Origin of the sequence: Streptomyces sp. NPDC047014 (genome assembly GCF_040644195.1) — a bacterium.
Classification (GTDB): domain Bacteria; phylum Actinomycetota; class Actinomycetes; order Streptomycetales; family Streptomycetaceae; genus Streptomyces.
In genome coordinates this window covers 1-43,632 of the sequence record NZ_JBEYVX010000049.1, presented here as the reverse complement: position 1 = coordinate 43,632, position 43,632 = coordinate 1, and the positions used below count along the sequence as shown (strand labels likewise).

Genomic DNA, 43,632 nt, shown 5'->3' with positions numbered 1-43,632 from the left:
AGCTGTCGGACGCGCCGTTCCGGCCGGGCGAGACCTTCACGGACGAGAAGGCGGGCATCACCATCGCGGTGGTGGGCGCGCCGGGCCACCGGCCTGCTGCGGGAGGCGGTCAGCAGCCGAGGAGGCGGCTGCCGAGGTAGCTCTGGATCTGGTCCAGGGAGACGCGCTCCTGCTTCATGGTGTCGCGCTCGCGCACGGTCACCGCGTTGTCGTCCAGGGTGTCGAAGTCGACGGTGACGCAGAACGGCGTACCGATCTCGTCCTGGCGGCGGTAGCGGCGGCCGATGGCGCCGGCGTCGTCGAACTCGATGTTCCAGAACTTGCGCAGGTCGGCGGCGAGGCCCTTGGCCTTCGGCGACAGCTGCGCGTTGCGGGACAGCGGCAGGACGGCGACCTTGACCGGGGCCAGGCGCGGGTCGAGGCGCATCACGGTGCGCTTCTCCATGACGCCCTTGGCGTTGGGGGCCTCGTCCTCGTTGTACGCGTCGAGCATGAAGGCGAGCATGGCGCGGTTCACACCGGCCGCGGGCTCGATGACGAACGGCGTGTAGTGCTCGCCCGCCTCCTGGTCGAAGAAGCGGAGGTCCTGGCCGGAGGCCGCGGAGTGCGCCTTGAGGTCGTAGTCCGTGCGGTTGGCGACGCCCTCCAGCTCGGAGAACTCACTGCCGCCGAAGTTGAAGCGGTACTCGATGTCGGCGGTGCGCTTCGAGTAGTGGGACAGCTTCTCCTTCGGGTGCTCGTACCAGCGGATGTTCTCCTCGCGGATGCCGAGGTCGCGGTACCAGTTCCACCGCTCCTGCATCCAGTACTCCTGCCACTGCTCGTCCTCGCCGGGCTTGACGAAGAACTCCATCTCCATCTGCTCGAACTCGCGGGTGCGGAAGATGAAGTTGCCCGGCGTGATCTCGTTGCGGAAGGACTTGCCCATCTGCGCGATGCCGAAGGGCGGCTTCTTGCGCGAGGTGACCTGGACCTGGGCGAACTGCGTGAAGATGCCCTGCGCGGTCTCGGGGCGCAGGTACGCCTTGGAGCCGGTGTCCTGGGTCGGGCCGAGGTGGGTCTCCAGCATGCCGGAGAACTGCTTGGGCTCGGTGAACTGGCCCTTCACACCGCAGTTGGGGCAGTTGATGTCGGCCAGGCCATTGGCGGGCACGCGGCCGTGCTTGGCCTCGTACGCCTCTTCCAGGTGGTCGGCGCGGTGGCGCTTGTGGCAGGAGGTGCACTCGGTCAGCGGGTCCGAGAACGTGGCGACGTGGCCGGAGGCCACCCAGACCTCGGGGGCGAGGATCACGGAGGAGTCGAGACCGACGACATCCTCACGCCCGGTGACCATGGCCTTCCACCACTGGCGCTTGATGTTCTCCTTGAGCTCGACACCCAGCGGACCGTAATCCCAGGCGGCCTTGGAGCCGCCGTAGATCTCACTGCAGGGGAAAACGAAGCCACGGCGCTTGCTCAGGCTGACGATGGTGTCGATCTTGTCGGCGGCCACGGTGCTCTCTTCATTACGAGGACGAACGGCGAAGTCACCAGGTTACCGGCGCCCGCACCCCCTCTTTCAAATCGGTTCCCGTTCCACGCCTGCCCGCACGGGCCTCCCACCTGGGTTTTTGACAATCGTTTCCATCTTTGATGAAAATGGATGTCATGAACGTACGACGCCTCATACCCAGCGCCGCCCTCGCCGGCGCCGTCGCCCTCGGCGCCACGGCCCTGACCGGCTGCTCCAGAGCGAGCGCCGCCGGCGGCGAGGACGGCAAGCTCGGCGTGACGGCGTCCTTCTATCCCCTCCAGTACCTGGCCGAGCAGATCGGCAAGGACCACGTGAAGGTCACCACCCTCACCAAGCCGGGCGTCGAACCGCACGACCTGGAGATCACCCCGCGCCAGGCCGTCCAGCTCTCCGCCGCCGACGTGGTCCTCTACCTCAAGAAGCTCCAGCCCGCCGTCGACAAGGCCGTCGCCCAGTCCGGCGTGAAGAACACCGTCGACGCCGCCACCCTCACCCGGCTGGAGAACCACGGCGGCTCCGGCCACGACCACGGCGCCGAGCCCGCCCACGGCGAGGAGGGCCACGCCCACCAGGACGGCGACGAGCACACCGCGCACGAGGGCCACGACAGCCACGAGAGCGCCGCCGACGGCTCCCACGAGGGCCACTCCCACGGCGAGGCCGGCGAGGACCCGCACGTCTGGCTCGACCCCGCCAAGTACGCCGAGATCGCCCGCGGCGTCGGCGCCGCCCTGGAAAAGGCCGACCCCGGCCACGCGGCGGACTACCGCAAGAACACCGACGACGTCGTCGGCCGGCTGACCGCCCTCGACGGCGAGTTCAAGGACGGCCTCAAGAACACGGCCTCCAAGACCTTCATCACCACCCACTCCGCCTTCGGCTACCTCGCCGAGCGCTACGGCCTGGACCAGGAGAGCATCTCCGGCGTCGACCCCGAGTCCGAGCCCAGCCCGGCCCGCATGCGCGAACTCCAGACCTTCGCCAAGCAGGAGAATGTCTCCACCGTGTTCTTCGAGACCCTGGCCAGCGACAAGACGGCCAAGGCGCTCGCCTCGGACACCGGCCTGAAGACCGATGTCCTCGACCCGCTCGAAGGAATCACCGACAAGTCCCAGGGCGCCGACTACTTCGAGGTCATGCGGTCCAACCTCAAGAACCTCCAGAAGGCGCTGGGAGCCAAGTAGATGACAGCAGCAACGGAGGCGCGAACCATGCAGTCCACGCCGCCGCAGGCAGCGGACCAGCCCGTCATATCCCTGCGCGGGGCCACCGCCTCGCTCGGCTCGCGCCCCGTGCTGCGCGGGGTCGACCTGACCGTCCACCGCGGCGAGGTCGTCGCGCTGCTCGGCGCCAACGGCTCCGGCAAGTCCACGGCCGTGCGCGCCGTGGTCGGCCAGGTCCCGCTGACCGACGGCACCCTCTCCCTCTTCGGCACCGAGTTCAAGCGCTTCCGCGACTGGTCGCGCATCGGCTACGTCCCGCAGCGCACCACCGCGGCCAGCGGGGTCCCGGCCACCGTCCGCGAGGTCGTCTCCTCCGGCCGGCTGGCCCGCTCCCGCTTCGGTTTCCCCCGCAAGGCCGACCGGGCCGCCGTCGATCGGGCTCTCGCGCTCGTCGGCATGGACGCGTACGCGGACGCCTCGGTCAACGCCCTCTCCGGCGGCCAGCACCAGCGCGTGCTCATCGCCCGCGCGCTCTCGGTGGAGCCCGAACTCCTGATCATGGACGAGCCGATGGCCGGCATCGACCTCGCCAACCAGGAGGTCCTCGCGAACGCCGTCCGCGAGCAGACCGCCGCCGGCACCACCGTCCTGCTCGTCCTGCACGAACTGGGCCCGCTGGAGCCCCTGATCGACCGCGCCGTCGTCCTGCGCGACGGCTGCGTCGTCCACGACGGCCCGCCGCCGGAGGCGGTCGGCCAGCACGCCCTGCCCGGCCACGACCACGTACACCCCCACGCGGCGCACGACGCCGAGCCCCTGCGGACGGGACTGCTGAGCTGATGGAACTCCTCGAATCCCCCCTGATGGTGCGCGCGCTGATCGCCGCCGCGCTGGTGGGCGTCACCGCGCCCGCGATCGGCACGTACCTCGTGCAGCGCCGCCAGGCCGTCATGGGCGACGGCCTCGGCCATGTGGCCATGACCGGTGTCGCGCTGGGCTTCGTCCTGCACACCAGCCCGGTGTGGATGGCCACCCTGGTCGCCGTCCTCGGTGCGGTCGGCATGGAGTTCATCCGCTCCCGCGGGAAGACCAGCGGCGACGTCGCGCTCGCCATGCTCTTCTACGGGGGCCTCGCGGGCGGCGTCATGATCATCAACGTCGGGGGCGGCTCGAACCTCGATCTCCTCAGCGCCATGTTCGGCTCGATCACCACGGTCACCCCCTCCGACGTGACCGCCGTCGCGATCCTCACGGCCTTCGTGCTCGCCGTCACCGTCGGCCTGCGACGGCAGCTTTTCGCCGTCTGCCAGGACGAGGAGTTCGCCCGGGTCACCGGCCTGCCGGTGCGCGCGCTGAACCTGCTGATCGCGATCACCGCCGCGATCACCGTCACCGTCGCGATGCGCATCGTGGGCCTGCTGCTGGTCAGCGCCATGATGGTGATCCCGGTCGCGGCCGCCCAGCGCGTCACCCGCGGGTTCACCGCCACCCTGTCCCTGGCCATGGCGATCGCCCTCGCGGTCTCCCTCTCCGGCACCGTCACCACGTACTACATCGACGCCCCCTCCGGCGCGACCATCGTGCTCCTGGCCATCGGCGTCTTCATGGTGATGACGGCCCTTTCCGCCCCCCTGGCCCGGCGCCGCGCCGCGGCGGCCCGCGTGGCCGAAGAGGTGTGCACGCGGGACGACGTAAAGGTCTAGGGTCGGGCCGCCTGGCACAATGGCGGCAGGCCGATACGAGGAGGAACCGGTGGCGACTGCGCCTGGCGAGACGAATACCGCGCCAGTACGAGGACGATCCACCCGTCAGCGGGCCGCGGTGGCGGCGGCGCTGGACGAGGTGGACGAGTTCCGCAGCGCCCAGGAGCTCCACGACATGCTCAAGCACCGTGGCGACTCCGTGGGCCTGACCACCGTCTACCGCACCCTGCAGTCGCTCGCGGACGCCGGCGAGGTCGACGTCCTGCGCACCAGCGACGGCGAGTCCGTCTACCGCCGCTGCTCCACCGGCGACCACCACCACCACCTGGTCTGCCGCAAGTGCGGCAAGGCGGTCGAGGTGGAGGGCCCGGCCGTGGAGAAGTGGGCGGAGTCGATCGCCGCCGAGCACGGCTTCGTGAACGTCGCGCACACCGTGGAGATCTTCGGCACCTGCGCGGACTGCGCCGCCACGGGCTGACCCGCGCACAGCCCGCGCCGCGGACCGGAGGCCCTGCCGGACCCCCGCCCGCGCCGCGGCGGCCTCAAGCCGAGGCGCCCGGCTCCGGCTGGTTCGGGACGGCCCCGCCGAAGCGGCGGTCGCGCTGGGCGTACTCCAGGCACGCCTGCCACAGGTCGCGCCGGTCGAAGTCCGGCCACAGCACGTCCTGGAAGACCATCTCGGCGTACGCGCTCTGCCAGATCAGGTAGTTCGACGTACGCTGCTCCCCGCTCGGGCGCAGGAAGAGGTCCACGTCCGGCATGTCCGGGTAGTAGATGTACTTGGCGAAGGTCTTCTCGTTGACCTTCGAGGGGTCGAGCCGGCCCGCCGCCACGTCCCGGGCGATGGCCTGCGCCGCGTCGGCGATCTCCGCGCGGCCGCCGTAGTTCACGCAGAAGTACAAGGTCATCGCGTCGTTGTCGACGGTCTGCTCCTGCGCGACCTGGAGCTCCTGGACCACCGACTTCCACATCTTCGGCATGCGGCCGACCCAGCGGATGCGGATGCCCAGCTCGTTCATCTCGTCGCGGCGGCGGCGGATGACGTCCCGGTTGAAGTTCATGAGGAAGCGGACCTCGTCGGGCGAGCGCTTCCAGTTCTCCGTCGAGAAGGCGTACAGGGAGAGGTTCTTGACGCCCATCTCCAGGCAGCCCTTGAGCACGTCCAGGACGACGCCCTCGCCGACCTTGTGCCCCTCGGTGCGCGGCAGACCGCGATCCTTCGCCCAGCGGCCGTTGCCGTCCATGACGACGGCGACGTGGTTCGGGACCAGCTCGCCGGGGATCTTCGGCGGGACCGCACCGGAGGGGTGCGGCTCGGGAACCTTGTACTCCCGGCGAGAGCGTCCCAGAATCCCGCGTCGTGCCATGTGCCCAGCTCCTATTTCTCGACGTATCGCAAGGAGCGTAGCCCGCGCTCCAGATGCCAGTGCAAGTAGGCGGAGACCAGCCCGCTGCCCTCCCGCACATGGCGCGGCGCGCACGCGTCGGCGTACCCCCAGTCGCCCGTCAGCAGCGCGCTGAGCAGGGCGATGGCCTCCGACGAGGGTACGACGCTGCCCGGCACCCGGCAGTCCCCGCATATCACCCCGCCCGCGGCGACGGAGAAGTGCCGGTTCGGCCCGTGGATGCCGCATTTCGCGCAGTCCTCGAAGCTGGGCGCGTAGCCGTTGACGGCGAGGGAGCGCAGCAGGAAGGCGTCGAGGATGAGGTGCGGCTCGTGCTCGCCGCGCGAGAGGGTGCGCAGGCCCCCGACGAGCAGCAGGTACTGCTGCACGGAGGGCTCGCCCTCGTTCTCGGTGAACCGCTCGGCGGTCTCCAGCATGGCGGTGCCGGCGGTGTAGCGGGCGTAGTCGGTGACGATGCCGTTGCCGTACGGGGCGATGATCTCGGTCTGCGTGCACAGCGGCAGGCTGCGGCCGACCAGGTCGTTGCCGCGGGCGAAGAACTGCACGTCGGCGTGGGAGAAAGGTTCCAGCCGGGCGCCGAACTTGGACTTGGTACGCCGCACCCCGCGGGCGACGGCCCGCACCCGGCCGTGCCCGCGGGTCAGCAGCGTGATGATGCGGTCCGCCTCGCCCAGCTTCTGGGTGCGCAGCACGATGCCGTCGTCGCGGAACAGACTCATGGGGCCCATTGTCCCGCACCGCGTGCGGGGCGACGGGCCCCCGGCCGGAGGAGCGGCGCCTCAGGGCGCGCGCACCGCCGACAGCAGCCGCGCCACCTCGTCCGCGCCGATCCGCAGCGCCGCGCCGACGGTGGCCAGCACCTCGCGCTCCGCCGGGATGTACGGCCCGTCCGCGAGGGCGATCCGGGCCCCCTGGAGCAGGACCGACTCCCGGCCCGGTCCTGCCAGGTGCGGGGCCAGCGGCTTCAGGGCCTCGTGCAGCTCGATCGACAGGGCGGCCCCGCAGCACTCGGGGATGTCGTACAGCCCGAGCCGGCCCTCGTCCGTGGACAGCGCCTCCACCAGGGACTCCAGCTGCTCCTCCGTGCAGTCCTGGAAGCCCGCCGCCCGTACGGCTCCCACGGCGGCCTCCAGCGCGCTGCGCGAGGCCGTCCCGCCCGCGGTGAGCACGGCCAGCGCCACCGTGTGCACGGCGTCGCGCAGCATCGCCGTGAACCGGGTGGTGGTGAGGTGGTCGAGGACGTCGGTGCCGAAGCGCTCCCGGCAGCCGTGGCACTCCACGACGGGCCCGGCCTGGCCGCGCGGCAGCAGCGGCACCCCGAGCACGGTGAACCGGCGGCGTCCGGTGCGCCTGCGGTAGTTGCGGTCGCCCCCGCAGTCGGGGCAGAAGAACTCCCCGTCGCCCACGGTGCTCCAGGTGGTACGGATGCCCCAGACCGTCAGCTTCCGGCCGTCCCCACCCCGAACTGGCAGCACGTCGCACCTCCGTGGTCGTCCGGCAGCATCGCCGGGTGGGCGTGATGTTAGCCACATCGGTGAGGATGCGTCAGTCGTGTGACAGGACAACCTGGCCGCCGCCCGGGAGTTGGCCGATCTGCACCCCCGGCCCGCAGCGGTACGGACGCCTCCGCGCGGCCGTGGCGGACACCGGGGTGATCCCCCTTTCGGGTGTACGCGGAACCGGCGCGCCCGGAACGGCGGGACCCCGCCCCTCCGGGTGGAGGGACAGGGTCCGGAACGCGCTCGCGCCGGGCGGTCAGCGGCCGGCGCGGTTCACCGCGGAGATCACGGCCTTCAGCGAGGCACGCGTGGTGTTGGCGTCGATGCCGATGCCCCACAGGACCCGGCCGTCGATCGCGCACTCGATGTACGAGGCGGCCACGGCGGAGGCGCCCTCGCTCATGGTGTGCTCGGTGTAGTCCAGCAGGCGGGCGTCGATGCCGATGCCGGCCAGCGCGTCGAAGAAGGCGGAGATCGGGCCGTTGCCGGTGCCGTTCAGGACCGTGTCCACGCCGTCCACGACCGCCTCGACGGTCAGCGTGTCCGTACCGTCCTTGTCGGTGGCCGTGGAGCCCGAGCGCAGCTGGATCCGGCCCCACTGTGCGGCGGCGTTCTCGGGGTTGGGCAGGTACTCGTCGGAGAAGATCTCCCAGATCGCCTTCGGCGTGACCTCGCCGCCCTCGGCGTCGGTCTTGGCCTGGATGATCCGCGAGAACTCGATCTGCATGCGGCGCGGCAGGTCCAGCTTGTGGTCGTTCTTGAGGACGTAGGCGACGCCGCCCTTGCCGGACTGCGAGTTGACCCGGATGACCGCCTCGTAGGAGCGGCCGACGTCCTTGGGGTCGATGGGCAGGTAGGGCACGGCCCACTCGATGTCGTCCACGGTCTTGCCGGCGGCGGCCGCGTCGGCCTCCATGGCGTCGAAGCCCTTCTTGATGGCGTCCTGGTGGGAGCCGGAGAAGGCGGTGTAGACCAGGTCGCCCGCGTAGGGGTGGCGCGGGTGGACCGGCATCTGGTTGCAGTACTCGCTGGTGCGGCGGATCTCGTCGATCTGCGAGAAGTCGATCTGCGGGTCGATGCCCTGCGAGAACAGGTTCATGCCCAGGGTGATCAGGTCCACGTTGCCGGTGCGCTCGCCCTGCCCGAACAGGCAGCCCTCGATGCGGTCGGCGCCGGCCATCAGGGCCAGCTCGGCGGCGGCGACGGCGGTGCCGCGGTCGTTGTGCGGGTGGACGGAGATGCAGATGTGCTCGCGGCGGGTCAGGTTGCGGGCCATCCACTCGAAGCGGTCCGCGTGGGTGGACGGCGTGGAACGCTCGACGGTCGCGGGCAGGTTCAGGATGATCTCGCGGCCCTCGGCCGGCTGCCAGACGTCGCAGACGGCCTCGCAGACCTCCAGGGCGAAGTCCAGCTCGGTGTCGGTGAAGATCTCCGGGCTGTACTGGTAGCCGAAGGTGGTCTCGGGGCCCAGCAGCTTCTCGGCGTACTCCATGACCAGACGGGTGCCGTCGACGGCGATCTGCTTGATCTGCTCCTTGGAGCCGCGGAAGACGACCCGGCGGAAGGTCGGGGCGGTCGCGTTGTACAGGTGCACGGTGGCCCGCCTGGCGCCGACCAGGGACTCCACGGTCCGCTCGATCAGGTCCTCGCGGGCCTGGGTCAGTACGGAGATGGTGACGTCGTCCGGGATCGCGCCCTCTTCGATGATGGAGCGCACGAAGGCGAAGTCGGTGTCGCCGGAGGAGGGGAAGCCGACCTCGATCTCCTTGTAGCCCATGCGCACCAGCAGGTCGAACATCTCGCGCTTGCGGGCGGGGGTCATCGGGTCGATCAGCGACTGGTTGCCGTCGCGCAGGTCGGTGGACAGCCAGCGGGGGGCCCGGGTGACGCGGGCGTCGGGCCAGGTGCGGTCCGGGATGTCCACCTGCTCGTACCGGCCGTACTTGTGGACCGGCATCCCGGAGGACTTCTGGGTGTGGGTCGCGTTGGTGATGGGCGTGGGGCGACCGACAAAAGGCTGCTGACTCATGGCGCTGGGCTCCTCGCGTGTCCGCGCTGGTTCTCTGGGACGGCCGACGGCGGTCGTGCAATTCCGCAACACCGAACTCCGCGGGGAGGGGGCCGGCCTACGACTACAGACCCTCGCCGCGGCAGCTAAGGAGAAGCAGCCCGAAACGCATGATGGACCGAGCCTAGCCGAGCCGCGCCGTCACGCGAGGACCCGTTTCAGTATGCAAGACCCCGTGGTCCTATTTACACCTTTTGCGAGCTAGAACCTCTTCGATACCGGCGGGTCAGGAGGATCCGTCAACGCGCCGCCGCCGCTTTCAGACAACCGAATGAATCATGGTCGCAGGTAGTGACAGACCCGTGACCCGCTGCCACATTGCCGGGCATGGACGCCTCCCACACCCACCGCCACCCCGTCTTCTGCACCGTCGTGCCCCCGCACCTGCTCGACAAGGCCGCCCTCTCCGCCGACAGCCGGCGCGCCGATCTCGCCCAGCGCACCCTGGAACGCGACTCCATGCTGCGCACCCGGCGCCGGGTCACCGCCGTCCGCGGCATCGTCCCCACCCTCGCCGCCCCGCCCGCCGAGGGCCCGGACCGGACCGTGTACGACGCCCAGCACCGCACCCGGCTGCCCGGGACCAGGGTCCGCGGCGAGGGCGACCCGGCGGGCGGGGACGCCACCGTCAACCGCGCCTACGCCGGGCTCGGGGCCACCTACGACCTCTTCCTCAAGGGCTTCGGACGCCGCTCCATCGACGACTCCGGCCTCCCCCTGGACGCCACCGTCCACTACGGCGAGGACTACAACAACGCCTTCTGGGACGGACAGCAGATGGTCTTCGGCGACGGGGACGGGGACCTCTTCCTCGACTTCACCGTCTCCGTCGACGTCATCGGCCACGAGCTGACCCACGGCGTCACCCAGTACACCGCGAACCTGCGCTACCGCGGCCAGTCCGGCGCCCTCAACGAGTCCATGTCGGACGTCTTCGGCTCCCTGATCAAGCAGTACTCCCTGGAGCAGACCGCCGACCAGGCCGACTGGCTGATCGGCGCCGGGCTGCTCGGCCCGAACGTGACCGGGGTCGCGCTGCGCTCCATGAAGGCGCCGGGCACCGCGTACGACGACGACGAGCTGGGCAAGGACCCGCAGCCCGCGACCATGGACGACTACGTCGACACCCACAGCGACAACGGCGGGGTCCACATCAACTCCGGCATCCCGAACCACGCCTTCTACATCGCCGCCACCGAGCTGGGCGGCAAGGCGTGGGAGCGGGCCGGGCAGATCTGGTACGACACCCTCACCGGCGGCGACCTCACCCCCAAGGCCGACTTCGCGGACTTCGCCCGGCTCTCCACGGCGGCGGCCGTCGCCCGCTACGGGGAGGGCGGCGCCGAGCACCAGGCGCTCCAGAAGGCGTGGTCGGCGGTGGGCGTCCCGCTCGCGGGGTAGGACGGTCCCCATGCGCATCCAGGTGATCAGAACAGGCGGCTTCGCGGGCATCGAGCGCCGGGCCGAGGTGGACACCTCGGGCCGGCCGGACGCGGCGGAGTGGCAGGCCCTGGCCCGGCTCGCGCTGCGGCCCGGCCCGCCGGACGATCCGGCGGACCACGTACGGGACGGCTTCTCGTACCGGATCACGGTGGACGGCCGGACGGTGTCCTGCCAGGAGCCGGGGCTGTCGGAGGCCCAACGGGCCCTGATCTCACGGGTCCTGAAAGAAGGTGCCTGAGCAGAGCGCTTTTGCTTGGATGACCGGATGACCAATCGCATGATCGACACGACCCTGGCCGAGCTGGAGCAGTACTACGACACGGTGCCGCGGGTGGGCGGGGCCCGCGCGGAGGACTTCGGTCCGCTGACCCTGTTCGTCCAGGAGGGCGCGGGCTGGCCGTACTACGCGCGGCCCGCGCTCGGCGGCCCCGCCGCCACCGCCGCCGATGTGGAGCGGGTACGGGCCCGCCAGCGGGAGCTGGGGCTGCCCGAAGCCTTCGAGTGGGTGGCCGAGAACAGCCCCTCGCTCCGCGCCGCCGCGGAGGCCGCGGGCCTGCACGTCCACGCCCATCCGCTGATGGTGCTGGAGGGCTCCGGGGAGCTGCCCCCGCATCCCGAGGTCCGGCTGATCGGCGCGGACGACCCGCTGCTGGCGGCCGCGGTGACCGTGCCCGCCCTGGCCTTCGCGGACCCGGGGACCGCGCTGGGCGAGGCCGGACCGGCGGAGCTGGCGGCCGCGCTGGCGGACCCCTCGCTGGAGTCCCACCGGGCGAGTGTCGCGGCGAAGCTGGCCGCGGGCACCTCGGGCATGGCCGCGGCCGTGCGCGACGGTGTGGTGCTCTGCTCGGGCATGTACAACCCGGTCGGGGAGGTCGCGGAGGTGGTCGGCATCGGCACCCTCCCCTCGGCCCGCCGCCAGGGCCTGGCCCTGGGCGTGACCGCGGCTCTCGTGGCCGAGGCCCGCGCGCGGGGTGCCCGTACGGTGTTCCTCTCGGCCGGGGACGAGGACGTGGCCCGTGTCTACGCCCGGGCCGGCTTCCGCCGGATCGCGACGGCCCTGATCGCGGAACCGCCGGCCGCGGCGGAGTAGCGGCGGAGCGGCAGCGGCGGGTTTGCCGGACCGGCAACAAGGTTTGCCGGGAAGGCCGGGCCGGGCGGAGCATCGGGTCACCGAGCCACGGACCGGAGGAGACCCCGATGCCCCAGCACGACCACGACCACGCGCACCAGCACGAGCCGCACGCCGGCGCGGCCACGGACGGCCCCGCCCCCGGGGGCGAGCAGTTCTGGGACGAGCGCTACAGCGAGCAGGCCCGCATCTGGAGCGGCAGGCCCAACGACCTGCTGGTCCGCGAGGCCCAGGACCTCACCCCCGGCCGGGCCCTCGACCTCGGCTGCGGGGAGGGCGGCGACACCGTCTGGCTGGCCCGCCGGGGCTGGCGGGTCACCGCCACCGACATCTCGAAGGTGGCCCTCGGCCGGGCGGCCGAGCACGCCGCGGAGGCGGGCGTGGAGGAGCTGGTGGACTGGCAGCGGCACGACTTCTCGCAGTCGTTCCCCGAGGGCGAGTTCGACCTCGTCTCGGCGTGCTTCCTGCACAGCTACGGCGATTTCCCGAGGGACCGCATCCTGCGCCGGGCCGCCGCCGCGGTGGCCCCCGGCGGGGTGCTGCTGGTGGTCGGCCACGCGGGCGGCCCCTCCTGGAACCCGGAGGCCCTCGCGGACATCCACTTCCCGACCCCGCAGGAGGTGCTGGAGCAGCTGGAGCTGCCCGAGGGCGGCTGGCAGGTGCTCACCGCGGCGGAAATCGTCCAGCCGATGACCGACCCCGAGGGCCGGCCGGCGACCCGCCCGGACAACGTCCTGACGGTGCGGCGGGCCGCCTGACCCTCGGGCGGAGGGGGAGGGCTCAGAAACCGAGCTTGCGCAGCTGCTTGGGATCCCGCTGCCAGTCCTTCGCGACCTTCACGTGCAGGTCGAGGAAGACCGGGGTCCCGAGCAGCGCCTCGATGTGCTTGCGCGACTTCATCCCGACCTCCTTGAGCCGGGAGCCCTTCGGGCCGATGATGATGCCCTTCTGGCTGGGCCGCTCGATGTAGACGTTCGCGTGGATGTCCAGCAGCGGGCGGTCCGCCGGCCGGTTCTCCCGGGGGATCATCTCCTCGACGACGACGGCGATGGAGTGCGGGAGCTCGTCCCGTACGCCCTCCAGCGCGGCCTCGCGGATCAGCTCCGCGACCATGACCATCTCGGGCTCGTCGGTGAGGTCGCCCTCCGGGTAGAGCGGGGGGCTCTCGGGCAGCAGCGGTGCGATGAGGTCGGCCAGCAGCTGGACCTGGGTGTCGCCGACCGCCGAGACGGGGACGATCTCGGCCCACTCGATGCCCAGCTCGGCGCCGAGCTGGTGGATGGCGAGCAGCTGCTCGGCCAGGGCCTTGGACTCGACCAGGTCGGTCTTGGTCACGATGGCGATCTTGGGGGTCTTCTTGATCCCCGCGAGCTCCTTGGCGATGAACTTGTCGCCGGGGCCGAGCTTCTGGTCGGCGGGCAGGCAGAAGCCGATGACGTCGACCTCGGCCCAGGTGGTGCGCACGACGTCGTTCAGCCGCTCGCCGAGCAGGGTGCGCGGCTTGTGCAGGCCGGGCGTGTCGACGAGGACGAGCTGGGCGTCGGGGCGGTGCACGATGCCGCGCACGGTGTGGCGGGTGGTCTGCGGCCGGTTGGAGGTGATCGCGACCTTCGTGCCCACGAGTGCGTTGGTGAGGGTCGACTTCCCGGCGTTGGGGCGGCCGACGAAGCAGGCGAAGCCCGCACGGTGCGGGGCGGTGGACTCGGGGGAACGATCGCTCATACGGGCCATTCTCCCCGATCCACCCCGCCCCACCGACCAGCCGCCCCGACTACGGCCACCCCGAGCCCCACGGACCGCCCATGCGGGGGCAAACCCGCCGCGCGTCCGCCCGGGCCCGGGCCACCTTCAGCCCGGCATCTTTCAGCCTCGCCGGCGTTTGAGGCGCGGGGTCTGGGGCGGAGCCCCAGGAATCCGGCTCCGCCGGGCACCGGGCTCTGCCCGGACCCGCGCCTCAAACGCCGGCGAGGCTGGAATTGCCCGGAGGTGGCCGGCGTGGGGTGAAAGGGCTACGCCCCCGCCGGGGTGGTCGAGTGGAGGGTGCCGTCCGGGGTGGCCAGGAGGATCGGGGTCGTGGGGCCGCCCAGGTCCCGGACGGCCGCGCGGTCCGCCTCGGCAGGCGCGTCCGCCGAGGTGACGACCGCCGCCGCCTCCAGCGACCGCGCCCCACTCGCCACCGCCATCGCCACCGCCGTCCGCAACGCGCTCAGCGAGAGCGATTCCAGCTCCACCGTCCCCGCGACATACGTGCGGCCCGTCTCGTCCCGCACGGCCGCCCCCTCCGGCACCCCGTTCCGCGCCCGCGCGCTGCGCGCCAACGTGATGATCTTGCTGTCCTCAGGGTCGATCCCGCTGCTCTCGCTCATGGCCGAAGCATAAGGAGCCCGTCACGCCCGGTCGAGCCGCAGCCGCTCCGCCTTCGGGAGCCCCGCGACCACCAGGTCGTAGCTGTCCTCCACCAGCTCCCGCAGCACCGCGTCCGGCACCGCGTCCGGCCCGCCCGCCGTCACCGTGTTCCAGTGCCGCTTGTTCATGTGGTAGCCCGGCGCCACCCCCGCGTGCTCCTCCCGCAGCCGCACCGCCTGCTCCGGCTCGCACTTGAGGTTGATCCGCAGCGGCTCCGCGTCCAGCGCCGACAGCGCGAACACCTTCCCCAGCACCTTGAACACCGAGGTCTCCGGGGTGAAGGGGAACTCCTCCACCGCCGCGTTGAAGCCCAGACAGAATTCCCGCAGCTCGCCCGGGGTCATTCCCCCTCCTCCCCCGCGGTCTCCGCCACGGCCACCGGCTCCACCAGTACGGTCACGATCTTGTTCCGCCGCCCCGCCGGGGCCTCGGCCGTCAGCCGCAGCGGCCGCCCGTCCGGCAGCTCCACCAGCGCCGAGGCGCCCGCGATGGGCACCCGCCCGAGCGCCTTGGCCAGCAGTCCGCCGACCGTCTCCACGTCCTCGTCGTCGAACGCCTCGACCCGGAACAGCTCACCGAGGTCGGTGATGTCCAGGCGGGCGGTGACCCGGTAGCTGTCCTTGCCCAGGTCCTCGACGGGCGGCAGCTCCCGGTCGTACTCGTCGGTGATCTCGCCGACGATCTCCTCCAGGATGTCCTCGATGGTGACGATGCCGGCCGTGCCGCCGTACTCGTCGATCACCACGGCCACGTGGTTGCGGACCTGCTGCATCTCGCGCAGCAGATCGCCCGCGTTCTTGGTGTCCGGCACGAAGACCGCCGCCCGCATCGCCGTGGACACGAGGTCGGCCTCCGCCTCCCGGCTGATGTGCGTCTTGCGGACCAGGTCCTTGAGGTAGACGATCCCGACGATGTCGTCCTCGTTCTCCCCGGTCACCGGGATCCGCGAGAAGCCGGACCGCAGCGCCAGCGTGGTCGCCTGACGGACCGTCTTGTAGCGCTCGATGCAGACCAGGTCGGTGCGCGGCACCATCACCTCGCGCACGAGGGTGTCCCCGAGCTCGAAGACCTGGTGCACCATCCGCCGCTCGTCGTCCTCGATCAGCGATTCCTTCTCCGCGAGGTCCACCATCGCGCGCAGCTCCGCCTCGGAGGCGAACGGCCCCTTCCGGAAGCCTTTGCCGGGCGTGAGCGCGTTGCCGACGAGGATCAGCAGCTGCGGGACCGGCCCCATGATCCGGGCCAGCGGTACGAGGACGTACGCGGCCGCCGTCGCGGTGTTCAGCGGGTGCTGGCGGCCGATCGTGCGCGGGGAGACGCCCACGGCGACGAAGGAGACCAGCACCATCACGGCGATGGCGACGAGCAGCGCGGTCCAGTTCTCGCCGAACTCGTCGAGGCAGACGTAAGTGACGAGCACCCCCGCCGCCATCTCGCAGGTGACGCGGACCAGCAGGGCCACGTTCAGGTAGCGGGTGGGGTCCCCGGCGACCTGCGCGAGCTTCTCGCTGCCGCGCCGGCCCTCCCGTACGGCCTGCTCGGCGCGGAAGATCGAGATGCGGGCGATACCGGACTCCGCGCAGGCGGCGAACCAGGCCACCACCACCAGCAGCACGGCTCCGGTGATCAGTTGGGCGGCGTTCACGAGACCGTCGGGGCCGGGGACGGGCCGGTCAGGCCGCGTTCACCGCGCCAGCCGTCGACGATGGCCGCCTGGAGCCCGAACATCTCGGCCTTCTCGTCCGGCTCCTCGTGGTCGTAGCCGAGCAGGTGCAGCACCCCGTGGACGGTCAGGAGCTGGAGCTCCTCGTCCATGGAGTGCTGCGTCGGGGCTTCCTCGCCCTGCTTCTTGGCGACCTCGGGGCAGAGCACGATGTCACCGAGGAGCCCCTGCGGGGGCTCCTCCTCGTCCTTCGACGGCGGACGGAGCTCGTCCATCGGGAAGGACATGACGTCGGTCGGGCCGGGCAGGTCCATCCACTGGATGTGGAGCTGCTCCATGGCGTCCTCGTCGATGACGATGACGGACAGTTCGGAGAGCGGGTGGATCCGCATCCGGGTGAGCGCGTAACGGGCGATGTCGAGGATCGCCTGCTCGTCGACCTCGGTTCCGGACTCGTTGTTGACGTCGATCGACATGGTGCGCTGGGGTCTACTTCCGCTGGGGGCCGTTCGCGGCCTGCTGGCCGTCGTCGTACTTCTCGTACGCGTCGACGATACGGCCGACCAGCTTGTGCCGGACGACATCCTCGGACGTGAGCCGGGAGAAGTGGATGTCCGGCACCCCGTCCAGGATGTCCTGGACCTGGCGCAGACCGCTGCGGGCGCCGCCCGGCAGGTCGATCTGGGTGATGTCACCCGTGATCACGATCTTCGAGTCGAAGCCGAGCCGGGTGAGGAACATCTTCATCTGCTCGGTGGTGGTGTTCTGCGCCTCGTCGAGCACCACGAAGGCGTCGTTCAGGGTGCGACCCCTCATGTACGCCAGCGGGGCGACCTCGATGGTGCCCGCCGCCATGAGCCGCGGGATCGAGTCGGGGTCGAGCATGTCGTGCAGCGCGTCGTACAGCGGGCGCAGGTAGGGGTCGATCTTGTCGAAGAGGGTGCCGGGCAGGAAGCCCAGCCGCTCCCCCGCCTCGACGGCGGGCCGGGTCAGGATGATCCGGCTGACCTGCTTGGACTGGAGGGCCTGGACCGCCTTGGCCATGGCCAGGTAGGTCTTTCCGGTACCGGCGGGGCCGATGCCGAAGACGATCGTGTTCTTGTCGATCGCGTCGACGTACCGCTTCTGGTTGAGGGTCTTGGGGCGGATGGTCCGGCCGCGGCTGGAGAGGATGTTCTGGGTGAGCACCTCGGCCGGGGTCTCCTCCGGCCCGTTTCCGTTGCCGCTCGCCTTGAGCATGGCGATCGAGCGTTCCACTGCGTCCTCCGTCATCGGTTGCCCGGTGCGGAGCACCAGCATCATCTCGTCGAACAGTCGCTGGATGAGGGCGACCTCCGCCGCCTCTCCGATCGCGCTGACCTGGTTGCCCCGAACATGGATGTCGGCCTTCGGGAAAGCCTTCTCGATCACGCGCAACAGGGCGTCGCCCGAGCCGAGGACCGTCACCATCGGGTGGCTGGCCGGCACGGTGAAGTGGGCTCGCGCCTGCCCCGGCGCGGGGATGTGGGCTGTCGATGTCTGAGTCATGGGCCGGCACTGGGGCCTGCACATACCTCCTGCTGAGGGGCCGCGCCGATCGACGACCTCCGGAGTACCAAGCGTACGTCGCCGCCGCGCCTTCCCCGAGAGGTTTTCCCGCCCGGGGGGCCGTGCGGGAGCCGGTCACGCGGAGTGCCGGAAGCCGATCGTCGGTACGGCCCTGCGCCGCGCGGCCGGGGTGGCGGCCGGGGGGATCAGCTCGTCCAGGAAGGCGTACCGGCCGCGCAGCGCCTGCGGGGCGGCCCCCCACCAGTGGGCCACCTCGGGCCAGCCGGGGGCCGAGAGGGAGCCGCCGAACTCCTGCACCGACAGGGCCGCCGTGAGCCCCGCGAAGGCCAGCCGGTCCGCGAGGGGCCAGCCCGCCAGGGTGCCGGTGAGGAAGCCCGCCACGTACACGTCGCCCGCCCCGGTGGGGTCCAGGGCCTCCACGGCGATCCCGGGGACGTGGGCGGTCTCCCCGGTGTGCCCGTCGACGGCGTACGAGCCCTCCGCGCCCATGGTCACCACCGCGATCGGCACCTTCTCCGCCAGGGCCCGGGCCGCCTTCCGGGGACAGTCGGTGCGGGTGTAGCGCATCGCCTCGCCGGCGTTCGGCAGGAACGCCTCGCAGTGGTCCAGGTCGGCCAGGGCCGCCAGGTCCCAGCGGCCGCTCTCGTCCCAGCCGACGTCCGCGAAGATCCGCGAGCCGCGCCGGGCCGCCTCGGCGATCCACTCCTCGCCCCGGCCGGGCGCCAGCGAGGCCACGGCCGCGCGGGCGCGCGGCGGGCACTGCGGGAAGGGCCCGGGGCCCGCCGGCGGAGGGGCCTCGTGGCCGTGCGAGACCATCGTGCGCTCGCCCTCGTAGGCCATGGAGACCGTGACGGGGCTGTGCCAGCCGGGGACGGTCCGCGACATGGACAGGTCGATGCCCTCGCCCTGCTCCAGGGCGTCCCAGCAGTACTCGCCGTAGTGGTCGTCGCCGAAGGCGGCGGCCAGGGAGGTGCGCAGGCCGAGCCGGGAGAGGGCGGTGGCCATGTTGGCGACGCCGCCGGGGCTGGAGCCCATGCCGCGCGCCCAGGACTCCGTACCGCGGACGGGCGCCGAGTCCAGGCCGGTGAAGATGATGTCGAGGAAGACGGTTCCGGTCAGGAAGACGTCGCAGCCCGGTTCCTCGGGGTCCCGGAGCGGACCGAGCGGGTCCACGGCGGGGGCGGGGCGGCTGTCGAAGTCCCGACTGGTCACGGTGTACTCCCCTGGCGATCTCGAAGGGCCGTCTCTTCGGTGGAAAGCTGCCAGGTTTTCCCACTCCGGCCAGGACCAGAACCCAGTGTGGCGCAGATCACCCCGTAAAGGCCCTGCGGGCGGCGCCGGGTCCGGGCCCCGGCCCCGCCCGTCAGGCCCGCTTGGGCACCGGCACCCGGACCAGGTCCGCGGCGATGGTCAGCTCGCCCTCGTAGCCCGCGGCGCGCGCCTGCCGCTCGAACTCGGAGGGGTCGGTGTAGCGCTGCGAGAAGTGGGTCAGCACCAGGTGCCGGACGCCCGCGTCCCGTGCCACCCGGGCCGCCTGTCCGGCGGTGAGGTGGCCGTGGTCGGTGGCGAGCCGTTCGTCCTCGTCGAGGAAGGTGGACTCGATCACCAGCATGTCGCAGCCCTGCGCGAGCGCGTCCACGCCGGGGCAGAGCCGGGTGTCCATGACGAAGGCGAAGCTCTGGCCCGGCCGGGCCTCGCTGACCTGCTCCAGGCTCACGTCCCCGAGCCGGCCCTCGCGCTGGATGCGGCCCACGTCGGGCCCGGTGATGCCGTGCCGCGCGAGCAGCTCGGGCACCATCCGACGCCCGTCGGGCTCGGTGATCCGGTAGCCGAAGGACTCCACCGGGTGCGAGAGCAGCCGGGCCTCCAGGACGTACGAGGCCCCGCGCGCCAGCGGCCCATCGGCGGAGACCGGTTCCTCGCGCAGCGGGACGGTCTCCCGGTAGGCGGTGGCGTACCGGAGGCGGTCGAAGAACTGCTGCCCGGAGGCCGGGTAGTGCGCGGTGACCGGGTGCGGGACCTGGTCGAGGTTGATCCGCTGGATCACCCCGGCGAGGCCGAGGCTGTGGTCACCGTGGAAGTGGGTGACGCAGATCCGGTCGATGTCGTGCGCGGCCACCCCGGCGCGCAGCATCTGGCGCTGGGTGCCCTCGCCCGGGTCGAAGAGGATGCCCTCGCCGTCCCAGCGCAGGAGGTAGCCGTTGTGGTTGCGGTGGCGGGTGGGCACCTGGCTGGCGGTGCCCAGCACCACGAACTCGCGTGTGGACACGTGCTATCCCGGGGGCCACTGGAGGCCGCGGCCACCGAGGACGTGCGCGTGGGCGTGGAAGACGGTCTGCCCGGCGCCCGCGCCGGTGTTGAAGACGATCCGGTAGCCGTGCTCGACGATCTTCTCGTCGGCGGCGACCCGGGCGGCCTCACGCAGTATGTCGGCGGCGATGCCCGGCTCGGCGGCGGCCAGCGAGGCCGCGTCCGGGTAGTGCGCCTTGGGGATGACGAGCACGTGCGTGGGCGCCTGCGGGTTGATGTCCCGGAAGGCGATGGTCGTCTCCGACTCGCGGACCACCGTCGCGGGGACGGCCCCCTCGACGATCTTGCAGAACAGGCAGTCCGCCTGCGGTTCCCCGGCCATAGCCGCGCCTCCCGTGATGGTGATCGTTCCGGGCATCGTATCCAGCCGGCCGCCCGCCGCGAGCGGGTATTGCCGCCCGGGCCGCCCAGCCCGCCCGGCTCGCCCGCCCGGCTCGCCCGCCCGCCCGGCTCGCCCGCCCGGCTCGCCCGCCCGCCCGGCTCGCCCGCCCGCCCCGCCCACTCCCGTCAGGCCCAGCGCCCCGTCCGGGCCAGCAGCACCGCGGTGGCCGCCGTCCCGGCGGTGGAGGTCCGCAGCACGGAACGGCCCAGCCGGTACGGGTGGGCACCCGCGGCGGCGAAGACGGCCAGCTCCTCCGGGGAGACGCCCCCTTCCGGGCCGACCACCAGGACGACCTGCCCGGAGGCGGGCAGTTCCGCCGTGGCCAGCGCCTGCGAGGGGGTGTCGCGGTCCTCGTGCAGCACCATCGCGAGGTCGGCCTCCGCCAGCAGCGCCGCCACCTGCTTGGTGGACATCGCCTCGGCCACCTCGGGGAAGCGGACCCGGCGGGACTGCTTGCCCGCCTCCCGGGCCGTGGCCCGCCACTTGGCCAGGGACTTCGCCCCGCGCTCGCCGCGCCACTGGGTGATGCAGCGCGAAGCCTGCCAGGGCACGATCGCGTCCACCCCGGTCTCGGTCATCGTCTCGACCGCCAGTTCCCCGCGGTCCCCCTTGGGCAGGGCCTGGACCACCGTGATCCGCACCCCCGGCTCCGGCTCCTCGCCCGCCGCGGACACCGCCACGACCAGCCGGTCCTTGCCCTCGGCCGCCGTCACGACGGCCTCCGCCCAGCCGCCCCGGCCGTCCGTGAGCACCAGCGCCTCGCCCGGGTTCAGCCGCTTCACCGACACCGCGTGCCGGCCCTCCGGGCCGTCCAGCACGTACGCCGCCCCCGCGGGGACCTCTTCCACCACGAACACCGGGGCCGTCATGACGCACTCCTCATTTCCGTTTCCTTCAACACCCTCTGCGCCTCGGCCAGTTCCGCCGCCAGCACCTCCATCAGCTGCGCCGCCGGCAGCGCCCGCGCCAGCCGGTGCCCCTGGCCCGCCCACAGGGCCATGCCCTGCGGGTCCCCGGCCGCGGCGGCCGCCTTGCGCAGGGGTGAGGTGAGGTGGTGCACCTGCGGGTAGGCGGCCGGGGCGTAGGGGCCGTGCTCGCGCATGAAGCGGTTCACCAGGCCCCGGGCCGGCCGCCCGGAGAAGGCCCGGGTCAGCTCGGTCCGGACGAACAGCGGGTCCGTCAGCGCCCTCTTGTGCACGGGGTCCGCCCCCGACTCGGGGCAGGCCAGGAAGGCCGTCCCGAGCTGCGCCGCCACCGCGCCCGCGGCCAGCAGGGCGGCGATCTGCGCGCCCCGCATGACCCCGCCCGCCGCGATGATCGGGAGCGCCACGGCCTCCCGTACCTGCGCCACCAGCGCGAGCAGTCCCACGGCGGCCGTGCCGTCGATCTGCGGGTCGTCCCGGTGGGTGCCCTGGTGGCCGCCGGCCTCGACGCCCTGGACGCAGACGGCGTCGGCGCCGGCCCGCTGGGCGGTCCGGGCCTCCTCGGCGGAGGTCACCGTGACCACGGTGTACGTACCGGCCTTGCGCAGGGCGGCCAGCGAGGCGGAGGCGGGACAGCCGAAGGTGAAGGAGACCACCGGGACCGGGTCCTCCAGGAGGATGGCGAGCTTGGCGTCGTAGCCGTCGTCGCTGGTGCCGATGATGTCCTCCTCGGCGAGCGAGATCTCGTACCAGCTGGCCTCACCGGCCAGCTGCCCGCGGTACGCCTCCACGGCGGCCGGGTCCACGTACCCGGTCTGCGGCAGGAAGAGGTTGACGCCGAAGGGGTGCCGGGTGAGCGCGCGCACCTGCTTGATCTCCTCGTACATCCCCTCGGCGGTCTTGTAGCCGCCGGCCAGGAAGCCCAGGGCGCCGGCCTCGCACACGGCCGCGGCGAGCGGCGGGCAGGAGGCACCGCCCGCCATGGGAGCCTGCACGATCGGGTACCGGGAGAGACCGTTCGGTGCGGTGGACATGGACTGCATCGTGCCATGTCCCGCTCAGGGGGCCGAATCACCGCAATCGGCCCGGCACGGGCCGCTCCCGGCGGCAGCCGCGGAGCCCGTCCGGAACATGCGCGGAGCCCGGTCCGGGGACTGCCCGGACCGGGCTCCGTATGCGCTGCGTCCGCCGGTCAGCGGCCGTTGAACGCGTCCTTGAGGCGGCTGAACAGCCCCTGCTGGCCCGGCGCAAACTGGCCCATGGGCCGCTCCTCGCCGCGCAGCTTCGCCAGCTGGCGCAGCAGCTCCTCCTGCTGGGCGTCCAGCTTGCCCGGGGTGGTGACCTCGACGTGCACGATCAGGTCGCCGCGCCCGCCGCCGCGCAGGTGGGTGACGCCGCGCCCGTGCAGCGGGATCGCCTGCCCGGAGCCGGTGCCGGGCCGGATGTCGATCTCCTCCAGGCCGTCCAGCGTCTCCAGCGGGCATTTGGTGCCGAGGGCGGCCGCGGTCATCGGGATGGTGACCGTGCAGTGCAGGTCGTCCCCGCGCCGCTGGAAGGTCGGGTGCGCCAGCTCGTGGATCTCCACGTACAGGTCGCCGGCGGGGCCGCCGCCGGGGCCGACCTCGCCCTCGCCCGAGAGCTGGATCCGGGTGCCGTTCTCGACGCCCGCGGGGATCTTGACCGTCAGGCTGCGGCGGGAGCGGACCCGGCCGTCGCCCGCGCACTCGTGGCACGGGGTCGGGACCACGGTGCCGAAGCCCTGGCACTGCGGGCAGGGGCGCGAGGTCATGACCTGGCCCAGGAAGGAGCGGGTGACCTGCGAGACCTCACCGCGGCCGCGGCACATGTCACATGTCTGCGCCGAGGTGCCGGGGGCGGCGCCCTCGCCGGAGCAGGTGTTGCAGACCACGGCCGTGTCGACCTGGATGTCCTTGGTGGTCCCGAAGGCCGCCTCGTCCAGCTCCAGGTCCAGGCGGATCATGGCGTCCTGCCCGCGCCGGGTGCGCGAGCGCGGGCCGCGCTGGGACGCCTGGCCGAAGAAGGCGTCCATGATGTCGGAGAAGTTGCCGAAGCCGCCCGCACCGAAGCCGCCCGCGCCGCCGCCACCGCCGGAGGCGGACAGCGGGTCGCCGCCGAGGTCGTAGACCTGCTTCTTCTGCGGGTCCGACAGCACCTCGTAGGCGGCGTTGATCTCCTTGAAACGCTCCTGCGTCTTGGGATCAGGGTTCACATCCGGGTGCAGCTCGCGCGCGAGCCGCCGGAACGCCTTCTTGATCTCGTCCTGCGATGCGTCGCGGCGCACGCCGAGTACGGCGTAGTAGTCGGTGGCCACTTACGACTCCGCCAGGATCTGTCCGACGTAACGTGCCACTGCGCGTACCGCTCCCATCGTTCCGGGGTAGTCCATGCGGGTCGGTCCGACCACGCCGAGTTTGGCGACTGTTTCGCCGCCCGAACCGTAACCGACCGAGACGACCGACGTGGAGTTCAGCCCCTCGTAGGCGTTCTCGTGCCCGATCCGTACGGCCATCCCCGACTCGTTGGCCTCGCCGAGCAGCTTGAGGAGCACGACCTGCTCCTCCAGCGCCTCCAGCACCGGCCTGATCGTCAGGGGGAAATCGTGTCCGAAGCGCGTGAGATTGGCGGTACCGCCGATCATCAGCCGCTCCTCCGCCTCCTCGACCAGGGTTTCGAGCAGCGTCGACAGCACGGTGGAGACTGTGCCGCGGTCGTCCGCGTCGAAGGACTCGGGGAGGTCCTGGACGAGCGGCGGCACATCGGTGAAGCGCCTGCCGACGACCCGGCTGTTGAGCCGCGCCCGCAGGTCCGAGAGCGACGCCTCACCGAAGGGGCTGGGGCAGTCGATCAGCCGCTGCTCCACCCGCCCGGTGTCCGTGATCAGTACGAGCATCAGGCGCGCGGGAGCCAGCGACAGCAGCTCCACGTGCCGGACGGTCGACCGGGTCAGGCTCGGGTACTGGACGACGGCGACCTGCCGGGTGAGCTGCGCGAGCAGCCGCACCGTGCGGCCCACGACGTCGTCGAGGTCCACGGCGCCGTCGAGGAAGTTCTGGATGGCCCGCCGCTCGGGCGTCGACAGGGGCTTGACCCCCGCCAGCCGGTCCACGAAGAGGCGGTAGCCCTTGTCGGTGGGGATCCGGCCGGCGCTGGTGTGGGGCTGGGCGATGTAGCCCTCCTCCTCCAGCACGGCCATGTCGTTGCGCACGGTGGCGGGCGAGACGCCGAGCCGGTGCCGCTCGGTGAGCGCCTTGGAGCCGACCGGCTCCTCCGTCCCGACGTAGTCCTGGACGATGGCGCGCAGCACTTCGAGTCTGCGTTCGCTGAGCATCGCGCACACCTCCAGCTGTGTCTGTGGCCGTCTTCTGCCGCGTTCCGACGTGTTCTGGCGTTCGTTGGCACTCTGGATGTTCGAGTGCCAGAGATCCCCCGCTCAGTGTACGGCCGGGCGGTGAGCCCCTGGCAAGGGAGGCCCGCCAGGGTAGCGTCGCGGCATGGACGTGCGTTGGGAAGAGGCGGGCTGGGAACGGCTGACCGGAAGGACCGGGCGGCGGCGCCTCCCGGTGTGGGACTGCACGGTGGGACTGGTGGTGGGGGACGCCTCGGTGCTCCTCGTCGACCCCGGTTCCTGCGTCCGCGAGGGGGCCGCGGTGCGGGCCGAGGCGGAGCGGCTGACCGGCCGGCGAGTGACCCATCTCGCATTCACGCACGGCCATTTCGATCATGTGATGGGCGGTGCGGCCTTCGCCGGGGCGGAGGTCTTCGGCGCGGTCGGCCTGGACGCGCTGCTCTCCTCGGGCCGCGAGGAGCTGCGCGCGGACGCCGTCCGGCACGGCCTCGCGGAGGCGGAGGCGGCCGAGGCGGCGGACCTGCTGGCGGTGCCCCGGCACGGGGTCTCGGGCGAGTGGACCCTGGACCTGGGCGAGCTCCAGGTGCTGCTGGCCAATGTCGGGCCCGGCCACACCGCCCACGACCTGGCCGTCTTCGTCCCGGGTGAGCGGGAGACGGTGTTCTGCGGGGACCTGGTGGAGGAGTCGGGCGAGCCCTCGGCGGGCCCGGACGCGGTGCCCCGGCAGTGGCCGGCGGCCCTGGACCGGCTGCTCGCGCTGGGCGGGGAGGACGCGCTGTACGTGCCGGGTCACGGAGCGGTGGTCACGGCGGAGTTCGTCCGTGCGCAACGCGCCACACTGGCCGCGCGTTTCGGCGTGTCGGGGGCATGACGGGCGCGGCTCTCCTAATGTCGGCCGGATGCGCGAGTACTCCCCCGACCTGACCCCGCAGTGGAAGCGCCCGAAGGCCGTGCCCGAGGTGGCGGCGGAGCCCGACCTCGTGGTCGAGGTGGCCGGTACGGACTTCTGCGGCGCGGTGGTGGCCTGCGAGGCGGGCACGGTGACCCTGGAGGACCGGTTCGGCAAGCGCCGGGTCTTCCCGATGGAGCCGCGCGGCTTCCTGCTGGACGGGGCCGTGGTGACGCTGGTCCGCCCGCCCCGCGGCCCGGTGGCCCCCGCCCGCACCGCCTCCGGGTCGATCGCGGTGCCCGGCGCCCGCGCGCGGGTGGCGCGGGCGGGCCGGATCTACGTGGAGGGCCGCCACGACGCCGAGCTGGTGGAGCGGGTCTGGGGCGACGACCTGCGCATCGAGGGCGTGGTGGTGGAGTACCTGGAGGGCGTGGACGACCTCCCGGCCGTGGTGGCGGAGTTCGGCCCGGCCCCGGACGCCCGCCTCGGGGTGCTGGTGGACCATCTGGTGCCGGGCTCGAAGGAGTCCCGTATCGCGGCGGAGGTGACCTCTCCGGACGTGCTGGTGGTGGGCCACCCGTACGTGGACGTCTGGCAGGCGGTGAAACCGTCCGCCCTCGGCATCCCCGCCTGGCCGGTGATCCCGCGCGGCCAGGACTGGAAGACGGGCGTCTGCCGCGCCCTGGGCTGGCCGGACCACACGGGCGCCGCCTGGCAGCACATCCTGTCCCGGGTGACGTCCTACAAGGACCTGGAGCCGACGCTGCTGGGCCGCGTGGAGGAACTGATCGACTTCGTCACGGGTGACGGCGCGCCCTGACGCCCTCGAAGGTGCCGAACTCGCTCGTGTCCAGCTCGACGCCGAGCAGTTCGAGCGGCAGCGGCTCGCCGAATTTCGAGACGCGCTGCGCGCGGTAGTCGGCCTCGTCCCCCGCGCCGACGGGAATCGTGAGCAGGACGCACTGCGCGCTGACGGGGTCGATGATCAGGTACGCGGGCACCCGTCCCGCGGCATAGACGGAACGCTTGACCACGTAGTCCCGGTCGACGCTGGTCCTGGACGCCACCTCCACCACCAGCGTGATCAACTGCGAGGGCAGGAGACGGCCCGAGCCCGTGTGCGCCTCGCGGTCCAGGACCACCAGGTCGGGCACGGTCTCGCTCGCCTCGTCGACGATGTCGACGTCCTGGGTCTGGAGCCGGGCCCACCGCTTGCGCGGAATCTGGTCCTGCACGTTTTCCACGATCAGGTTGTGCACCAGATCGGGGCCGGCCGTCATCACGATTTCCCCCCGGAGGAGCTCGGCCCTGACTCCGTCGGGAGGCTGGAACCCCTCGAAGAACCTGGCCATCCCACGCTCGTCCACAGCGGCCATCTCCGTGGTCCTCCACATCCACCGCGTGCTGTCGGCGGCAGCCTAGGGACAACGCAGGCAGTCCGGACGGGGATCCGGGGGTATTCACCCCACCGGGTGGTTCAGTCCACCAGGTCGCGGACCACCGCGTCCGCCAGCAGGCGGCCGCGGAGGGTCAGGACCGCCCGGCCCGCTTCGTACGGCTCCGGCTGGAGGAGGCCGTCCGTCAGGGCGCGGCGGGAGGCTGCCAGGCCGGCCGGGGCCAGCAGGGAGAGCGGGACGCCGTCCACCAGGCGCAGCTCCAGCAGGATCCGCTCCACCCGGCGGTCCTCCGCGGACAGCAGCTCGCGGCCCGCGCCCGGGGAGCGGCCCTCCGCGAGGGCGGCGGCGTAGGCCCCGGGGTGCTTGACGTTCCACCAGCGCACCCCGCCCACGTGCGAGTGCGCGCCCGGGCCGGCGCCCCACCAGTCGGCGCCGCGCCAGTACAGCTCGTTGTGCAGGCAGCGGCCGGCCTCCGAGGTCGCCCAGTTCGAGACCTCGTACCAGGAGTAGCCGGCCTGGGCCATCACCTCGTCCGCGATCAGGTAGCGGTCGGCGTGCACGTCGTCGTCGGTCATCGGGACCTCGCCGCGGCGGATCCGCCGCGCCAGCTGGGTGCCCTCCTCCACGATCAGCGCGTAGGCGCTGACATGGTCCGGGCCGGCCCCGATGGCCGCGGCCAGGGAGGCCCGCCAGTCCTCGTCGGACTCGCCGGGGGTCCCGTAGATCAGGTCGAGGTTGACGTGCTCGAAGCCCGCGGCCCGCGCCTCGGCCACGCACGCCTCGGGGCGGCCCGGGGTGTGGGTGCGGTCGAGCACCTTGAGGACATGGCGCCTGGCGCTCTGCATGCCGAAGGAGACCCGGTTGAAGCCGCCGGCGCGCAGTTCGGCCAGGTAGCGCGGGTCGACGGACTCCGGGTTGGCCTCCGTGGTGATCTCGGCGTCCTCGGCCAGGCCGAACTCGTCCCGGATCGCCGCGAGCATCCGGACCAGGTCGGCGGCGGGCAGCAGGGTGGGCGTGCCGCCGCCCACGAAGACGGTGCGGACGGCCCGCGGGTCGTCGCCGAGCACCTTGCGCGCCAGGCGGACCTCGTCCATCAGGGTGTCGGCGTAGTTCTCCCGGGAGGCGAGCACGCCTCCGGTGCCCCGCAGCTCGGTGGCCGTGTAGGTGTTGAAGTCGCAGTACCCGCAGCGGGTGGCGCAGTAGGGGACGTGCAGGTAGAACCCGAGGGGCCGGTCCCCCGCGCCCGTCAGGGCGTGCGACGGCAGCGAGCCGTCTTCGGGCATGGGGTCACCGTCGGGCAGGGCGGAAGGCATACCCCCATCATCCCGCACGCGCGGGCACGGCAGGCGCGGGGCGGTCCGCCGCCCCGCACCCCGCCGGCCCGCCGGGGGCGCTACGCCTCGCGCGAGCCCTCGTACATCTCCTCGATCAGGTGCTTGAACTCACGCTCGACCACCGGCCGCTTCAGCTTGAGGCTGGGGGTGAGGTCGCCGTGCTCGACGTCCAGGTCGCGCGGCAGCAGGCGGAACTTCTTGACCGTCTGCCAGCGCTGGAGGCCCTCGTTGAGGGTCTGGACGTAGGTCTCGATCAGCCGGGTGGTCTCCGGCGCGGCCAGGACCTGCTGGTACGTCTTCCCCTCCAGCCCGTTGTCGGCGGCCCAGCCCACGATGGCCGGCTCGTCGAGGGCGATGAGCGCCGTGCAGAAGTTCCGGTCGGCGCCGTGCACCACGATCGTGGAGACGTAGGGGCAGATCGCCTTGAACTGCCCCTCGATCTCGGCCGGGGCGACGTACTTGCCGCCCGAGGTCTTGATCAGGTCCTTCTTGCGGTCGGTGATGCGCAGGTAGCCGTCGGGCGAGAGCTCCCCGATGTCGCCGGTGTGCAGCCAGCCGTCGGGCTCCAGGACCTCGGCGGTCTTCTCGGGCTGCCCGTGGTAGCCCTGCATGATGCCGGGACCGCGCAGCAGGACCTCGCCGTCGTCCGCGATGCGGACCTCGGTGCCGGGGAGCGGCTTGCCGACCGTGCCGGTGCGGTACGCCTCGCCCGGGTTGACGAAGGAGGCGGCGCTGGACTCGGTCAGACCGTAGCCCTCCAGGATGTGGATGCCCGCGCCGGAGAAGAAGAAGCCGATGTCGGGGGCGAGGGCGGAGGCGCCGGAGACGGCCGCGCGCAGCTTGCCGCCGAAGGCGTCGCGGAGCTTGGAGTAGACGAGCGCGTCCGCGATCCTGTGCTTGGTGGTGAGGCCGAAGGGGGCGCTGGCCTGTCCGGTGCGGCGGAAGTTGTCCTGGGTGACCTTGGCGTACTCGCGGGCCACTCCGGCGGACCACTGGAAGATCTTGTACTTGGCCCCACCCGCGGCCCGCGCCTTGGCGGCGACGCCGTTGTAGACCTTCTCGAAGATGCGCGGTACGGCGGCCATGTAGGTGGGCTGCACGACCGGCAGGTTCTCGATGATCTTGTCGATGCGGCCGTCGACGGCCGTGACGTGACCGGCCTCGATCTGCCCGGAGGTCAGCACCTTGCCGAAGACGTGGGCCAGCGGCAGCCAGAGGTACTGGACGTCCTCCTTGCCGATCAGACCGGTGGCGACCATGGCCTTGGCCAGGTAGGACCAGTTGTCGTGCAGCAGCCGGACGCCCTTGGGGCGGCCCGTGGTGCCGGAGGTGTAGATGAGGGTGGCGAGCTGCTGGGAGGTGATCGAGGCGATGCGCTCGTCCACCGCCTCGGGGTGCTTGGCCAGGTACTCGCGGCCCTTGGCCTCCAGCTCCTCCAGCGAGAGCACCCAGCCCTCGGGGTCGCCCTCGGCGGGCACCGCGTCGGCGGCGTCCATGACCACGACATGGCGCAGCGCCGGCAGGTCGGCGCGGCGCTCGCGGGCCTTGGCCAGCTGCGCGGCGTCCTCGGCGATGAGCAGCCGGCTCTCGGAGTCGGCCAGGATGAAGGCCGACTCGTCCGCGTTGGTGCTGGGGTAGACGGTGGTGACCGCGCCGCCGGCGCACATCACGCCGAGGTCGGAGAGGATCCACTCGACGCGGGTGTTGGAGGCGAGCGCGACCCGGTCCTCGGTCTGCAGGCCGAGGGAGATCAGCCCGGCGGCGACGGCGAAGACCCGCTCGGCCGCCTGGCCCCAGCTGAGTGACTTCCAGTCGTCGGGGGCGCCCTGCCCGCCGGCCGAGGGCACCGGGTACCGGTACGCCTCCGCATCCGGCGTCGCGGCGACGCGCTCAAGGAAGAGCACCGCCACGGTGGGCGGGCGGTTCTCGAGATAGGTCTTCGTGTCGCTCACGACATCCTCCGGACCGAACCACGCGGGCAGTGCGTGGGCGTGGGGCGCTGGGGGCGCTTGGGACTGGCGGGTTTGCAGCCGTTGACTTTCTGAACTGGCGAGTAACCGTGGAGCAGTGATCAGACTAGAGGCCGTCCGCCGTGCGCGTAAGAGCCCACGAGCGGCCGGTTCATAACGAAACAGGCCCCCGCGCGGGTGCACGGGGGCCTGTGTACGCCGGGTGGCGGGGCGGCGGCTACTTCTTCTTGCCGCCGGACTCGTCGCTGGAGAGGACGGCGATGAACGCCTCCTGCGGGACCTCCACGGAGCCGACCATCTTCATGCGCTTCTTGCCCTCCTTCTGCTTCTCCAGCAGCTTCCGCTTACGGGAGATGTCACCGCCGTAGCACTTGGCGAGGACGTCCTTGCGGATGGCGCGGATGGTCTCGCGGGCGATGACGCGGGAGCCGATCGCGGCCTGGACGGGCACCTCGAACGCCTGCCTCGGGATGAGCTCGCGCAGCTTGGCGACCAGGCGCACGCCGTAGGCGTAGGCGGCGTCCTTGTGGCAGACGGCGGAGAAGGCGTCGACCTTGTCGCCGTGCAGCAGGATGTCGACCTTGACCAGGCTGGACGCCTGCTCGCCGGTGGGCTCGTAGTCGAGGGAGGCGTAGCCGCGCGTCTTGGACTTGAGCTGGTCGAAGAAGTCGAAGACGATCTCCGCGAGCGGGAGGGTGTAGCGGATCTCGACGCGGTCCTCGGAAAGGTAGTCCATGCCGAGGAGGGTGCCGCGGCGCTGCTGGCAGAGCTCCATGATCGCGCCGATGAACTCGGTCGGGGCGAGCACGGTGGCCCGGACGACCGGTTCGAAGACGTCCTTGATCTTGCCCTCGGGGAACTCGCTCGGGTTGGTGACGGTGACCTCCTTGCCGTCCTCCAGCACCACCCGGTAGACCACGTTGGGCGCGGTGGCGATCAGGTCGAGGCCGAACTCGCGCTCCAGGCGCTCGCGGACCACGTCCAGGTGCAGCAGGCCGAGGAAGCCGACGCGGAAGCCGAAGCCGAGCGCCGCCGAGGTCTCCGGCTCGTAGACCAGCGCGGCGTCGTTGAGCTGGAGCTTGTCCAGGGCCTCGCGCAGGTCCGGGTAGTCCGAGCCGTCGAGCGGGTACAGGCCCGAGAAGACCATCGGCTTCGGGTCCTTGTAGCCGCCGAGGGCATCGGTCGCGCCGTTGTGCAGGCTGGTGATGGTGTCACCGACCTTGGACTGACGGACGTCCTTCACGCCGGTGATGATGTAGCCCACCTCGCCGACGCCGATGCCGTCGGCCGGGGTCATCTCCGGGGAGGAGACGCCGATCTCCAGCAGCTCGTGCGTGGCGCCGGTGGACATCATGCGGATGCGCTCGCGCTTGTTGAGCTGGCCGTCGACCACACGCACGTAGGTCACGACGCCGCGGTACGAGTCGTAGACCGAGTCGAAGATCATCGCGCGGGCGGGGGCGTCCTTGACGCCGACCGGCGCCGGGACGGTGGCGACGACCTTGTCGAGCAGCGCGTCCACGCCCAGGCCGGTCTTCGCGGAGACGCGGAGCACGTCGTCGGGGTCGCAGCCGACCAGGTTCGCCAGCTCCTCGGCGAACTTCTCCGGCTGCGCGGCCGGCAGGTCGATCTTGTTCAGGACGGGGACGATCGCAAGGTCGTTCTCCATCGCCAGGTACAGGTTGGCGAGGGTCTGCGCCTCGATGCCCTGGGCGGCGTCCACCAGCAGGACGGTGCCCTCGCAGGCGGCGAGGGAGCGCGAGACCTCGTAGGTGAAGTCGACGTGCCCGGGGGTGTCGATCATGTTGAGGATGTGGGTGCTGCCCTGACCCTCGCCCGTGGTGGGCGCCCAGGGCAGACGGACCGCCTGGGACTTGATCGTGATACCGCGCTCACGCTCGATGTCCATGCGGTCGAGGTACTGGGCGCGCATCTGCCGCTGGTCGACGACACCGGTGAGCTGGAGCATCCGGTCGGCAAGGGTCGACTTGCCGTGGTCGATGTGCGCGATGATGCAGAAATTGCGGATCAGCGCCGGGTCGGTACGGCTCGGCTCGGGCACGTGGCTGGGGATCGCGGGCACGCAGTGTCCTGATTCTCGGGTCGCAGTCGGAACGAAGTCGGAGGCGAAAGTTCGGATCTCGTCGCCTTCGTCGGCGCGATGTCGGATCTGTACGCAGACTCCCATGGTCCCATGGACGGGGCAGTGCGCTCGGTTTGGGCCGCCCGGAAGGCTGCTGGTAGCCTGGGCAGCTGTGTCTCGTGTGCCCTCTCAACTCCCGGGACACAGTCGGAAGATCAACCTCTGAACCTGAGAAGGCTCTTTTCGTGGCGAACATCAAGTCCCAGATCAAGCGGAACAAGACCAACGAGAAGGCGCGCCTGCGTAACAAGGCCGTCAAGTCGTCGCTCAAGACCGCGATCCGCAAGGCCCGCGAGGCTGTCGTCGCCGGTGACGTCGAGAAGGCCACCGTGGCTTCCCGCGCCGCCGCCCGTGCGCTCGACAAGGCTGTCTCGAAGGGTGTCATCCACAAGAACGCCGCCGCCAACAAGAAGTCGGCGCTGGCTTCCAAGGTCGCCACCCTCCAGGGCTGAGCTCCCTGATGTGATCGCCGGGCAGGACCCAGCGGGCCCTCTCTCCCGCTCCTGACCGGCACCCCGCGCCGCACACGAAGCGTTCGCCACGCGGGTGCGGTGCAACCGAGAAGTACCGAAGGCCCCGGCTCCCCACTCTTCCCCAGGGTGGTGAGCCGGGGCCTTCGTCCGTCCCGGGGGCGCTCCTGCCGGAGCCTGCCCGGCCCCGGCCCGGCTCAGTGGCGCTGGGGGCGGGCCGCGCGGGCCACGGCGACGACGGCCTTCTCCAAGGCGTACTCCGGATCGTCCCCGCCGCCCTTGACCCCGGCGTCGGCCTCGGCCACGGCGCGCAGCGCCAGGGAGACCCCGTCCGCCGACCAGCCGCGCATCTGCTGGCGGACCCGGTCGATCTTCCACGGCGGCATGCCGAGGTCCCGGGCGAGGTCGCCGGGGCGGGCGCCGCGCGGGGCGGAGGCCAGCTTGCCGATCGCGCGGACCGCCTGGGCCAGCGCGCTGGTGATCAGTACGGGGGCCACCCCGGTCGCCAGCGACCAGCGCAGGGCCTCCAGGGCCTCGGCCGCCCGGCCCTCCACCGCCCGGTCCGCGACGGTGAAGCTGGAGGCTTCGGCCCGGCCGGTGTAGTAGCGGCCGACGACGGCCTCGTCGATGGTGCCCTCGACGTCCGCGCACAGCTGCGCCGCCGCGCTCGCCAGCTCCCGCAGGTCGCTGCCGATGGCGTCCACGAGGGTCTGGCACGCCTCGGGCGTCGCGGAGCGGCCGAGCGTGCGGAACTCGCCCCGTACGAAGGAGAGCCGGTCGGCCGCCTTCGTCATCTTCGGGCAGGCGATCTCCCGGGCACCGGCCTTGCGCGCCGCGTCGAGCAGCCCCTTGCCCTTGGCGCCGCCGGCGTGGAGGAGGACGAGGGCGATCTCCTCGTAGGGCGCGTCGAGGTACGCCTTGACCTCCTTGACCGTGTCCGCCGAGAGGTCCTGCGCGTTGCGGACGACCAGCACCTTGCGCTCGGAGAAGAGCGAGGGGCTGGCCAGCTCGGCCAGGGTGCCGGGCTGGAGCTGGTCGGAGGTGAGGTCGCGCACATCGGTGTCGGCGTCGGCCGCGCGGGCGGCGGCCACCACCTCCCGGACGGCGCGGTCGAGCAGCAGCTCCTCCTGGCCCACCGCGAGGGTGAGCGGAGCGAGCGGGTCGTCGGTGGAATTCTTCCTGGTGGCCATCGGCTCCAGGATCCCATGCCGCACTGACAGCCCACCGCGCCGCGTGCCCGAGAATGACCGGGTGAACCTGCGACATGTACTCGTCCTGCCCGACCGCGACGCCGCCGAGGAGGTGGCCCAGGAGGCCGTGGACCGCTTCGGCCTCCCGGAGGAGCCGCAGTTGGTGCGCGACGCCCTGGCCGGTGAGGACGACGCCGAGGACGCCCAGTGGCTGGTGGTCGTCGAGGACCCGGCGGAACGGCTCGACACCGCCGCGCTGGACGACCTCGCCGCCGCGTACGAGGGCTGGCTGGAGGCCCCCTGAGGCCGGGGGCGCCCCCGTCAGCCCTTGTGGACGATCTGGACGTCCAGGGTGACGTCCACGCTGGAGCCGATCGCCGCGATCCCCTGGGCCAGCAGCGACTGCCAGTTGAGGGTGAAGTCCTCGCGGTGCAGCTCGGCCGTGGCCCGGCAGGCCGCCCGTACCTCGCCCTCCATGCCCGTGCCCAGCCCCAGGTACTGGGTGTCCAGGGTGACCGACCGGCTGACCCCGTGGAGGGTCAGGGCGCCGGCCACCGCCCAGCGGCTGCCGGTGCGGTGGATGAACCGCTCGCTGTAGAACTCCACCGTGGGGTGGCGGCCGGCGTCCAGGAAATCCCCCGACCGCAGGTGGTCGTCCCGCAGCCGCATCCCGGTGTCGATGCTCGTCGCATCGATGATCACGTGCATGGTGGAGTCCTCCATGCGGTCGGCTATGCGCACCGCCCCCGCGAACGTGTTGAACCGTCCGTGGATGCGGGCCAGGCCGATGTGCCGGGCCGTGAACCCGATCGACGAATGCGCCGGATCGAGCTCCCAGTGCCCGGGCTTGGGCAGGAGCGGCGGCTCCACCGCGTCGAGGATGATCTCCCCGGTGCCCGGCTGCACCGGGTCCCCCACCAGGGTCACCCCGTGGAACGGCGCGTACCCCTCGGCCGTCACCAGCAGCCGGTACTCCCCCTCCGGCACCGTCGCGACGAAGCCGCCGTACGGGTCGGTCTCGCCCGTGACGACCTTCCGGCCGATCGGGTCGGTCACCTCGAACGCGGCCTGCCGGACCGGTCTGTGGACCGTGTCGAGGACCCGGTAGCTGAGCAGACGCGCCGTCGGCGGCAGCGTCAGTGTCGCGGATGTGTGCGGACCGGAACCTCCGGCCGGCTCCATCCCCCGCCGGCGACCGAACATGACTGATGCACCCCCGTGCTGTGTGGACTTGGACCGTTCTGGCGAAGACGCATTCGATCATGCTGTCGGGTTGTGGGCAAACAGAGTGCTCGCGCCCGGTATGCCCACGCCGCATCCGCCGCCTGCTGGCCGGAAACGCCCGTATACGCGCACCCGTCCCGCTGACGGCCACCGAGCCGTCCGTATCGGTGCGCAACACCGTCGCCCCCACCGCCCGCAGGCGTGCGAGCGTACCCGGCGCGGGGTGCCCGTAGCGGTTTTTTGTACCGACCGGAACAATCGCCAGCCGTGGCCGGATCCGCTCGTGCAGCTCCGGGTCCTGGTGCGCGGAGCCGTGGTGGGCGACCTTGAGCACATCCACCGGGCCGAGATCCGGGTGGTCCCTCAACAGGGCCTGCTGTGCCGGGGGTTCGAGGTCCCCGAGCAGGAGCAGGCTCAGGCCCGCGCGCCGCACCAGCAGGACCACGCTCGCGTCGTTGGGCCCCTCGGAGGGCGCACCGCCCGGCGGCGGCCACAGCACCTGCCAGGCGAGCGGCCCGGCCGTGCGCCGCTCGCCCTGGACCGCCCGGACCACCGGCACCCCCGCCGCCCGCGCGAGCCGGTGGACGAACGCGGCCTGCGCGGGCGGCTCCTCCCGCGCCGTCGCCTGGATCAGGCCGACGGAACGGCCGCGCAGCACCCCGGAGAGGCCGCCCACATGGTCGGCGTGAAAATGCGTCAGCAGCAGCATCGGCACCCTCCGCACGCCCAGCGCCCGCAGACAGCCGTCCACCGGCCCCGGCTCCGCCCCCGCGTCCACCACCACGGCCTCCCCCGGGCCGACGGCGAGCACGGCGGCGTCCCCCTGCCCCACCGCGCACTGCACATAGCTCCAGTCGGGCGGCGGCCAGCCGGTCACCGTACGGGTCAGCTGCGGCGGCCTGAGCACGGCCAGCAGCAGGACCACCGCCAGCACGGCACAGCACCCGCGCCGCCACCTCAGCCGGGAGGCCAGCGCCACGGCGGCCACCGTGGCGGCGGCCAGCAGCAGCCCTCCGGCGAGCCCGCCCGGCCAGGCCAGCTCCGCCCCCGGGAACCCGGCCCCGGTCCGGGCCACCGCCGCGATCCACCCCGCGGGCACCCCGGCACCGTGGGCCAGCAGCTCCGCGGCGGGCATCCACAGCGGGGCCACCGCCAGCGCGGCGAAGCCGAGCACCGTCGCGGGACCCGCCGCGAGCTCGGCGAGCAGATTGCACGGCACCGCCACCAGGCTCACCCGCGCGGCCAGCACCGCGACCACGGGCGCGCACACCGCCTGCGCGGCAGCGGCGGCCCCCAGTGCCTCGGCCGGCCGCGGCCCCATCCCCCGCGCCCGCAGCGCCCGGCTCCACCGGGGCGCGAGGGTCAGCAGCGCCCCGGTGGCCAGGACGGAGAGCAGGAAGCCGTAACTGCGGGCCAGCCACGGGTCGTAGAGCACCAGCAGCAGGACGGCGGCGCCCAGCGCGGGGATCAGGGACCGGCGCCGCCCGGTGGCGAGCGCCAGCAGGGTGACCGCCCCGCAGGCCGCGGCCCGCAGCACGCTCGGCTCCGGCCGGCACACCACCACGAAGGCCAGCGTCAGGGCCGCCCCGCACAGGGCGGTCGCCCTCAGCGAGAGCCCCAGCCGGGGGGCCAGCCCGCGCCGCTCGGCCTGCTGCGCGCGGCCCGGGGGCCCGAGGAGCAGGAACAGCACCACGGTCAGGTTCGACCCGGAGACGGCCAGCAGGTGCAGCAGGTCGGTGGCCCGGAACACCTCGTGCAGCTCGGGCGGAACCCGGGAGGTGTCCCCCACGACCAGCCCCGGCAGCAGGGCCCTGGCATCCGGTGCGAGCCCGTCGGTGGCTTCGCGCAGCCCGGCCCGCAGCCTCCCCGCGACCCGCTGGGCGGCATCCGGCCCGCCCGTCACCCGCGGCGGGGTGTCCCGCGCCGGCCGCAGCACCGCGACGGCCCGCTCCCCGCCCCGCCCCGGCGCCGTACGGGCGACCACCGCCACCCGCATGGAGGGCTGCAACCGGCCCCACTCCGCGTGCGCGGCCAGTACCCGTACGGGAGTCCGCACCCGGGTGCTCCGCCCGTCGGGCCCGGTCACCCGGCCCACCACCGCGTCCAGCACCACCACCGGCGGCCCGCTCCCGCTCCGGGTGGTCCGCGGATCGGAGGCGACGGTCAGCTCGGCGAGGACGCGGGCGTGCTCCCGCGCCAGCCCCGCCACCGGCCCGGCCCGCGCCTCGGCCAGCTGGAGCCCCGCCACCCCGGCTCCGGCGGCCGCGCACAGCAGGGCCGCCGCCACGGCTGGGGCGTTCCTCCAGCGCGGCCCCGCCCGCCGCCCCGCGAGCAGGAGCAGCAGCCCCGCGCAGCCGACCGCGAGACCCGCCCCGGCGGCGGTGAGCCCGACGGGCGCGTCCAGCGCGAGGGCGGCCGCCGCCCAGGCGGCCCCGGCCGGCACCGCCAGGCGCAGATCCACCGGGCCGGGAGCACCCGGCTCCCCGGGGCGGTTCACGGCCGCACCAGCCCGCGCAGATCGGCGAAGCGGCGCTCACCGATGCCGTCGACCTGGCGGAGCTCGTCCACGGAGCGGAAGCCGCCCCGGGCGGTACGGAAATCGACGATGTGCTGCGCCAGGACCGGCCCGACCCCGGGCAGCCCGTCCAGCTGCGCCACGGTGGCCGTCGCCAGGCTCAGCGGGCCCGTGGCCGCCCCGCCCGGCACCGCCCCCGGGGCCCCGCCCGGCGGAGGCTGCGCCGGGGCCCCGACGAGCACCTGCTCGCCGTCCACCAGCAGCCGGGCCCGGTTCAGCCCGGTGGTGTCCGTGCCGGGCCGTACTCCCCCGGCCGCGGCCAGCGCGTCCTCCACCCGCGAGCCGGCGGGCAGCCGCCGCACCCCGGGATCCCGGACCTTGCCGCTGACGTCGACGACGATCCGAGCACCGGCCGCGCCGGGCCCCGGCCCGCCCGGTGGACTCGCCGGAGCCGTCGCACCGGCGGGGACCACGCCCGGCGCGACCACCGCGGGCACCGTCACCCCCCGCGGCCGGGAGGACCAGTACTGCTCCCCGGCGAACCCGACGGCGACGACCAGCACCACCCCCACGGCGGCCACCGTGCGCGGCTCGACCCCGCAGCGGGCCTGCACCCACACCGGCAGCCGCTCCCGCACCGCCAGCCGCCACCCGCCCCCGGCAGGCCCCTCCCCGGGCGGCGGATCCGGCGCGGCCGCCTCCCCCGGAGACGACACCGGAGGCAGCACCGCAGAGGGCACGGAACCCGGCTCCACCGCCGGCTCCCCGCCCCCACCGAGCAGCGCCTCAGCCCGGCGCCGCGGATACGAAGTACGCGTTCGAAGAGTCATGCCACGACGGTAGGGTCCGGCCCGGATCCCCGTCCGGAGCCTTCAATTCCGGTGGAAAACCGCCCCGTTGTGGATAACTCCCTCACCCGTTCCGGTGATCAGCGGGGCGAGACCACCGCCGCCAGCAGCCCCGGTCCGGTGTGCGCGCCGATCACCGCGCCCACCTCGCTGACGTGCAGTTCGACCAGCCCCGGCACCCGCTCGCGCAGCCGCTCCGCCAGTTTCTCGGCCCGTTCCGGCGCCGCGAGATGGTGCACCGCCACGTCCACGGCGGCCGTGCCCGCCCGCTCGACGGCCAGCTCCTCGAGGCGCGCGATCGCCTTGGAGGCCGTACGCACCTTCTCCAGCATCTCGATCCGCCCGCCGTCCAGCGTCAGCAGCGGCTTCACGGCCAGCGCCGATCCGAGGAGGGCCTGCGCGGCCCCGATCCGCCCGCCGCGCCGGAGGTAGTCGAGGGTGTCCACGTAGAAATAGGCGGCCATGTCGGCCGCCCGCTTCTCCGCGGCGGCCACCGCCTCGTCCACGGAGCCCTCCGCCTCGGCCACCTCGGCGGCGGCCAGCGCGCAGAAGCCGAGGGCCATCGCGACCATGCCGGTGTCCACGACCCGGACGGGTACGGGCGCGGTCCTGGCGGCGACCACGGCGGCGTCGTAGGTGCCGGAGAACTCGGCGGACAGGTGCAGGCTGACGATGCCCGTCGCCCCGGCGTCCGCGGCCTCCCGGTACGCCTGTACGAACTGCTCGGGGCCGGGCCGCGAGGTGGTGACCGACCGGCGCTTCTGGAGGGCCAGGGCCAGGCTGCGCGCCGAGATCTCGGTGCCCTCCTCCAGCGCCTCCCCGCCCAGCACGACGGTCAGCGGGACGGCGGTGATCCCGTGCCGTGCCATGGCCGGCCGGGGCAGGTAGGCCGTGGAATCGGTGACGATGGCGACATGGCGGGACATGAGGCGGAGGTTACCGCCCACCGGCCCCGGACGGCAGCCCAGCCCCCGTGGCGGCCCCGCGCGCGGCCTCCGGCACCCGCACCCTCAGGTCGTGCTCTCCGGCCGCCGCGTCTTCTGCCAGGGGTACGGGGTCTGCGGCGCGGCCGGGTCCAGAGCCGCCCGCGGCTGCTCCCCGGCGGGCCCGGCCGCGCCCGGAGCCGTGGTGGAGGAGGCGCCGGTCCCGCTCGCCTGCGCCGCGTCCCAGGCTGCCGCGGCCGCCGCCAGCTCGTCCACCGGCGGCTCCCGCCGCCAGTCCCGCAGCGCGCCCGATTCCATCTCGATCTGCGCCGACAGCGTCGACAGCTCGTCCTCCGCGAACCGGCTCGCCCGGTCCCGCGCGGCCCAGCGCAGCGAGTCCGCCGCCTTCGTGATCTGCGCGGTGCGCTCCCGCAGGTCGGGCATCCGCTCCGTGATCCGCTGCCGGTCCGGGTCCTGCTCCAGCCGCTTGAGCTCGTCGTCCAGCTCGCGTCCGTGCACGCTCAGCCGCTCGAACAGCATGACCGACTCCTGGAGCGAGGCGTCCACGCGCGCGCCCTCCTGGAGCGCCTGCTGCGTGGACCTCATCGAGGTCCGCAGGTCGAGCCGCAGCTGCGCCAGCGACCCCGCCACCCCGGTCTGGCCGATGCTCCGGGCCCGCAGGGTGGTGTCCTCGACCGTCCGGCGCGCCTGCGAGAGGGTCCGGTCGACCCCGCGCTTGGTGGCCTTGGCCACCTTCACGGTCGCGTACCCCAGACCGAGGAAGGTGATGAGCACCATCAGCGCGAAGATGATCAGCGCGGCCTCCATGAGCGTCCCTTCCCCGAAACCCTTGGGCTCTCTACCGTCCCCTCCCACCGTAAACGCCACGGGCAGGCCAGGGGTTCCATTCGAACCCCCAACCTGCCCGTACGGGATCTCCCCGAGGCCGAAGCCACCGCCCGCGCCGATGGCCCGCCGGCGGCTCAGCGACCGCTGACTACCAGCTCACCACCGGCTCACCACCGGCTCAGACGACGATGTTCACCAGCTTCGGCGCGCGCACGATCACCTTGCGGATCTCCGCACCGCCCAGCGCCGCCACGACGGCCGCGTCGGTCACCGCCAGCTGCTCCAGCTCGGCCTCCGAGATCGCCGGCGACACCTCCAGGCGCGCCTTGACCTTGCCCTTGACCTGCACCACGCAGGTCACGGTCTCGTCCACCACGTACGCCGGGTCCGCCACCGGGAAGTCCTGGTGCACGACCGACTCGCCGTGGCCCAGCCGGTGCCACAGCTCCTCCGCGATGTGCGGGGCCAGCGGGGCGATCAGCAGCACCAGCCGCTCCGCGACGGAGCGCTCCAGCGGCCGGCCCGCCTTGGTCAGGGCGTTGTTCAGCTCGGTGATCTTCGCGATGGCGGTGTTGAAGCGCAGTCCGGCCAGGTCCGCGCCGGCCCCGTCGATCGCCTTGTGCAGGGCGCGCAGCGTGTCCTCGCCCGGCTCGGCGTCGACGACCGTCACGGCGCCGGTCTCCTCGTCGACGATGTTGCGCCACAGGCGCTGCAGCAGCCGGTACTGGCCGACCACGGCGCGCGTGTCCCACGGACGCGAGACGTCCAGCGGGCCCATCGCCATCTCGTACAGGCGCAGGGTGTCCGCGCCGTACTCCTCGCAGATCTCGTCCGGCGTGACGGCGTTCTTGAGGGACTTGCCCATCTTGCCGTGCTCGCGCCTGACCTGCTTGCCCTCGTAGAAGTACGCCCCGTCGCGCTCCTCGACCTCGGCCGCCGGGACGTACACACCGCGCTCGTCGGTGTAGGCGTACGCCTGGATCATGCCCTGGTTGAACAGCTTGTGGAACGGCTCCGCCGAGGAGACGTGGCCCAGGTCGAACAGCACCTTGGACCAGAAGCGCGCGTACAGCAGGTGCAGCACCGCGTGCTCGGCGCCGCCCACGTACAGGTCGACACCGCCGTGCGGGGCGCCCTCGCGCGGGCCCATCCAGTACCGCTCGATCTCCGGGTCCACCAGCGCCGAGGAGTTGTGCGGGTCCAGGTAGCGCAGCTCGTACCAGCAGGAACCGGCCCAGTTGGGCATGGTGTTGGTCTCGCGGCGGAAGGAGCGGACACCGCGGCCGTCGCCCAGGTCCAGTTCGACGTTCACCCACTCCGCGTTCCGCGACAGCGGGGTCTCCGGCTTGGAGGCGGCGTCGTCGGGCTCGAAGGTGCGCGGCGAGTAGTCCTCGACCTCGGGCAGCTCCAGCGGCAGCATCGACTCGGGCAGCGGGTGCGCGACGCCGTCCTCGTCGTAGACGATCGGGAAGGGCTCGCCCCAGTACCGCTGGCGGCTGAACAGCCAGTCGCGCAGGCGGAAGTTGACCGTCCCCTCGCCGATGCCGCGCCCGGCCAGCCAGTCGGTGATCGCGGCCTTGGCCTCGACGACGCCCAGGCCGTCCAGCGAGATGCCCTCGCCGGAGGAGTTGACCAGGGTGGCGTCGTAGGAGACGAAGGCGTCGTCCCAGGCGGCCGGGTCGGTGCCGCGGCCGTCGGTGGGCTCGACCACGCAGCGGATCGGCAGTTCGAAGGCGCGCGCGAACTCGAAGTCGCGGGCGTCGTGCGCCGGGACGGCCATGATCGCGCCGGTGCCGTAGCCCATCAGCACGTAGTCCGCGATGAAGACGGGGACCTTGGCGCCGCTGACCGGGTTGAGCGCGTACTCACCGGTGAAGACACCGGTCTTGTCCTTGGCCTCGGCCTGCCGCTCGACGTCCGACTTGGAGGCGGCCTGCTTGCGGTACGCGGCCACGGCCTCGGCGGGGGTGGCGTGACCGCCCGTCCAGAGGTCGTGGGTGCCCTCGGGCCAGGCGGCCGGGATGAACTTCTCGACCAGCGGGTGCTCGGGAGCCAGCACCATGTAGGTGGCGCCGAACAGGGTGTCGGGGCGGGTGGTGAAGACGGTGACGGCCTCGTCGCCCAGCGCGAAGTCGACGCGCGCGCCCTCGCTGCGGCCGATCCAGTTGCGCTGCTGCAGCTTGATGGCCTCGGGCCAGTCCAGCGCGTCCAGGTCGTCCAGCAGGCGGTCCGCGTAGGCGGTGATGCGCATGTTCCACTGGCTCAGGCGGGACTTGAAGACCGGGAAGTTACCGCGCTCGGAGCGGCCGTCCGCGGTGACCTCCTCGTTGGCCAGTACGGTGCCCAGCCCGGGGCACCAGTTGACCGGCGCGTCGGAGGCGTAGGCCAGCCGGAAGCCGTTCAGGACCTCGGCCCGCTCGGCGGCGTCCAGCCCGGCCCAGGCGCGGCCGCCGGGAACCTCGCGGGAGCCGTCCTCGAAGGCGGCGACCAGCTCCGCGACGGGGCGGGCCTTCTTCGCGTCGGCGTCGTACCAGGAGTTGTAGATCTGCAGGAAGATCCACTGGGTCCACTTGTAGTAGTCCGGGTCGATCGTCGCGAACGAGCGGCGCTTGTCGTGGCCCAGGCCCAGCCGGCGCAGCTGGACCTTCATGTTCTCGATGTTCGCCTCGGTGGAGACCCGCGGGTGCGTGCCGGTCTGCACGGCGTACTGCTCGGCCGGCAGGCCGAAGGCGTCGAAGCCCAGGGTGTGCAGCACGTTGTGGCCGGTCATCCGCTGGTGGCGGGCGAAGACGTCGGTGGCGATGTACCCGAGCGGGTGGCCGACGTGCAGGCCCGCACCGGAGGGGTACGGGAACATGTCCATGATGAACTTCTTGGGCCGCGCGACCACCGCCGGGTCCCCGGCCAGGTCACCGGCCGGGTTCGGCGCCTCGTAGGTGCCCCGCTCGTCCCAGACGTCCTGCCAGCGTGCCTCGATGTCGGCGGCCATGGCAGCCGTGTAACGGTGCGCCTCGGCCGCCTCGGGGGCCGGGGTGTTCGTCTCGCTCATGATTTCTGAAGCTCCATCGATCGTCTCTGCCGTCTCTGCCTGCCCAAACGAAAAAACCCCTCGCACAGGAGGGGACGCCGCGCCGAGTCCGACCGTCTCGGAGGTCGGTACTGATCAGCGCGGCTCGGTAAGCAGAAGGCGTACGGCACGCATGGCGTCAGGGTACCGCAGCGGCCCCGGCCGGCGCCCGGCCGTTCCCTCCGACGGCACAACGAGAAGCGGGCCACCCGATCCGGGTGGCCCGCTTCCTCACTGTGGAGCTAAGGAGAATTGAACTCCTGACCTCCTGCATGCCATGCAGGCGCTCT

Annotated in this window: 40 protein-coding genes and 1 pseudogene; 12 read left to right on the top strand and 29 right to left on the bottom strand. The window is 72.5% G+C overall.

Annotated features, from left to right (window positions below; all coding sequences use genetic code 11):
- Positions 1–109 precede the first annotated feature (109 nt).
- Positions 110–1,492: a glycine--tRNA ligase gene (locus ABZ873_RS23365; RefSeq protein WP_360875334.1), complete on the bottom strand. Its 1,383-nt coding sequence runs from the start codon at positions 1,490–1,492 to the stop codon at positions 110–112.
- 155 nt (positions 1,493–1,647) lie between these two features.
- Between ABZ873_RS23365 and ABZ873_RS23360 the strand changes: the two genes are divergently transcribed.
- From ABZ873_RS23360 to ABZ873_RS23345, 4 genes are read left to right on the top strand one after another with little or no spacing between them, the layout of a single operon-like run.
- Complete coding sequence (locus tag ABZ873_RS23360) at positions 1,648–2,697, top strand: metal ABC transporter substrate-binding protein (protein ID WP_360875332.1); 1,050 nt, start codon at positions 1,648–1,650, stop codon at positions 2,695–2,697.
- A gap of 27 nt (positions 2,698–2,724) precedes the next feature.
- Positions 2,725–3,516: a metal ABC transporter ATP-binding protein gene (locus ABZ873_RS23355; protein WP_360875330.1), complete on the top strand. Its 792-nt coding sequence runs from the start codon at positions 2,725–2,727 to the stop codon at positions 3,514–3,516.
- Complete coding sequence (locus ABZ873_RS23350) at positions 3,516–4,379, top strand: metal ABC transporter permease (RefSeq protein WP_360875328.1); 864 nt, start codon at positions 3,516–3,518, stop codon at positions 4,377–4,379. The genes ABZ873_RS23355 and ABZ873_RS23350 overlap by 1 nt, the downstream gene beginning before the upstream one ends.
- A gap of 49 nt (positions 4,380–4,428) precedes the next feature.
- The gene (locus ABZ873_RS23345; protein WP_360875326.1) at positions 4,429–4,857 is read left to right on the top strand and encodes a transcriptional repressor; all 429 of its coding nucleotides are present in this window, start codon (positions 4,429–4,431) and stop codon (positions 4,855–4,857) included.
- 64 nt (positions 4,858–4,921) lie between these two features.
- On the opposite strand, the gene ABZ873_RS23340 is transcribed toward ABZ873_RS23345, so the two are convergent.
- The 4 genes from ABZ873_RS23340 to leuA form a co-directional block, all read right to left on the bottom strand.
- On the bottom strand, positions 4,922–5,746 hold the full coding sequence (locus tag ABZ873_RS23340; protein WP_360875324.1) for an isoprenyl transferase: 825 nt from the start codon (positions 5,744–5,746) through the stop codon (positions 4,922–4,924).
- A gap of 11 nt (positions 5,747–5,757) precedes the next feature.
- Positions 5,758–6,504, bottom strand: coding sequence for a DNA repair protein RecO (gene recO, locus ABZ873_RS23335; RefSeq protein ID WP_360875322.1), 747 nt, complete (start codon positions 6,502–6,504; stop codon positions 5,758–5,760).
- Positions 6,505–6,564: 60 nt separating this feature from the next.
- Positions 6,565–7,260 carry a TerB family tellurite resistance protein gene (locus ABZ873_RS23330; RefSeq protein WP_360875320.1) on the bottom strand — a complete coding sequence of 232 codons (696 nt, stop codon included), beginning with the start codon at positions 7,258–7,260 and terminating at the stop codon, positions 6,565–6,567.
- A 280-nt stretch (positions 7,261–7,540) separates the two neighbouring features.
- On the bottom strand, positions 7,541–9,313 hold the full coding sequence (gene leuA, locus ABZ873_RS23325) for a 2-isopropylmalate synthase (RefSeq protein WP_360875318.1): 1,773 nt from the start codon (positions 9,311–9,313) through the stop codon (positions 7,541–7,543).
- A gap of 366 nt (positions 9,314–9,679) precedes the next feature.
- Here leuA and ABZ873_RS23320 point away from each other — a divergent pair, with 366 nt between their 5' ends.
- The 4 genes from ABZ873_RS23320 (at position 9,680) to ABZ873_RS23305 (ending at position 12,682) form a co-directional block, all read left to right on the top strand.
- Positions 9,680–10,753 carry a M4 family metallopeptidase gene (locus ABZ873_RS23320; RefSeq protein ID WP_360875316.1) on the top strand — a complete coding sequence of 358 codons (1,074 nt, stop codon included), beginning with the start codon at positions 9,680–9,682 and terminating at the stop codon, positions 10,751–10,753.
- A gap of 10 nt (positions 10,754–10,763) precedes the next feature.
- A complete protein-coding gene (locus tag ABZ873_RS23315; RefSeq protein WP_360875314.1) occupies positions 10,764–11,033 on the top strand; it encodes a protealysin inhibitor emfourin in 270 nt (89 codons plus the stop codon).
- Positions 11,034–11,060: 27 nt separating this feature from the next.
- Positions 11,061–11,885 (top strand): GNAT family N-acetyltransferase, encoded by an 825-nt coding sequence (locus ABZ873_RS23310; protein WP_360875312.1) that lies wholly within the window; start codon positions 11,061–11,063, stop codon positions 11,883–11,885.
- A gap of 107 nt (positions 11,886–11,992) precedes the next feature.
- Positions 11,993–12,682 (top strand): class I SAM-dependent methyltransferase, encoded by a 690-nt coding sequence (locus ABZ873_RS23305; RefSeq protein ID WP_360875310.1) that lies wholly within the window; start codon positions 11,993–11,995, stop codon positions 12,680–12,682.
- Positions 12,683–12,704: 22 nt separating this feature from the next.
- On the opposite strand, the gene era is transcribed toward ABZ873_RS23305, so the two are convergent.
- The 13 genes from era to hrcA all read right to left on the bottom strand — a co-directional run bounded on the left by era (position 12,705) and on the right by hrcA (position 24,505).
- On the bottom strand, positions 12,705–13,646 hold the full coding sequence (era, locus tag ABZ873_RS23300; protein ID WP_360875308.1) for a GTPase Era: 942 nt from the start codon (positions 13,644–13,646) through the stop codon (positions 12,705–12,707).
- A gap of 287 nt (positions 13,647–13,933) precedes the next feature.
- Complete coding sequence (locus tag ABZ873_RS23295) at positions 13,934–14,290, bottom strand: cytidine deaminase (RefSeq protein ID WP_360875306.1); 357 nt, start codon at positions 14,288–14,290, stop codon at positions 13,934–13,936.
- A gap of 21 nt (positions 14,291–14,311) precedes the next feature.
- Complete coding sequence (locus ABZ873_RS23290; protein WP_360875304.1) at positions 14,312–14,674, bottom strand: MmcQ/YjbR family DNA-binding protein; 363 nt, start codon at positions 14,672–14,674, stop codon at positions 14,312–14,314.
- Complete coding sequence (locus ABZ873_RS23285) at positions 14,671–15,975, bottom strand: hemolysin family protein (protein WP_360875302.1); 1,305 nt, start codon at positions 15,973–15,975, stop codon at positions 14,671–14,673. The genes ABZ873_RS23290 and ABZ873_RS23285 overlap by 4 nt, the downstream gene beginning before the upstream one ends.
- Positions 15,972–16,469 carry an rRNA maturation RNase YbeY gene (gene ybeY, locus ABZ873_RS23280; RefSeq protein WP_351000001.1) on the bottom strand — a complete coding sequence of 166 codons (498 nt, stop codon included), beginning with the start codon at positions 16,467–16,469 and terminating at the stop codon, positions 15,972–15,974. Before ybeY ends, ABZ873_RS23285 begins: the two co-directional genes overlap by 4 nt.
- Before the next feature lie 13 nt (positions 16,470–16,482).
- The gene (locus tag ABZ873_RS23275) at positions 16,483–17,520 is read right to left on the bottom strand and encodes a PhoH family protein (RefSeq protein ID WP_360875300.1); all 1,038 of its coding nucleotides are present in this window, start codon (positions 17,518–17,520) and stop codon (positions 16,483–16,485) included.
- 135 nt (positions 17,521–17,655) lie between these two features.
- Positions 17,656–18,753, bottom strand: a complete 1,098-nt coding sequence (locus ABZ873_RS23270) for a PfkB family carbohydrate kinase (RefSeq protein ID WP_360875298.1) — start codon at positions 18,751–18,753, stop codon at positions 17,656–17,658.
- 151 nt (positions 18,754–18,904) lie between these two features.
- Positions 18,905–19,810 (bottom strand): ribonuclease Z, encoded by a 906-nt coding sequence (locus tag ABZ873_RS23265; RefSeq protein WP_360875296.1) that lies wholly within the window; start codon positions 19,808–19,810, stop codon positions 18,905–18,907.
- Between the two features lie 3 nt (positions 19,811–19,813).
- Complete coding sequence (locus ABZ873_RS23260) at positions 19,814–20,173, bottom strand: histidine triad nucleotide-binding protein (RefSeq protein ID WP_360875294.1); 360 nt, start codon at positions 20,171–20,173, stop codon at positions 19,814–19,816.
- Positions 20,174–20,358: 185 nt separating this feature from the next.
- Complete coding sequence (locus ABZ873_RS23255) at positions 20,359–21,102, bottom strand: 16S rRNA (uracil(1498)-N(3))-methyltransferase (protein WP_360875292.1); 744 nt, start codon at positions 21,100–21,102, stop codon at positions 20,359–20,361.
- Positions 21,099–22,190: a nitronate monooxygenase gene (locus ABZ873_RS23250; protein ID WP_360875290.1), complete on the bottom strand. Its 1,092-nt coding sequence runs from the start codon at positions 22,188–22,190 to the stop codon at positions 21,099–21,101. The genes ABZ873_RS23255 and ABZ873_RS23250 overlap by 4 nt, the downstream gene beginning before the upstream one ends.
- Positions 22,191–22,348: 158 nt before the next feature.
- The gene (gene dnaJ / locus ABZ873_RS23245; RefSeq protein ID WP_360875288.1) at positions 22,349–23,488 is read right to left on the bottom strand and encodes a molecular chaperone DnaJ; all 1,140 of its coding nucleotides are present in this window, start codon (positions 23,486–23,488) and stop codon (positions 22,349–22,351) included.
- Positions 23,489–24,505, bottom strand: coding sequence for a heat-inducible transcriptional repressor HrcA (gene hrcA / locus ABZ873_RS23240; protein ID WP_360875287.1), 1,017 nt, complete (start codon positions 24,503–24,505; stop codon positions 23,489–23,491).
- A 163-nt stretch (positions 24,506–24,668) separates the two neighbouring features.
- On the opposite strand from hrcA, the gene ABZ873_RS23235 reads away from it, so the two are divergent.
- The gene (locus tag ABZ873_RS23235) at positions 24,669–25,394 is read left to right on the top strand and encodes an MBL fold metallo-hydrolase (protein WP_360875285.1); all 726 of its coding nucleotides are present in this window, start codon (positions 24,669–24,671) and stop codon (positions 25,392–25,394) included.
- A 28-nt stretch (positions 25,395–25,422) separates the two neighbouring features.
- The gene (locus tag ABZ873_RS23230; protein ID WP_360875283.1) at positions 25,423–26,232 is read left to right on the top strand and encodes a DUF3097 domain-containing protein; all 810 of its coding nucleotides are present in this window, start codon (positions 25,423–25,425) and stop codon (positions 26,230–26,232) included.
- Here the strand turns inward: ABZ873_RS23230 and ABZ873_RS23225 are convergent.
- The 4 genes from ABZ873_RS23225 to lepA all read right to left on the bottom strand — a co-directional run bounded on the left by ABZ873_RS23225 (position 26,210) and on the right by lepA (position 32,196).
- Positions 26,210–26,806 (bottom strand): Uma2 family endonuclease, encoded by a 597-nt coding sequence (locus ABZ873_RS23225; RefSeq protein WP_360875281.1) that lies wholly within the window; start codon positions 26,804–26,806, stop codon positions 26,210–26,212. The genes ABZ873_RS23230 and ABZ873_RS23225 overlap by 23 nt on opposite strands.
- Before the next feature lie 83 nt (positions 26,807–26,889).
- Positions 26,890–28,122 carry a radical SAM family heme chaperone HemW gene (hemW, locus tag ABZ873_RS23220; protein ID WP_360875279.1) on the bottom strand — a complete coding sequence of 411 codons (1,233 nt, stop codon included), beginning with the start codon at positions 28,120–28,122 and terminating at the stop codon, positions 26,890–26,892.
- Positions 28,123–28,202: 80 nt separating this feature from the next.
- A complete protein-coding gene (locus ABZ873_RS23215; RefSeq protein ID WP_360875277.1) occupies positions 28,203–30,095 on the bottom strand; it encodes a long-chain fatty acid--CoA ligase in 1,893 nt (630 codons plus the stop codon).
- A gap of 235 nt (positions 30,096–30,330) precedes the next feature.
- Entirely contained in the window at positions 30,331–32,196 is a 1,866-nt protein-coding gene (lepA, locus tag ABZ873_RS23210; protein WP_360875275.1) for a translation elongation factor 4, read from the bottom strand.
- 245 nt (positions 32,197–32,441) lie between these two features.
- Between lepA and rpsT the strand changes: the two genes are divergently transcribed.
- Positions 32,442–32,708, top strand: coding sequence for a 30S ribosomal protein S20 (rpsT, locus tag ABZ873_RS23205; RefSeq protein WP_360875273.1), 267 nt, complete (start codon positions 32,442–32,444; stop codon positions 32,706–32,708).
- A 215-nt stretch (positions 32,709–32,923) separates the two neighbouring features.
- Here the strand turns inward: rpsT and holA are convergent, their stop codons facing one another.
- The gene (gene holA, locus ABZ873_RS23200) at positions 32,924–33,916 is read right to left on the bottom strand and encodes a DNA polymerase III subunit delta (RefSeq protein WP_360875271.1); all 993 of its coding nucleotides are present in this window, start codon (positions 33,914–33,916) and stop codon (positions 32,924–32,926) included.
- Between the two features lie 61 nt (positions 33,917–33,977).
- On the opposite strand from holA, the gene ABZ873_RS23195 reads away from it, so the two are divergent.
- Positions 33,978–34,220: a hypothetical protein gene (locus ABZ873_RS23195; protein WP_360875269.1), complete on the top strand. Its 243-nt coding sequence runs from the start codon at positions 33,978–33,980 to the stop codon at positions 34,218–34,220.
- A gap of 17 nt (positions 34,221–34,237) precedes the next feature.
- Here the strand turns inward: ABZ873_RS23195 and ABZ873_RS23190 are convergent, their stop codons facing one another.
- The 6 genes and pseudogenes from ABZ873_RS23190 to leuS form a co-directional block, all read right to left on the bottom strand.
- A complete protein-coding gene (locus ABZ873_RS23190) occupies positions 34,238–35,098 on the bottom strand; it encodes a YceI family protein (RefSeq protein ID WP_360875335.1) in 861 nt (286 codons plus the stop codon).
- A 145-nt stretch (positions 35,099–35,243) separates the two neighbouring features.
- Positions 35,244–37,637: pseudogene (locus tag ABZ873_RS23185) on the bottom strand (ComEC/Rec2 family competence protein); the annotation flags it as partial.
- On the bottom strand, positions 37,634–38,485 hold the full coding sequence (locus ABZ873_RS23180; protein ID WP_360875266.1) for a ComEA family DNA-binding protein: 852 nt from the start codon (positions 38,483–38,485) through the stop codon (positions 37,634–37,636). The pseudogene ABZ873_RS23185 and the gene ABZ873_RS23180, both read right to left, overlap by 4 nt.
- A gap of 98 nt (positions 38,486–38,583) precedes the next feature.
- Positions 38,584–39,429: a DegV family protein gene (locus tag ABZ873_RS23175; protein ID WP_360875263.1), complete on the bottom strand. Its 846-nt coding sequence runs from the start codon at positions 39,427–39,429 to the stop codon at positions 38,584–38,586.
- Between the two features lie 84 nt (positions 39,430–39,513).
- Complete coding sequence (locus tag ABZ873_RS23170; RefSeq protein ID WP_360875261.1) at positions 39,514–40,254, bottom strand: hypothetical protein; 741 nt, start codon at positions 40,252–40,254, stop codon at positions 39,514–39,516.
- Between the two features lie 199 nt (positions 40,255–40,453).
- Entirely contained in the window at positions 40,454–43,324 is a 2,871-nt protein-coding gene (leuS, locus tag ABZ873_RS23165; protein WP_360875258.1) for a leucine--tRNA ligase, read from the bottom strand.
- Positions 43,325–43,632: the final 308 nt, after the last annotated feature.

Excerpts from the sequence above, each read along its gene's own strand:
- ABZ873_RS23320 (WP_360875316.1), top strand. The coding sequence starts at position 9,680 with ATGGACGCCTCCCACACCCACCGCCACCCCGTCTTCTGCACCGTCGTG.
- ABZ873_RS23290 (WP_360875304.1), bottom strand. The coding sequence starts at position 14,674 with ATGACCCCGGGCGAGCTGCGGGAATTCTGTCTGGGCTTCAACGCGGCG.
- ABZ873_RS23340 (WP_360875324.1), bottom strand. The coding sequence starts at position 5,746 with ATGGCACGACGCGGGATTCTGGGACGCTCTCGCCGGGAGTACAAGGTT.
- ABZ873_RS23170 (WP_360875261.1), bottom strand. The coding sequence starts at position 40,254 with ATGGAGGCCGCGCTGATCATCTTCGCGCTGATGGTGCTCATCACCTTC.
- ABZ873_RS23355 (WP_360875330.1), top strand. The coding sequence starts at position 2,725 with ATGCAGTCCACGCCGCCGCAGGCAGCGGACCAGCCCGTCATATCCCTG.
- hemW (WP_360875279.1), bottom strand. The coding sequence starts at position 28,122 with ATGCCTTCCGCCCTGCCCGACGGTGACCCCATGCCCGAAGACGGCTCG.
- era (WP_360875308.1), bottom strand. The coding sequence starts at position 13,646 with ATGAGCGATCGTTCCCCCGAGTCCACCGCCCCGCACCGTGCGGGCTTC.
- ABZ873_RS23230 (WP_360875283.1), top strand. The coding sequence starts at position 25,423 with ATGCGCGAGTACTCCCCCGACCTGACCCCGCAGTGGAAGCGCCCGAAG.
- recO (WP_360875322.1), bottom strand. The coding sequence starts at position 6,504 with ATGAGTCTGTTCCGCGACGACGGCATCGTGCTGCGCACCCAGAAGCTG.
- ybeY (WP_351000001.1), bottom strand. The coding sequence starts at position 16,469 with ATGTCGATCGACGTCAACAACGAGTCCGGAACCGAGGTCGACGAGCAG.
- ABZ873_RS23275 (WP_360875300.1), bottom strand. The coding sequence starts at position 17,520 with ATGACTCAGACATCGACAGCCCACATCCCCGCGCCGGGGCAGGCGCGA.
- ABZ873_RS23180 (WP_360875266.1), bottom strand. The coding sequence starts at position 38,485 with ATGACTCTTCGAACGCGTACTTCGTATCCGCGGCGCCGGGCTGAGGCG.
- leuS (WP_360875258.1), bottom strand. The coding sequence starts at position 43,324 with ATGAGCGAGACGAACACCCCGGCCCCCGAGGCGGCCGAGGCGCACCGT.
- holA (WP_360875271.1), bottom strand. The coding sequence starts at position 33,916 with ATGGCCACCAGGAAGAATTCCACCGACGACCCGCTCGCTCCGCTCACC.
- ABZ873_RS23260 (WP_360875294.1), bottom strand. The coding sequence starts at position 20,173 with ATGGCCGGGGAACCGCAGGCGGACTGCCTGTTCTGCAAGATCGTCGAG.
- ABZ873_RS23255 (WP_360875292.1), bottom strand. The coding sequence starts at position 21,102 with ATGACGGCCCCGGTGTTCGTGGTGGAAGAGGTCCCCGCGGGGGCGGCG.
- hrcA (WP_360875287.1), bottom strand. The coding sequence starts at position 24,505 with ATGCTCAGCGAACGCAGACTCGAAGTGCTGCGCGCCATCGTCCAGGAC.
- ABZ873_RS23190 (WP_360875335.1), bottom strand. The coding sequence starts at position 35,098 with ATGGAGCCGGCCGGAGGTTCCGGTCCGCACACATCCGCGACACTGACG.
- ABZ873_RS23350 (WP_360875328.1), top strand. The coding sequence starts at position 3,516 with ATGGAACTCCTCGAATCCCCCCTGATGGTGCGCGCGCTGATCGCCGCC.
- ABZ873_RS23250 (WP_360875290.1), bottom strand. The coding sequence starts at position 22,190 with ATGTCCACCGCACCGAACGGTCTCTCCCGGTACCCGATCGTGCAGGCT.
- ABZ873_RS23175 (WP_360875263.1), bottom strand. The coding sequence starts at position 39,429 with ATGTCCCGCCATGTCGCCATCGTCACCGATTCCACGGCCTACCTGCCC.
- ABZ873_RS23315 (WP_360875314.1), top strand. The coding sequence starts at position 10,764 with ATGCGCATCCAGGTGATCAGAACAGGCGGCTTCGCGGGCATCGAGCGC.
- ABZ873_RS23225 (WP_360875281.1), bottom strand. The coding sequence starts at position 26,806 with ATGTGGAGGACCACGGAGATGGCCGCTGTGGACGAGCGTGGGATGGCC.
- ABZ873_RS23295 (WP_360875306.1), bottom strand. The coding sequence starts at position 14,290 with ATGAGCGAGAGCAGCGGGATCGACCCTGAGGACAGCAAGATCATCACG.
- ABZ873_RS23360 (WP_360875332.1), top strand. The coding sequence starts at position 1,648 with ATGAACGTACGACGCCTCATACCCAGCGCCGCCCTCGCCGGCGCCGTC.
- ABZ873_RS23235 (WP_360875285.1), top strand. The coding sequence starts at position 24,669 with ATGGACGTGCGTTGGGAAGAGGCGGGCTGGGAACGGCTGACCGGAAGG.
- ABZ873_RS23305 (WP_360875310.1), top strand. The coding sequence starts at position 11,993 with ATGCCCCAGCACGACCACGACCACGCGCACCAGCACGAGCCGCACGCC.
- ABZ873_RS23310 (WP_360875312.1), top strand. The coding sequence starts at position 11,061 with ATGACCAATCGCATGATCGACACGACCCTGGCCGAGCTGGAGCAGTAC.
- leuA (WP_360875318.1), bottom strand. The coding sequence starts at position 9,313 with ATGAGTCAGCAGCCTTTTGTCGGTCGCCCCACGCCCATCACCAACGCG.